General features: G+C 41.5%; 26 protein-coding genes and 5 pseudogenes. 11 read left to right on the top strand and 20 right to left on the bottom strand.

Annotated features, from left to right (window positions below; all coding sequences use genetic code 11):
* Positions 1–210: 210 nt before the first annotated feature.
* From IG80_RS15095 to IG80_RS14025, 5 genes are all read right to left on the bottom strand, one after another.
* Positions 211–417 carry a hypothetical protein gene (locus IG80_RS15095; protein WP_156962121.1) on the bottom strand — a complete coding sequence of 69 codons (207 nt, stop codon included), beginning with the start codon at positions 415–417 and terminating at the stop codon, positions 211–213.
* A gap of 68 nt (positions 418–485) precedes the next feature.
* Positions 486–899 (bottom strand): hypothetical protein, encoded by a 414-nt coding sequence (locus tag IG80_RS0107790; RefSeq protein ID WP_032113524.1) that lies wholly within the window; start codon positions 897–899, stop codon positions 486–488.
* On the bottom strand, positions 896–7,783 hold the full coding sequence (locus tag IG80_RS0107785; RefSeq protein ID WP_032113523.1) for a DUF637 domain-containing protein: 6,888 nt from the start codon (positions 7,781–7,783) through the stop codon (positions 896–898). The genes IG80_RS0107790 and IG80_RS0107785 overlap by 4 nt, the downstream gene beginning before the upstream one ends.
* An 895-nt stretch (positions 7,784–8,678) precedes the next feature.
* Positions 8,679–10,919 (bottom strand): tetratricopeptide repeat protein, encoded by a 2,241-nt coding sequence (locus tag IG80_RS13325; protein ID WP_052046252.1) that lies wholly within the window; start codon positions 10,917–10,919, stop codon positions 8,679–8,681.
* A gap of 352 nt (positions 10,920–11,271) precedes the next feature.
* Positions 11,272–11,949, bottom strand: a complete 678-nt coding sequence (locus IG80_RS14025) for an IS6 family transposase (protein WP_075553205.1) — start codon at positions 11,947–11,949, stop codon at positions 11,272–11,274.
* A 47-nt stretch (positions 11,950–11,996) separates the two neighbouring features.
* On the opposite strand from IG80_RS14025, the gene IG80_RS0107770 reads away from it, so the two are divergent.
* The 3 genes and pseudogenes from IG80_RS0107770 to IG80_RS12530 all read left to right on the top strand — a co-directional run bounded on the left by IG80_RS0107770 (position 11,997) and on the right by IG80_RS12530 (position 21,152).
* On the top strand, positions 11,997–12,965 hold the full coding sequence (locus IG80_RS0107770; protein ID WP_052045949.1) for an IS5 family transposase: 969 nt from the start codon (positions 11,997–11,999) through the stop codon (positions 12,963–12,965).
* 253 nt (positions 12,966–13,218) lie between these two features.
* Positions 13,219–20,004, top strand: coding sequence for an autotransporter-associated beta strand repeat-containing protein (locus IG80_RS0107765; RefSeq protein WP_032113522.1), 6,786 nt, complete (start codon positions 13,219–13,221; stop codon positions 20,002–20,004).
* A 243-nt stretch (positions 20,005–20,247) separates the two neighbouring features.
* A pseudogene (locus IG80_RS12530) lies at positions 20,248–21,152 on the top strand (IS481 family transposase).
* 240 nt (positions 21,153–21,392) lie between these two features.
* On the opposite strand, the gene IG80_RS0107755 reads toward IG80_RS12530, so the two are convergent.
* Positions 21,393–22,490, bottom strand: coding sequence for a tetratricopeptide repeat protein (locus IG80_RS0107755; RefSeq protein ID WP_032113521.1), 1,098 nt, complete (start codon positions 22,488–22,490; stop codon positions 21,393–21,395).
* A 254-nt stretch (positions 22,491–22,744) separates the two neighbouring features.
* Here IG80_RS0107755 and IG80_RS0107750 point away from each other — a divergent pair, with 254 nt between their 5' ends.
* The 3 genes from IG80_RS0107750 (at position 22,745) to istB (ending at position 25,035) form a co-directional block, all read left to right on the top strand.
* On the top strand, positions 22,745–23,041 hold the full coding sequence (locus IG80_RS0107750) for a helix-turn-helix domain-containing protein (protein ID WP_156962120.1): 297 nt from the start codon (positions 22,745–22,747) through the stop codon (positions 23,039–23,041).
* 71 nt (positions 23,042–23,112) lie between these two features.
* Positions 23,113–23,997 (top strand): IS21 family transposase, encoded by an 885-nt coding sequence (istA, locus tag IG80_RS0107745; RefSeq protein WP_156962119.1) that lies wholly within the window; start codon positions 23,113–23,115, stop codon positions 23,995–23,997.
* Positions 23,998–24,288: 291 nt separating this feature from the next.
* Positions 24,289–25,035, top strand: coding sequence for an IS21-like element helper ATPase IstB (gene istB / locus IG80_RS0107740; protein ID WP_032113519.1), 747 nt, complete (start codon positions 24,289–24,291; stop codon positions 25,033–25,035).
* Positions 25,036–25,072: 37 nt separating this feature from the next.
* Here istB and IG80_RS16565 read toward each other — a convergent pair whose 3' ends face one another.
* From IG80_RS16565 to IG80_RS16825, 7 genes and pseudogenes are all read right to left on the bottom strand, one after another.
* On the bottom strand, positions 25,073–25,207 hold the full coding sequence (locus IG80_RS16565; protein WP_269517181.1) for a hypothetical protein: 135 nt from the start codon (positions 25,205–25,207) through the stop codon (positions 25,073–25,075).
* Positions 25,208–25,422: 215 nt separating this feature from the next.
* Positions 25,423–26,073, bottom strand: a complete 651-nt coding sequence (locus IG80_RS0107735; protein WP_032113518.1) for a hypothetical protein — start codon at positions 26,071–26,073, stop codon at positions 25,423–25,425.
* Between the two features lie 251 nt (positions 26,074–26,324).
* Positions 26,325–26,768, bottom strand: coding sequence for a hypothetical protein (locus tag IG80_RS13315; protein WP_198027305.1), 444 nt, complete (start codon positions 26,766–26,768; stop codon positions 26,325–26,327).
* A 623-nt stretch (positions 26,769–27,391) separates the two neighbouring features.
* The gene (locus IG80_RS0107725; protein ID WP_052046249.1) at positions 27,392–28,018 is read right to left on the bottom strand and encodes an RNA-dependent RNA polymerase family protein; all 627 of its coding nucleotides are present in this window, start codon (positions 28,016–28,018) and stop codon (positions 27,392–27,394) included.
* Complete coding sequence (ltrA, locus tag IG80_RS0107720; RefSeq protein WP_032113180.1) at positions 27,999–29,246, bottom strand: group II intron reverse transcriptase/maturase; 1,248 nt, start codon at positions 29,244–29,246, stop codon at positions 27,999–28,001. The genes IG80_RS0107725 and ltrA overlap by 20 nt, the downstream gene beginning before the upstream one ends.
* Positions 29,247–29,487: 241 nt before the next feature.
* Complete coding sequence (locus IG80_RS0107715; protein WP_032113179.1) at positions 29,488–29,736, bottom strand: hypothetical protein; 249 nt, start codon at positions 29,734–29,736, stop codon at positions 29,488–29,490.
* Between the two features lie 67 nt (positions 29,737–29,803).
* Positions 29,804–30,486 (bottom strand): annotated as a pseudogene (locus IG80_RS16825) (reverse transcriptase domain-containing protein); the annotation flags it as partial.
* A gap of 607 nt (positions 30,487–31,093) precedes the next feature.
* Here IG80_RS16825 and IG80_RS12520 point away from each other — a divergent pair.
* Positions 31,094–31,639: pseudogene (locus IG80_RS12520) on the top strand (site-specific integrase); the annotation flags it as partial.
* Here the strand turns inward: IG80_RS12520 and IG80_RS15730 are convergent.
* The 5 genes from IG80_RS15730 to IG80_RS0107685 form a co-directional block, all read right to left on the bottom strand.
* Entirely contained in the window at positions 31,619–31,819 is a 201-nt protein-coding gene (locus IG80_RS15730; protein WP_232224368.1) for a hypothetical protein, read from the bottom strand. The pseudogene IG80_RS12520 and the gene IG80_RS15730 sit on opposite strands and share 21 nt — an antisense overlap.
* A 27-nt stretch (positions 31,820–31,846) precedes the next feature.
* Complete coding sequence (locus tag IG80_RS0107700; RefSeq protein ID WP_032113517.1) at positions 31,847–32,644, bottom strand: aminoglycoside adenylyltransferase domain-containing protein; 798 nt, start codon at positions 32,642–32,644, stop codon at positions 31,847–31,849.
* A complete protein-coding gene (locus tag IG80_RS0107695; protein WP_052046248.1) occupies positions 32,641–33,600 on the bottom strand; it encodes a bifunctional GrpB family protein/GNAT family N-acetyltransferase in 960 nt (319 codons plus the stop codon). Before IG80_RS0107695 ends, IG80_RS0107700 begins: the two co-directional genes overlap by 4 nt.
* A gap of 135 nt (positions 33,601–33,735) precedes the next feature.
* Positions 33,736–33,882, bottom strand: a complete 147-nt coding sequence (locus IG80_RS15090) for a transposase (protein WP_156962118.1) — start codon at positions 33,880–33,882, stop codon at positions 33,736–33,738.
* Positions 33,883–34,352: 470 nt separating this feature from the next.
* Entirely contained in the window at positions 34,353–35,723 is a 1,371-nt protein-coding gene (locus tag IG80_RS0107685) for an IS110 family RNA-guided transposase (protein WP_032112572.1), read from the bottom strand.
* 550 nt (positions 35,724–36,273) lie between these two features.
* Between IG80_RS0107685 and IG80_RS0107680 the strand changes: the two genes are divergently transcribed.
* On the top strand, positions 36,274–41,247 hold the full coding sequence (locus IG80_RS0107680) for an NB-ARC domain-containing protein (protein WP_032113515.1): 4,974 nt from the start codon (positions 36,274–36,276) through the stop codon (positions 41,245–41,247).
* 66 nt (positions 41,248–41,313) lie between these two features.
* Entirely contained in the window at positions 41,314–41,511 is a 198-nt protein-coding gene (locus IG80_RS0107675) for a transposase (protein ID WP_052046247.1), read from the top strand.
* 573 nt (positions 41,512–42,084) lie between these two features.
* On the opposite strand, the gene IG80_RS0107670 is transcribed toward IG80_RS0107675, so the two are convergent.
* Together IG80_RS0107670 and IG80_RS16225 are read right to left on the bottom strand one after the other, a co-directional pair.
* On the bottom strand, positions 42,085–44,073 hold the full coding sequence (locus IG80_RS0107670; protein ID WP_156962117.1) for an SEL1-like repeat protein: 1,989 nt from the start codon (positions 44,071–44,073) through the stop codon (positions 42,085–42,087).
* Between the two features lie 201 nt (positions 44,074–44,274).
* Positions 44,275–44,427 (bottom strand): annotated as a pseudogene (locus IG80_RS16225) (IS256 family transposase); the annotation flags it as partial.
* 890 nt (positions 44,428–45,317) lie between these two features.
* On the opposite strand from IG80_RS16225, the gene IG80_RS0107665 reads away from it, so the two are divergent.
* Together IG80_RS0107665 and IG80_RS16820 are read left to right on the top strand one after the other, a co-directional pair.
* A complete protein-coding gene (locus tag IG80_RS0107665) occupies positions 45,318–45,842 on the top strand; it encodes a hypothetical protein (protein WP_032113513.1) in 525 nt (174 codons plus the stop codon).
* Positions 45,843–46,297: 455 nt separating this feature from the next.
* Positions 46,298–47,448: pseudogene (locus IG80_RS16820) on the top strand (Fic family protein).
* The last annotated feature ends 192 nt before the right edge of the window (positions 47,449–47,640 follow it).

Here is a 47,640-nt window from a genome sequence, read left to right as displayed (position 1 = left end):
AATAGGGTCAATGTTTCTAGCCGTCAAGGTTGATGCATTAAAGCTGATTACAAAAGCATTGGTTGACCCTGTTAAGTTAATATGACCCGTATTGATGCTCATCGTTTGACCAGCAATGACGCGGGCAGGAACGGTAGGAAACAAGACATCGGGGAAAGCATGTGTTATCCCCATCGTATAACTTCGTATAATGTATGCTATACGAAGTTATTACGCGGTTGAGACAATCTTGTCGACTTCCAGTACTATGGGGATGGCGATCTCTTCACCGCGGTTAATCGTAACTTTTGTGCGGCCAGTCCAGCCACTCGAACTGCCCTGCACCTGTTGGTGCATTTGGGCGATCTTTGACGCCAGCGTCAGACCGTTAGCCGTGTCGTTCACCACCTGTGGGGTGCTGACATCGACTCCTGTCAATGATGCCGAAAAGGCGAACGTCCTAAGCTATTCACAAATTTCAAAGATCACATTGATAGATAAGGGGTTTAAGTTGTCTTAGTTAGCCTTTCTTTTAATCTTCGCTGAGCTGATTCTGCACACACGTCCCATTCATCATGAGTCAGCTTTTCTAGAATATCTAAAGGCGTATTTGGGTTAACAGCGATTCGATGCCGAACACTTTCATCCGGGTCGCTTGCAAATTTTTCAAATAGTTTCCGGGTTAAATTGGTTTTTTGGGCAATACGCCAGCGAATACTTACATCCTCATCTTCTGCTAAATAAGCAATCATCTCAAAAGAAATAGAAGAATTACCAGCGATATACTCTTTCATTTCTAGGTCTTTCTGGATGACTTCATGGCAAACGTCATCCGGAATAAATTCATCATTGGCGCGGTTATATTCTTCAGGCACGCGGCTTTTTCTTAAGCGAATAAATTCGTCTGCACTTTTAATCATTTTCCATTCACTCCATTTAAGTCTTTTTTGGGAATAAACTTCCCAGTGTCCCCTTTATGCTTATCCATTGTTTTTCCGAACTTATCTATATCCTTTTCCCATTCCAGGCCTTTACCAGTTTCACGATAAACTTTCCAGGCCGAGCCGCCATGTCTGGCTTGATCTTTTGTATAATACAATTCATCTTCCTTGTTTTGGTAAAACTTTCCAAAGCAATCGTGTTTATAAACTTTAGCAATATCTTCTTTTGATAAACTGAACTCTTTTTGCTTTTCGCTTGTCAATATCGACGCATCTGGCCCATTATGCACGCCATATGCTTCATCTCTAGTTCTCACATCAGAAGAAGCACCCTCATACCCTCCTAAAGTTGGCATTCTCTCTGGCGTTGGGGTAATGAGTGGCCTTGATCTTGCCTCTTCAGTTGTGACTCCCTCATCAACCCATCTGGCCCCTTCGGGATGGGCATCCATGGCAACGGTCGAAGAGTCATCATTTTCTTTAAGAGAGTTGGCCAACTCATTAAGGCCTAGTGCAGTCAAAACACCGGCACTGGCAGCTAATGTGGCTCCACCTGCACTAGCCAATGCTTCAACTGCTGCTACGCCAACAGCAACCAGCGGAACAAAGTTATTCTCAAGCGCATTCGTTGCAACATCAACCCCCACATCGACATCGTGGCCAGCAAGGGCGACAGCGACGGCGGCGCCGAGTTTGCCCCAGTTCATTGTTGTTTGAACTTCTGCACGGACGAGGTTTTGGTAGTCTTGGCTACCTTTAGAGATTCCTTGTCTGTCTACTTTTTCATCAACTCGAGCGCGGATGTCTTTAGCATCATCTACCGTAAGATCAGCGACAAGCTCAGCCACCATGCCACCAAGCGCGCCGGCGACAGGATCGCCTTGAAGGGCGCCGAGGCCAAGACCAACGATTCCGTGGGCTCCTTTGTGTGTCCAGAAATTCAGTCTACGGCCATTAGGGTCAGGTCTGCCATCAGGGAGGGTGCCGCTATACATCCGACTAATCTGATTTGCCCCAACCCGGCCTGCCACTTCACCGATAAAGTTAATCCCGGCATTGTGGAAGGCTTCGCTAGCCCTTTCCCGGCCCAATGCTACGTTTACACCGCCACCCACCAGGGTACTCATCGCCGCATAGCTCGTAATTTGGCCAAAGGACGCATTTAATCCGGGTGGAGGCGCCCCTATAAGACCTGCCTTGGCAACTTGTGCTGCTAGAGACATGACACTGTTACGCGAAGTCATGTTTTTGAGGGTGGCTTCCAAGTCACCATTATTGGCCACAAAGGTCGTCCCTGCCATGGACGCAAGCCCCGTCACACCGGCAGATACCATGGTTCCCATGGCCGTTCCCAGGCCCAATCCCTTAGCTGCAGAAGCTCCCCAAGGCCCGGCGAAGTATGCCATCCCAATGCCGATAGCTACCATGACAGGTTTGCTCCAGCGGCTGGATTCCACCTTCTCATAGTTCCACTTTTCTAAATGGCGGATCGTCTCCTCATACACACCTTCCACCGTTAAGGGCACAGGCCTTTCAGAATCTGTCACAATCCGCTTCAATGCACTGGCGGTTGAGACGATCTTGTCCACTTCCAGTACTGTGGGGATGGCGATCTCTTCGCCGCGGTCAATCGTAACTTTTGTGCGGCCAGTCCAGCCACTCGAACTGCCCTGCACCTGTTGGCGGTTTGTCGCAATGGCAGAACCTACTGTCAGACCGTTAGCCGTGTCGTTCACAAAAAGCGGGGTAATGGCATCGACTCCTGTCAATGATGCCGAGGGTGTCTTAAAGATAATCTTTTCTCCCGCCTTCAACAGCGCTTTGGTCACTGAAGGCTGGTCAACCTGCTGTCGTTGATGGGAACGAGACATGATCCCACTCTTACTTTCCTCAACTTCCGTCGTATTCGTGGAGATTTTTGCGTTGATATCTGCCGATGCATCCCCCTCGAACACAATCTGCTGCCCGGCGTGAACCTGGGTTCCTATGAGGGAAGTGCCTTGGCCACCAGAGACATCATTAATGACATTCTCAACCGCCCCTGTTGTACTGGGCAGATGGCTATAGGTGGTTGTTGTCGTGGTTTTACTTGAGGAACCAAAGAACCCACGCTTCTTTTCAATTTTAAGTTCAGTGTGCTTTGAGACTAATGGCCGATCTATATGTCCATTGGAAGAGCGGAAGATAACATTCTTTCCGCCGAAGGTGGCAACCCCTGTTGAGTCTAATCCATTAAATCCTTCTATCTCCGCATTATCATTGAGGCTAGCAAACAGCTGTTGGCGTCCGGCAGCTTCTTGAGGAACCATTATACCATGTTGATAAGAAACAAGGGTCTGATTCTCCGTGGCTCTAGTAATTTTGCCGCCAGTCGATTTTACCTTGAGGCGGTTTTTTGCCACCACCTGATTGCCGGTATGCTCCTGGTCACCGCTAGAGATCAAATCAATTGTATCACCCGCCGTAATACTGCCAGAAGAATCGCGATGGGGATTAACGAATTCCCGTGGCATGATCAGCTGCGCAGCTGCTTTAAGTTCATTTTGAATGGAGCGAGCCTGAAAAGTAATCATCGCCTTTTTTATTCTGGCCAGCTCTTTGTGAGAAATGATACCCGATTCATGCTGTTGGCGCATCTGTTCGGCATTATGGAATAAGTCGAGCATCAACGCTTCACCACTGACGCCGTCAATGTTGAGCGTGCCGACATGCTCTGCCATGGCGCGCTGCAAGATAAATTGCAAGGGTAAGGGATCAATCATGAAGCGTAGTAAAGGATCCGTAATGTAAGTTGGGATCGACGTGTGGTTTTGCTGCAGCTGCTCAACGGACGGAATAGTACCATCAAAGAGCTCTGGCTGGTAAAAGAGCATTTGTTGGGCAGTGGGGATAAGGCCCCCTGAAACAGGCACATCCGTTGTAATGCTACCATCCGGCAAGGCTCTGATGAACCCCTGGGGGCCATAGTATTGCCGACCCAATTCGACCAAGTCAAGAATCAGGTGAGTGTCATAGGCAGAGTTTACCCCTTGATGGTTTACTCCTTGGGCAGTTGGCGTAATAGGGTCAATGTTTCTAGCCGTCAAGGTTGATGCATTAAAGCTGATTACAAAAGCATTGGTTGACCCTGTTAAGTTAATATGACCCGTATTGATGCTCATCGTTTGACCAGCAATGACGCGGGCAGGAACGGTAGGAAACAAGACATCGGGGAAAGCATGTGTTATCCCCAAGTATAGATAAACTAAATGGTAGGGTTTTAAGGCTTCATTTTTAAAAATCCCATTAAAGGGTTGGCTCGGGCTAGCAGCAAGCCTACCGTTATGGAAAATGCTGTGGCCTGCATAGATATCGCTTGCAATATTGACGACACTTTGCGTGTTAAAATGAATATTTGCGAGAGATTGAAGAGTGCTGCCCTCTTCATTGACTAAGCTAAACCGATTGTCTGTCTGTCCTACTTTAGGCGAAGAGAATAGGGACCTAGATGGATAATAAAGATAATGCCCTGGGATGGAAAGATCAACCATGGAAGTACGAGCTTGATTATATTCTTTCCCCTGACAATAAATATCCCCTCTGGCACGAATGTTGGCAGTCTTCGCGCTAATGACGCCGTGATCAAGGTTGGCGCCAAGACAAAGATATTCTTGGGCAAAAACTTCCCCTCTTATGGAAAGATTACCCGCATCCGCCTGAAGGATAAGCGGCCCTTGGCTGGCCACATAGGCATTATTCGAGATTGTTTGAGTATAAGGAATGGTGGTAACCGACTGGTGCGCAGGGCTGATACGAGAGCCCGGATGCCCTCTGTTCCAATACTCATTAAGGTAAGCTGTCATATAGGCGCCAGCGTCTGCTGGGATAGCCTTCTCACTGCCTACAAAGATAGATCCTTGAGTGGCGTGGAGGAATGTATTCCCTCCCCCACAAATTTTACTGTACCGAGCATCAATAACGGAAGCCTCAAGAGTTAATAGACCGGTTGTAGTCAGGCGCACCAGAGCGTTATTATGAAGGCCACAACGAAAGTCGCCTTTGGCATACGCTTCCATTTTGTTGGCTGCCAAATCCTGATCTACATGCAGATGGCCAGTTAATTTTAAGACTAAATGGGGCATGGAAAGTTGAGTTGCCTGGGAAACTTCAAAATTGGCCGCCTCCACCTCCAAACGCGGAGCATTCAGATTAACAAGGTTATGAGGTGTCAGGGTTTTCCCAGGTTGTTTGTAGACCAGGGTGTCTGCTTTCCATGTTCCTTGATGCGGCGACGGTAAGTCATAAACTAAGGTGTTTTCGGCAGAGATCTTTGAGGAGCTGCGTATATTTTGAACTGAAACTACTCCTTCGGGTCCTGAGGTGGCTATTCCTGAGGTAGGCGCTTTTGCAATCGTCCACTGCGGGCCATAGAGGTTAATCTGGCATTCATTATGATTTTCCCAGGTGTCAAAGCTGTAGGAGCCACCTTGGTCAAATTCTGTTTTGCCACCAGAATAATTAATTAATGTTCCGTAGGTGCCCCCCTCATGAAGAGCCAGCGTCCCATAATTAATAAGGTTAAGGGGTGTAGCGCTGCGGCCAGCTTTTATCAATAAAATCCCTTGGTTTATTAGATTATGAGTACTAGCGTAGATATCAGCATCAATCAGATCAAGCCGCCCTGTGTTTTCTAGAGCGTGCTGAAGGATCAATTTTTGATACACTTGAGCATAGCCACTATTGATGAACCTATTCAAACTAGCGTTCTGGTAAATACTTAATTGACCCTGGTTATACAGCTCATGAACCTCGGCTAGCACATTAATCCGAAAGGTTCCCGTATTGTGAAACGCCTTCTGGTTCATGTAGGCTGTTTCGATCTCTAAATGACCAGCGTTGGAAAGATTCATATTCTGGCTTGTTTCAATCCACAGAGTTTTTATGTTAACATTACCTGCGCCTAAGGTAAAAATTTGGGTTGTCGCATACAAGTCTAGATACCCTGCGGTGATAGTTGCTTCCCGCCCCAGCGTAGGATTTGTTTGATTGAGGAAATCCGCAACTTCGATCTTTGCAGGGACGTTGTCTGCTGTGCTGCCAATAAAATCTAATTGCCCTTGGTTGTCAAAGGATCCACTTCCCTCGATTGAAGCTATTGTAAGCTTATCCTTATTGACACCTTGCCCTGTAACACTTAGCTGGTTAATCGAGGCTATCCCTTCATTGACAAGGTTAGAAAGTATAGCCTTCTCAGCAACTTTCAACTTTTGATAGTTGTAAAAATCACTGATATTTCCATCCAAAGTGTCTATGATCATCTTGCCTTTATTGGCAAAATGACCTTGGTTCATTGTCAGGTGGGAGACCCTCATTTTTCCTGATTGAGAGTATTGAGCGGTGGTATTTCCGCCTTCAATCATCAAGGTATTAACATTCACATGTCCTTGTCCCAGGATGAGGTTTTCAACGCCTGCACCTATTTTAGCATGCCCACCTTTCACAAGAGCTTTTTTGCCATAGCCGTTTTCATTGACAAACTCATGAATATCAATAATAGCAGGGCCTTGAGTATTCCCCACCAAAACCAAATGGGAGTGGTTATAAAGAGAACCACCCCCTGCCACACTTCGCACGAGCATATCTGCTCTATTTGTGAAGGTCCCACGCTCTTTAACGATCAACTTATCCGTATCAAGAACGCCATAATTCTCGGCATCTTTTACCTCAATACGGTGAGACTTTACGATATTTCCTGTGGGAGCATTAACCAGGTGATCTGCCGTAATAGAGGCCCCTTCAATTGTGCCTTCATTCGCCACCGTGTTGCTTAAGGACTTGATCACACCGCTTTGACCTGTCACCTTCCCTTTGTTAGCAATATTCCCTTGGGCAATGACTTTATAGCTGTTTCCCTTTATTGTCCCTTTGTTCTCAGCTCCCCCTGACAACACTGCTAAGGAGTTTGTGTCTTCTCCATCAATCTTTCCAGTGTTATACAGCCTATTCAGCATCAATAGGTTAATGTCCGCAGCAGTAATGCTCTTGTAATTATTTAATTCGCTTACTTTCCCCGTCAAAGCACTGGCGACAATGCGCTTATGATTATTCAGAATGCCGCTTCCTGTAAAATGAAGATAAGATTCTGTCGCAATAGTTCCTTGGTTATTGATCGTAGTATGCTGTTCTGCGTGCAAGTGCGTGCCGCTTATATTGCGAATTGTCCCTTTATTTTTAAGAGTACCTTGTAAAAGGGAAAGATAGGGAAGGTTGACTGTTGCCCCTTTTCTGACAACGGCCTGGGCTCTAGGGCCATTTAAATAAAGCTTGGCCTCGGTTAAAGCAACATGATTGCCAAACTCAACTTTTGAGGCTTTTAATTGCAGCGAGGCAAGTGTGAGGTTTTGTAAATGAACCTCTGAATGACTTGATATGGTTAAACTGCCTAACTGATTATTTTTTCCTGTTGCCAGCACAGAACCGTCATGAGTAATGAGAAAGTTTAAATTCGGGAGATACTTTGTTTGCCATTGATACCCTATATAGCCAATCTCTGGATCAGTTACTCTCCTTAAATAACTGCTCTTCTGTTCATCTTCCGGCAAAGAGTCCCCATCAGGCAAAAATGAATGGAAAAGAATCTCTTTATCTGAGGTAATATCCTGGGGGAATGATTTACATTTGAGAGTCACTTCAATGCCCGCTTGAAGCACATCTATCTCCTCACTGTAAACAGCTTTGCGTCTAACCTTTAGCTTGAAATCATTTTCCTTCCAATGGTTCCACGTTAAGCTTTCAGCAACTGCAAAACTCGGGACGATGCTTAAATGAAGATAATTGACAAGTAAAAAATAAACAAAAATACGTTTGAGAAGAGTGACAATCATGGGAGTAAAAAACCTAACATTAATTTTTTGTTAAGCAATACTTAGAAACTGTTAAGAAAATTTCAACGAAAAAAACACTCTAAAAGCGATGCTTTTTCCCTTTTTCTCATTTTGTCTTCTGAAAAACGCCCCTTTGAAATTTTTTCACACCAATTTTATGGGTGACTTTATAAAAATTTGAAGAGAATTATGATTTACTTCCTTATTTAACTGAACCATGAAATGGCTCCATTTAAAAAAGATAAAGAACTTATAGTCTCTATGAAAATGGCAATCTGCTCATTATGACTTTAAATATGGCGTTGATTATAAACAGTCGACCTTAAAGAAATTTCTTATTTCTAGAAAAAGGTATCATCAGTCCCCTTTTCTCTCCGCGGATAACGTTACCACTAATCTCATAAAAGGATGATTTGCCTGGGGATGAAAAGAATAATAATGGAACAACGTATTTAATATGAGGATAAGATGCTTATAATTAAGAATATACAATATTCTATATAATAAGCTTCAATCTGCGTATCCCACCAACACTTTTGGGTATCAGGTACCCTTTGTAATGATCTCTCATCGTAAAATCTTCCTTTTCTTATTGGAAGATTTTTACAATCAAATCTTATTCCATTCAACAACTTGACGATGCCTGCGGATTAGCCGCCAAGTAGTTTTTAATGTAGAAACTTCCTCTTCATTATTACTTTTTGTTTGCTTCTCTTCTATAAATCAGCAAGCAGTTGTACCGGAAAGCTAATATATATAATAGTTCATCCATTCCATATTCTTGTAATAAAGAGGTGATTACGATAAGCCTCAGATTCTTTAATTATACCAAGAATCATCGAATTAATTTCTTTGCAAAGCTCCCTGTGATCTTGCAAGGTATTACGGTGCTCCTTTAGTTTTTTATGATTTCTTGTAAAGCGAGTCTTTTTTCTGATTCCTCATTAGCGGCGTAGTATGGCTCTAAAAATGCTTTCAAAAAATTATGTTGGCTTTCTTTTGCATATTTTAGGCCTAACAAAATACCTTTTATTTCTTTAGTAATATTGTCCTGGCCTGGGGCAATGGCCGAAACTTCTTGCAAAATGGTGATTGAACTTTCATAAACTCCGTATAATTCTTCTAATTTCTCATGGAGTTTTGCTGATTTTAGAAGGTCAACCATATCAGGTGAACTTAAGCAAAGATAGGGTGGCAAGTCCTCTCTCAGTTTAAAATATAAGTCAGCGATGCTTTTTTTGTTGGCAACCATTTCCAGGGAAGGAGTTGGTGCCGTAGGATTCATCATAAGGCAGCTAATCAAAAATCCAGGTTCATTAATTTGGGCCACTAACTTTATATAAATATCACTCAGATTGCCAATTTGGTGGCTCAAAGTTCTAAGAGAAGAATTTTCACCAAAACCATGACCAAAACCACCGCCCGCAAAACCTTCTAGAAAGATATGGTGATCCTTTAAGCTTTCTAAGCTTCCTTTTAGATTTTCTATATCTGTCTGTGGTCCTTCTAGTGTTGAGGTGGGGTTGTAGTTGGTTAAGTCACAAGTAAAAAAGGACTGAAGAGTTTGTTTTACTGGTATAGATTTTGGGGCTAGTTTTAGTGCTGAGGTATACATCTTCACGGCTTGTTGATAATTTTGAGTCACTCCTCTTCCGGTCTCATACATTCTCCCAAGGCTAAATTGAGCAGGAGCACTATCTTGCTCAGCAGCCTTCGTGAACCACTTAACAGCGTGCTGATCGGCTTCTGGCCCTTTAGGTATTCCTGCATGGCCTTGCGCATATATTAACCCAAGGCAACATTGAGCAGGAGCATTACCTTGCTCAGCAGCCTTCGTATACCATTTGAAAGCTTGCTGATCGGCTTCTTCTCCTTTAGGTATTCCTGCACGGCCTTGCTCATACATTGCCCCAAGATTTAATTGAGCAGTAGCATTATCTTGCTCAGCGGCCTGAGTGAACCATTTAAAAGCGTGCTGATCGGCTTCTGGCCCTTTAGGTATTCCTGCACGGCCTTGCTCATACATTGCCCCAAGATTTAATTGAGCAGGAGCATTACCTTGCTCAGCAGCCTTCGTGAACCACTTAACAGCGTGATGAGCTGCTTCTTCTCCTTTAGGTATTCCTGCACGGCCGTCTCGATACATTGCCCCAAGATTTAATTGAGCAGGAGCAAGCCCTTGCTCAGCAGCCTGAGTGAACCACTTAACAGCGTGATGATCGGCTGCTGGCCCTTTAGGTATTCCTGCACGGCCGTCTCGATACATTGCCCCAAGGCTACATTGAGCAGCATCATTACCTTTCTCAGCAGCCCGAGTGAACCACTTAACAGCGTGATGATCTGCTTCTGGCCCTTTAGGTATTCCTGCACGGCCTTCTAGATACATTATCCCAAGGCTACATTGAGCAGGAGCATTACCTTGCTCAGCAGCCATAATGTACCATTTGAAAGCTTGCTGATCGGCTTCTGGCCCTTGAGGTATTCCTGCACGGCCTTCTAGATACATTCCCCCAAGGCTACATTGAGCAGGAGCATTACCTTGCTCAGCAGCCTGAGTGAACCATTTGGCAGCGTGATGATCAGCTTCTTCTCCTTTAGGTATTCCTGCACGGCCGTCTAGATACATTCCCCCAAGGCTACATTGAGCATTAGCATGACCTTGCTCAGCAGCCATAGTGTACCATTTGAAAGCTTGCTGATCGGCTTCTTCTCCTTGAGGTATTCCTGCACGGCCTTGCGCATACATAAACCCAAGGTTATTTTGAGCATTAGCATTACCTTGCTCAGCAGCCATAGTGTACCATTTGAAAGCTTGCTGATCGGCTTCTGCCCCTTTAGATATTCCTGCACGGCCTTCTAGATACATTCCCCCAAGGCTACATTGAGCAGGAGCATTACCTTGCTCAGCAGCCTGAGTGTACCATTTCAATCTTTCAAAGTTTTCAATCCCTTTGGGTGGTAACTGTTCAAAAGAAGTCGTCTCACTGTAAACTTTTTCTTTCTCGCTGGTGGGAGTTAATCTCATTTTCTTGTGGGGAGGAGGAAGGTCACCCTGGAGGTCATCCTCTTTTTCCATAGCGTTCAAGTTTAAAATAAGGAGGGAAGAGATTAAAAGAAGACTAGAAAAAGATTTCATTATTATGCTCGCTTAACTTATTATTTTCATTACCCTTGAATAGGGCATGTTTTTCACATAAATAATCTACTTATTACTTTAATGAAAGGATAAAATTCCCCCCTCTTTTTCCATGGGATTAGCTTTAGTGTATCGCCTTCCCGAAGGGGTACCGCCAAGTTAAAGCGCAAACAACATTTTCTTTCCCATTATACTAAAGAAGAAGGAGTGAAGAGATGACTGATTTCAAATGGCGGCACTATCAAGTGCGAGATAATACTTAATTGTGTTAGATGGTATTGTAAATATGGAATCAGTTAGGAAGCGTCAAGTTAACTATCAAAGATGCAAAAGATATTCTCAAGTGGACTCATTAGACGCGAAGGAGGCCTTGAGCCGCCTCAGACCAGATGGTGCAGGCGGCTCTAAAAGCATCTCTTCTTTCAGAAGCTTTTTTCAAATATCGTCCCACCTCAATAGCAAAAAGATTACGAACTTTTCCCATAAGGGCTAATGTTCTTTGTATACCCTGCGGTGATTTAAACTTAATTAGGCATTTCTCTTTGCGACGTGTAGGTTGATGGGCATTTTCAACGCGATTGTTTAACCCCTTATGCGATCGATGTTCAGTGCTCCGGCACATAGCTTGTATTGGTTTTCTGTAACTTTTCAATTTGTCCGTGACAATGACTCTGGGGTTAGGGTAGTTCCCCAACATCCGGCTTAAAAACCTAATTGCCGCTTTCTTATTACGGCGCCTCTGAAGAAAGACATCCAGTTCATATCCATCAGAATCGACTGCACGCCATAAAATAAACATTTCTCCATTGACCTTTACTGTCATTTCATCAATGTGCCACTTATCCGAAGGTTTCCGTTCCCGCTTTTTAATGACGTTTCTGAAATGGCTTGAAAATTTGATGCTCCAAGATCGAATCGTTTCATAAGAGACATGAATCCCTCGATAAGCCATCTGTTCCTCAATATCTCCATAGCTATTATTAAACCGATGATAAATGGATTTTGTTGCGCAAATAGAAAAAGTTGTCATTAAAAGGTAAATGGAAGTATTTTTTTTAAAATAAAAAAGGACGACCTATGCCTTATAAAGAACGTATTAGGCGATCAGGCGCTATTCATAAACGTCAAGAGCACTATCGCCTACAGAATTGGCCAGACTATAATCAAACTTTAATAAACAGAGGAGATCTCACTTTATGGCTTTGTGAGGATCTTCACCATAAGTGGTACGCGCAAAAATCTCCTATTTCTAAAAAAGGGCGGCCTCTTCACTATTCTGATCATGCCATTACACTAATGCTAACATTAAGGCTCATCTTTAAACAAAAACTTAGACAAACTCAAGGATTGGTCAAGTCATTGTTTCATCTCCTTGGCCTTCAATTGGATGTCCCTGATTACACAAGACTATCACGTCGAGGGACTGTCCCTTTAATCACGCGCCAATTAGAAAAAATGGATGAACACGGTCACCTTGTCATTGATAGTACAGGTATTAAAGTATTTGGAGAAAGTGAATGGCTCGAAACAAAATATGGCAAACAGTACAAACGCAAAGTCTGGCGTAAGCTTCACCTTGGCATTAGCAGCAAGGGATTAATTGTTTCTCGGATAATGACTAGTCATTTAACAGATGATCGATCCTGCTTAGACGCTCACCTTAAGCAGGCCGATGCGACAAATATTACGCAACTTATTGCTGATGCGGGCTATGATGGGGAAAGTGTTTATGAAAAACTAGAATTAGACAACATTCAAGCCATTATTCCTCCAGCTCGAGGATCTCCTTCACTGTCAGAAGAGCATTGCTCTGTCAGACAAAAGGGTATTAATTACATTGATAAAAAGGGACTATACGCCTGGCAAACAAAAAATGATTATGGCAGGAGAGCAAAAGTAGAAAATACGATATACCGCTATAAAGAGGTGATCGGTCGTAAGCTTAATGCCAGGTTATGGGATAACCAGGATGCAGAATTGCATCTTGGGTGCTTCATCATGAACACTTTTACTAATCTTGGCATGCCGGAATCAGTTAAAATCTAATAAATACGGGGAAAAGGGGACTTTATTCTTTCGTCCTATTTGCGCAACAATGCCATTAAACATGTTCTTTTTCACAAAAATTGCTAAAGGTGAATAATGAGGACCTTATGCGTAAAATCGTCATCATTGCTAATGCTAAACTTAAATCTCTACAAACATAGTTGATGATGGTGCCATAAAGATGGATTTTAATAATTATTTAATAATTATTTAGTGATAATTTATATATTGATTTTAAGTCTGTAGAAAATCCATGCATCGACACACATCCTTCTCTAAGAGTTTTCCTTCTTCAAGCCTATTAGATTTCTTCGGCCATACAAAGAAGTGCCTCTTCTTAACAATCTTTTCCTATGTTTTAACTTCAGCGCCTTTTGTATCTGCCAATACTTTAAACCCATGGAATGTGCAGTCTACTCTTGGAAGCGGCTTAAATACTCCCAGCGGAGTTGCCGTCGATAGCTCGGGCAATGTCTATATTGCTGATAGCGGCAACAATAGGATCCTGATGGAAACCCTGAGTGGCGGAACTTATACCCAGTCTACTCTTCCAAGCAGCGGCTTAAGCGGTCCCAGTGGAGTTGCCGTCGATAGCTCGGGCAATGTCTATATTGCTGATAGCGGCAACAATAGGATCCTGATGGAAACCCTGAGTGGCGGAACTTATACCCAGTCTACTCTTGTAAGCGGCGTAAGTGTTCCCAACGGAGTTGCCGTCGGTAGCTCAAATAATGTCTATATTGCTGATACCAACCACGCTAAGGTCCTGATAGGAACCGTGAGTGGCGGGACTTATACCCAGTCTAATACGATAACCTCCGGCCTACTAACGGGTCCCTATGGAGTTGCCGCCGATAGCTCAGGCAATGTCTTTATTGCTAATCCCAGCGGCAATAAGGTGTTGGAGGCAACCCTGAGTGGCGGAACTTATACCGTGACTAGTTTTGTAAGCGGCTTAAGTCAGCCCAGTGGAGTTGCCGTCGATAGCTCAGGCAATGTCTATATTGCTAATACCGTCAACAATACGATCTTGATGGAAACCCTGAGTGGCGGAACTTATACCCAGTCTACTCTTGTAAGCAGCGGCTTAAATGGTCCCTTTGGAGTTGCCGTCGATAATAACCCGGGCAATCTTTATATTTCTGATTCCAACAACAATAGGGTGGTGAAGCTGAATATTGAACAGATTAATATTACGGCTAATACGGGGAGCGGCGGAACAGTAACTTTACAAGATAATTCGACCTACACGGTATTAGAAGGGGTAGCCAATAGCGCAATTAATCTATCCACTTACTCATTAACCGCCAACATCAGTAGCGCTTCTACATTTAATGGAAATATTATAGGGGCAGGTTCTCTCACGGTTGGCACGGGCACCTTAGCTCTCACGGGGACAAATACCTATACAGGCGGGGCGACGGTTTTAAAGGGGATCTTACAAGTTAACTCTGACGCAAACCTAGGTGGTATCTATAACGCCATTACAGCGCCGAATGCGACATTAACGTTGGGGGATGGGACAAATAATACCCTTGGGACTTTGCAATTCACGGCAGCTAATCCTACCATCGCGCGTCCTATTGCTGTGGCTGGAACAGCAGGAGGAGCCGTCGATATGAATGGCAACAATGGAACTTTGTCCGGGGTGATCAGTGGCAGCACTCCGTTTTTGGTGACAAACTCTTCTGGGACAGCAGCGACATTGACCCTTACCGGCACCAATACCACTACGGGGGGAATCTCTATTGGCAATAACGCCACCTTAAGCGTGAGCTCAGCTAGCAACCTTGGCAGCACAGTAACGCCTGGAGCAGTCACCTTTAATGGGACAAGCAATCCAACTTTGCAAACCACTGCGGCGATTACATCGACCAATTCAATCACTCTGATGACCAGCGGTACGATCAATACGGGCGCAAATGCTCTCACCGTTTCTGGAGTTGTGAGTGGCGGTAACTCGGCTGTGCTCACTAAAAATGGTTCGGGGATGTTGAGTTTGACTGGCGTGAACACCTATAGCGGTGGGACAGTAGTCAATGCAGGGGGAGTGGCCGTGGGTAACAATAATGCTCTGGGCAGTGGGGGCTTGAGTCTAGGTGCTGGGACAACCTTGCAACTGGCAGCATCTATTCCCGCTACAACTCCCCTTGCCACCGTCATCAACTTAGGTGGGGCCAGCACCATCGATAGCAACGGCAACACTGGGTATTTAACAGGCGGGATCAGTGGGAGCAGCCTGACAGTTGTTTCTTCCGTTGGAAATGGAATGGTGGTTATTGGGGGGGCAAATACGCCATCAGCAACCACGATCAGTTCGGGGACCTTGGCACTGAAAGATGCATCAAGTACTCTTTCTAATACTATTACCATCAGCCCTGGGGCCGCTTATGACGTGAGTAATGGGGCAGCGAATCCGTTATTGGCCAACATCACAGCTGGAGCGGGTAGCAATATCTCGATTGGGAATCAGAATCTCAATCTAACTTCAGGGGCTGTCAGTGGCAATATTCTGGATGGTGGGTTAAGCACATTAACTGGGGGGAAGATTATAAAAACAGGCGCGGGCACCTTAGCTCTTACAGGGACGAATACCTATAGCGGTGGGACGACTGTCAATGATGGTATCTTACAAATTAACTCAGACGCAAACCTAGGTGGTATCTATAACGCCATTACAGCGCCGAATGCGACATTAACGTTGGGGGATGGGACAAATAATACCCTTGGGACTTTGCAATTCGGGGCTGCCAATCCAACTATTGCACGTCCTCTTGCTTTGGCTGGAACAGCAGGGGGAGCCGTTGATGTGAATGGCAATAATGGAACCTTATCCGGGGTTGTTAGTGGTAGTACTCTGTTTTCGGTGACAAACTCTTCTGGCACAGCAGCAAGCCTTACCTTGACAAAGGCAAACACCTTTACTGGTACGACATCGATTGGCAGCAAAGTGACCCTTGCCTTAAGTGGTGTGGGGAATATTGGTAGCTCTGGCTTGGGCTTTGTAGATAATACCTCGATCTTTGATATTAGCGGGACAACCTCAGGGGCTACGGTTGGTGACTTAAATAGTGGCGTGGGCACTGTTTCTTTAGGTGGGAAGACATTAACCTTTGGAACCAATAATACAACAGCACAGACCTATGGTGGTGTGATTCAGGACGCTGGTCTGGGAGGATCAATCCTCAAAGTTGGGACCGGCACAGCCATTTTAAGTGGCACCAACAACACCTACACAGGCGGCACTACTTTCAATAGCGGGATCTTGCAAGTGGGGAATGATGCCAGTCTTGGCAATAGCTCAGGTGCTCTTCACTTTACGGGTGGCACGTTGCAGTGGAATGCTGCTTTCAACCTTGCGAACACACGCGCAATCACTCTTACTACTACAACTGATACCTTGGATACGAATGGCAACGACACAACCATCTCTCAAGCTATTGCTGATGGCGGAACGTCAGGGACTCTTAATAAAGCAGGGTTGGGGACGTTAACACTGACAGGGACCAATACCTATACGGGCGGCACGCACATCAGCGGAGGGACTTTGGCCCTTAGCGGGGCTGGGGCTTCTTTGGATGGAATCAGTACAGTGACGGTTGATGGTGGGGCTACTTTTGATATTAATGCGGGTCCAGCAACAACAACGATTGGCGCTTTGTCTGGAACATCAAACTTAGCATCGGTTAAGTTAGGGGCTAATAACTTAACTTTTGGTGCAACTGATCCGACATCGCAAACATTTTCTGGGGTAATTTCTGGGACAGGATCTATTACCATGCAAGGAAGTGGGATTGTGACCTTGGATGGGATGAATACCTATACAGGAACAACCACAATTAATTCGGGAATCTTAGCATTAGGCGTAAATGGTTCGATTGCAAGTTCGGCTTCTATTAATGTTAAAAATGGTGGGACTTTTGACGTGAGTCAAGTGAGTGGAGTACAGGTGGTTTTAAGCGGTGTAACAACACTTGATTTGGGAAGTGCCCTTAAGATTGGGAGTAAAAATTTCTCTCTTCCGAGCGGTATCTTTAATGGCGCGATTGAAGATGGGGGGATTAGTGGAGAAACTGGGGGATCGCTTACGAAAACGGGTGCGGCTACATTAACCATCAATGGGGTGAATACTTATACTGGATTGACCGACATTCAAGGGGGAACCTTAGCTCTTGGAGGTTCCAGTTCGATTGCAGATTCAGCAAACATTCATATTGCCAATGGTGCCATCCTTGATGTGAGTGCGGTAACCACTCCGTCTCTGGCGAACGTCAATGCGGATCAAGGTAGTAATCTTTTGATTGGGGGACAGTCAGTCACTCTAGGTGGTACTTCTGGTAGTGCAACCTTTGCTGGAAATATTTCGGGATTGGGAGGTTCACTTACTAAGACAGGCGGCAGCAGATTAATCTTAACGGGAACGAATAACTATAATGGCTATACGCAGGTTAATGGGGGGATCTTGCAAGTGGGGGATGCCTCTACCTTGGGTTCTCTTGCTGGCAATGTTATCGTGGTGGCAGGAACACTTGATATTAGTAACGCTAACGTGGATCTTAGTCAGGTTACTAGTGATTCTGGCAGCGCGATACAAGTTGGAAATCGTGCCTTTACCTTAATAGCGCCTCAAACCTTTGATGGAGCGCTTCAAGACGGAGGGGTTACAGGAGCAACAGGTGCTTCACTGACGATGAATGGGGCGAACAATACTGATGTGTTGGCTTTGAATGGGGTAAATACCTACTCCGGAGGAACAACCTTACAACAAGGGATTATCACCATTAACAATAGTCAAGCTCTTGGCACAGGTACCTTTGGCTTTGCTGGAGCTGGGGGGTCAACCCTTCGGTTAGCCCAAGCTTTAACAGGTCCCATAGCCAATGCGATTCAGATGACATCAGCAGGTAATCTTGACACCCAAGGCTTTGATGTGGAGTTATCAGGAACGATTACGGGTAATGCCACCTTGACTAAATTAGGATCAGGTCTGCTTACTCTATCAGGACCTAACTATAATAATGGTGTGATCCATCAAAATGGCACCATTGCCATTGGCAATAATCAGTCTTTAGGGGTTGGTAATTTTACTTTTGATACAGCAGGGGATATTTTACAGATAAGTTCAACTTTAACCAACGTCAGTAACCCTGTGGTTCTCGTTCAGGATGGAACGATTAATACGGCTGGCAACAATGCCAACTTTAGCGGTCAATTCACCGGTACGGGTGGTCTAACAAAGAATGGAAATGGTGTTTTACAGTTAAGCAATGCGGATAATACATATTCCGGGCCAACACTTGTGGATGGGGGAGAGCTCAAGGTCAATGGTTCGATTGCATCTTCTGCTGTCACCGTTAACAATGGGGCGATACTGAGTGGGAATAACACGATTAAAAGTCTAACCAACAGTGGAACTATTACACCTGGAAATTCTATTGGTCAAATCATTGTGGAGACAAACTTTAATAATACAAATGGTGTATACCAATGTGAAATCAACGCCAACGGCCAATCAGATTTAATCCAGGTTCTTGGCACAGCCACCCTTGGCGGCACTGTCAATGTAACGCCGGATGCGGGCAGCTATATAAGTGGCACTACCTATACAATTCTGACGGCCGTCAATCCCATCACGACGCAGTTTGATGCGCTAACGTCGACTTCGGCCTTATTACAATACAAACTTGCCTATACCACCAACAGCGTTTTATTAACGGTAATAAGGCAAGCCTCCATTGGCAGTATTGTCACGAGCGGCAATGCAGGCACCATTGCTGGATATATTGATGGGTTAGGCACACCACCAGCTGGATCAGTCCTTGCCAATCTTGAAGCAGCTCTGTCAAATTTGTCTGGCGATGCGCTTTATAATGCTTTAAATCAGCTTCACCCGGCGCCCAATGTGCTGATTGGCGCAGCAATAGTCGCAACCGAACTTGATCAAGCAGATGGTCTTTTTGAAGCGTCCTTTACTGACCGCCTCATCCGCAAAGTCAAGAAGCGCTTGAACGATAAGGAAGCTCAAGGTCAGACCCTTGGTCTTGCTATTGCTCAAGGCAATATACCACTGGCAATAGGGCTTACTAATGTGCTCAGCAAAATTGCAACCCATTCTGAGACGCATCTCAATCTTGTCCCTAAAACACGTGAAGTGCCACAAAACTTACGCACAACTTTGGGTAAATCGACTTTCTGGGTGCAACAGACTGGGGGTCACTTCAGCCAGGATGCTATTGCTGATGGCAGCCCCACAATCGGTGTTGCCGGGGTGAAAGTCAACACCTATGGTACTGCCGTGGGCACCGATACTTTTATCACCGACGACCTCATCATCGGGACCACCGTTGGTTATGCGAATACCTCTTACAACCTTGACCAGAATTACGGTAATGGGACTATTAACAGCTACCGCACTGGTCTTTATGGGATCTGGGCACCGACAGAAGACTGGTACGTCAATGCCGCTGCGTTCTACGGTCACCACATTTTTAAAGGCAACCGCAATCTCACAATCGCTGGTCATACCGATACCGACAGCCAGCAACACCATGGCAACCACTATAGCGGAAATTTTGAAGTCGGACGCGACTTTATGGTCGGTGAAACGATCACCTTCACTCCTTATGCAGGTTTTGGTGGGCTCTACTTGAACGAAGCAGGTTATACGGAAAGCCAACAAGGGATCAATCCCAATCTGGCCGTCCGAAGTCGCTCAAGTCGCTTTATCCAAGCCAAAGGTGGCGGTCAACTTTCTGGCCTGTTCGATCTGAATGATGTCCAGCTCTACCTCTATGCCAAACTTGGCTATACTTATAAACAAGAGCTAGGTACTCCCCAAAGGGTCACTGCTTCCTTTGCTGGTTATGGCAACAGCTTCACCGTCTTCGTGAACAATAAGCGTCAGAATATGGTGAACCCCGGCCTCGGTATCACTGCTGTTTTCGGGGATAAATTCTCTCTTACCGCGACCTATGATGGCGAAATTAGCCAAACACAAAAATCACATCAAGGGATTATTAGATTTACTTATAAATTTTAAAAGCTAGTCGGATAAGCAGTCAAAGACCGTTGCATAAGGGGGTAAAAAGATATTATACATTTCGGTTCCAAAAGTCACGCTTGTATCTTGGCAATACCTCTTGGAGGCTGATCCCCTACAAGGGTAAGGGAGAAGAACCTATTGATTTAAGTTGCATTCAATTGCCTGAAGGAATTATGTATGAAAATTGGGACTTAGGTTGACAGATTTGGTATAAAAAATTTGTTAACCTAAGGTGTTTTTATGACGAGACAAGAACAACAAGATATTTACCGAAAGCTTAAAGTTTTAAAATATGCCGAAGCAATAACAAATGTATCAAAAGCTTGTCGTTATTTTGGGATTTCGCGAGAAACATTTTACCAATGGAAAAAATCTTATAAACAAAAAGGGGAAGTAGGATTAATTAACAGTAATCCTTGTCCAGCAAATCCAAAGTTAAGAACCCCTGTTTGGATTGAAGAAAAGATTCTTTACTTAAGACAAAACTATCATTTAGGCCAACAGCGAATTGCTTGGTATTTGAAACGCTACCATGAGTTAATATCTCTTCTAGTGGGGGTTATAGCGTTCTTAAGAGAAATGGGCTTAACTGACTTTCTTCCAATCAACAGAAACGTTCTCTTAAATCTTTTAAGCGTTATGAAAATCAGGTACCTGGACATAGAATCCAAGTAGATGTTAACTTCCTCGACTTACAAAATAAGCAAGGGGAGAAAATAAGACGCTACCAATATACAGCTATAGATGATGCCACACGAGCAAGAGCCTTGAAAATCTACGATCGGCATACTCAAAAAAATGCTATTGATTTTATTAACTATATTTTACAATGTTTTCCTTTCCGGATACATACTATCCAAACAGACAGTGGGCATGAATTTCAAGCACAGTTTCATTGGCATTGCGAAAATCTAGGAATTAGGCATGTTTATATCAAACCAAGGTCACCTCATCTTAATGGAAAAGTTGAACGTTCCCATGGGATCGATCAAGTAGAATTTTATCAACTTATTAATTTTACTGATGACATAGACATTCGAAAAAAATTGGCAGAATGGGGAAAATTCTATAATTGTCATAGGCCTCATTCTGCTTTACAGGGAAAAACACCTTTTGAAGTTCTCAAAGGAAAACTTATCTGCTAAGCTAAAAATAACTTGTCAGTCTTAATTGTAACATACGCACTTTTACATTACCTCTCCCGAACAAAGCCCACAAAGAAGGGCCTGAAATTAGGAAAGATTCAAAGGAAGAAGAGCTACTTTCCAAAGATACTGTTCTCCATTTTACATTTGTAGTCATAGATAGTTTCTCTCTCCCTTTTCTTAGGCTTTACACTTAAACTATCCCCCTTCATTTCATACTTTTCTTAAAATTAAATATTTTTATTTTTCGTCCATTTTTGAAGGAGAACTCCATGGAAGCCGCGCACGCATTCCTGGCAAAATCCCTTTCTTCTGGGCTAATTCTATGTTGAATGTCTTTAGATTTTTTTTTGCTTGTTCACTACCTAAGTCAATCGCTTTTTGGTATGCTTTTTTAACATCTCCTATTAAATATTTTCCTTCTTTATACCCATCATGGTAAATGTAAGCTAATTTATGCGCAGCGATGGCCAAGCGCTTTTTACCCAAGACTTGTTCTGCCTTTTCGTTTTCAACAACTTTTTTTAGGTAGGAAACAGCTTCAGGGATATTTTTAATTCCAAAATAAATACTACCTAACTTATATTCAGCATAGGTATCTCCCTGTTTAGCTGCTTTTGTATACCATTTAATTGCTTCCTCTGTGTTGGAAAAAAATTTATTTTGTCCCGACGAGATCCCTTTCAGGAAAATAGTACCCAAAGCAGTTTGAGCAGGTGCGAAACCTTGTCCAGCTGCATGAAGGCACCATTCAAATGCCTGGGTCATCTCTTCTGGCGTCACGTTAATTTTTCCAGATGTATTGTCAATTAAAATAATATTAGCCACACCAATTTGAGCTGCTACATTGCCTTTTATTGCTAGTGGCGCATATAATTTATAAGCCAGATCAATCTCATTTGCGCGTTTATGAATGGCTGCCAGACGCATATTGGCACTTTCTAACCCTAGGCGGCCAGCCTTTGAATAAAGACTTTTTGCTTCGTCTAAATTAACAGCACCTCCCTCTCCCTTCTCCCACATATCTCCAAGTGTTTCAGCAGCCTGGGGTTGGTCTCGTTCTTCAGCTAATTTAAGTATCAGGCGTGCTTTCTTTAAGTCGTTGTCTTTTGTGGGTGAATTATAATATTGTAAGCCCAATCTATATAACTCTTCCTTATCCATATTTTCATAATGCTGGCTTACCTCCAAGTATCCAGGATAAAGGTTATAACCTTCTTCGCCCTTATCTTCTTCGCTAAGGCGATGGTAGGGGTGATTGGGCATTGAAGGACCATCCATTGCCACAACATAGGTACAAAGGGTGCTTAATGCAGCAAGAAGCAAATGCTTAACCATTACATATTCTCCAAATAAAGATTTTTCGAGATTTATTTAAACAGACTAAAGCATAAATTTTGGTTAATTATGGTGTCAACAGCCATGATATTTGACCCCCCCCCTTGGCGCCAAAGTTATTGACCCCTTTTGAAGTGGTTAAATAAGCCAATTCGCCAGCATTATTGACCCCCTTCGTGGGTCAATAAATTGGCAAGGAAACAATAATTTATCTCATATGCTTTTGAAGTGACTAACAAGAAGGCATCGAGAGAATGGCAAGGAGAACAATTCCGATGATTGAAGTTGAAGAAGTTTTATATCGGTGGTTAAAGGGAATGAGTCTTAAGGGGATCAGCAGATCCCTGGGTATATCGCGTAATACAGTCAGGAAACTGATTACCCAGGCGCAGCAAACAGGATTGACTCATCAAAGCAAGGTGGAAGAGATTGATGGTCTGAGAGGTTCATTTATGAATTTACGCCTTAAAGCGTCAGCAGAAAATGCCCCTGCACAGAGTTATTTAGCCAATCAGCATGAACATCTCATTGGCGAGAGAGGCCTTACATGACGATTACACAAATGGTGAGATTGTTTGGCCAGAAAGGTGCCAGGGTGAGTGAGACGAGTTTACGTTGATACATAACCAAGCATTTTCCACAATTACCTAAGTCAACGATTCACCTTGAGACGGTGCCAGGCCGGCAAGCCCAGGTGGATTTTTGTTATGTTGGTATGATGATTGATCCGCTGACGCACAAGCAACGCAAAGCCTATGCTTTTATCATGGTCTTATCCCATAGCCGTTATCGGTTTGTGCGGTTTGTCTTCCGTCAGGATATCGCCAACTGGATTGATTGTCATATTCGGGCATTTCATTTCTTTGGAGGAGTTCCTGAGACAGTGATGCTGGATAATCTAAAAGCAGGCGTCTTGAAAGCTGACATTTATGATCCAGTTTTTAACCGCTCTTATGGTGAACTGGAGCGCCATTATGGATTTGTCTGTGACCCTAACAAAGTGAAGACAGCTCAGCACAAAGGCAAGGTAGAACGCAGTGTTAAACTTGTCCGTCAGCAACTCCTTGCCGGTAGAAGTTTTGAAGATATTGAACAAGTCAATGCTGGCGCTCTCCATTGGTGTCGCCATGAGATTGCCAACCAGGTGACACGGACAACCGGTCGCACACCTTGGGAATTATTCACTGACCAAGAAAAAGCAACCCTTAAACCTTTACCGGCTACAGATTATGAACGTGCCTTGTGGCAAGAAGTGAAAGTCCATCTGGATCAACAGGTGATGCTTGAAGGTTCTTACTATTCTGTCCCAACATCGTATATTGGCCAGGCACTGTGGTTAAGAACCACCCAACGAATGGTGAAAATTTATGAGGACACTCAAAAGATCAAGAGCCATATCCGTGCCACAAACCGTGGTCAGTGGATAACAGATCCACAAGACTATCCTATGCATAAGCAAGATTTCTTAACCAAGGATAAAGATTACTGTGTCCAACAAGCCCAATAAATTGGACCTTTTACTACTCAGCTTCTAGAAAAGGTCTTAAAAGCCCCTACTATGATTGGCCAGAGAAAGGCACAGGCCATTTTAAGATTAGCTCTCAAGTATGGAACAATCGACTAGAGTCTGCCTGCCAACGCTCTCTATCATTTGATAATTATGCCTACCGCAGCTTGAAGAAATCCTGGCCCACAACTATGAGAGACAGGTTGATCAGCTTGCACCGTGTATCCTTGGTCATCAAACAAGCTATATCCGATCGGCCCATGAACTTGTGCCGCTTCAAGGAGGCGTACAATGACAACGTATCCTTTAACCGAATGCCTGAAGCGATTACGCTTATCCGACATCCTGGAGAGCTATGAAGTCCGCTTAAGCCAAGCACGCGAGAATGCCCTGTCCCATACCGAATGGTTAGAATTATTGTTGCAGGATGAGATCCAGCGGCGGGATAATACAGCCTTTGTTGAACGGATTAAGAAAGCCAGGTTTGAGCAGGAGAAAACACTCGAATCTTTTGAGATGGCCAGGTATCCCTTAAAAATCCAACATTTGATCCGTGACCTAGCAGTGGGTCATTATCTGAAGGAAAACAAAGGTCTTTTAATTGTTGGCCCCATCGGCACTGGTAAAAGCCATCTGGCGCAAGCCCTTGGCCACCAAGCCTGCCGTCAAGGCAAACGAGTTAGGTTTATTCGAGCTGCACAGCTGTTTAGAGACATGCATGCTAGCCGTGCTGATCATAGCTGGGAAAGAGCTTTAAAGCGATTCATAACGCCTGATTTATTGATTATTGATGACTTTGGATTAACTGCGTTGACCTTTACCCAGGCAGAAGATTTATACGAAATTATCGCCCAACGCCATCTAAACTCCAGCCTTATATTTACCAATAACCGTAAGATTGAAGCTTGGGTTGATCTGTTCCCTGATGTCGCGATGGGAAATGCTGCCCTTGATCGGCTGATTAGTCAAAGTCATGCCATTGTGTTGGAAGGTGAGTTCTACAGACGGCACTTCTCAGCTAAAATAGCACAACCATAAAAGGAGGAAAATCAGATGGCAACAATCACATAAATTATTACCCAGAGGGGTCAATTAAGTTGGCGCCAAGGGGGGTCAATATCCTTGGTGGTTGACAGTCTGATTCAATAGCTAACTTAACGGCTGATTCTTTGAATTCTGACGGGTAGGTGTTTGGCTTCTTATCGGACATTTTTTTAGGACTTCCTTTCTTGAATTTTATCTCAATCAGCTTGTCCAGTTTACTGTAGCCACATCAATCTTGATAGGATACACTTGATTAAACTTTCAACAGACAAGCATCAGGACCCAAAAACGTCTGCTCTCTCAAAAATCGTGAAAACCCGCTTTAATAAATGAGGGATTTTTTTAATCCCTAATAATTGACTACAGACAGAGGCGGAAAGGTTATTTTATCTCCAGCAGCTTATGTTCCTCTAGATAATTTTTTATAATTTCTTGAGCATCATGGATAGCATCCTTAACTTTGGAATCCGATCTTTTGACCGTCTGTAAGGCTTGTGCAAGCGACTTGAGAGAGGCAAAAGTTGTTACTTGAAAATGACAAGATATTAAATTCTGAAGCGATGAGCCAAATCTTGGATCAGACACAAGGTTTCCACCAAACTTTTCTAATAGATCGCCGATTACTAGAACATGCTCTTTCCAAGTGTCTTTTTCCATCGTCAGACGGTTCAAAAGATCATTGCTGCTTAAATGACGAAAAGAAATTAATGCTGATAAAATAAAGTCATTCTTAGCAAAATAAGCCACAACATCATTCCATGCATTCTGAGGTTCTTTCTTAAGAAGTTCTGTTAAGGCATGAGGACGTTGTTGAAAGAGCTTGTGCACTTCATAATGGTCATTTTTAGGCTCTACAGGAATTTGGCTTTCAATATGATGAAAAAGCTTTGTTAGATTATATTTTTGCTGAGGGGGAAGCTCTGAGGAATTATCATTTTCCACAGCAAGGGTTAAGGTGCTTAATAATCCTAGGGTAAAAATAATGAAAGCTCTCATCATGAAGGCTAGTTTTTCAGAAAGTATTTTGTACATTACTTGCTTCCTTTTATAGATATTGGCTGTTCGGAGCTAAAAAACTCTCCATTGAGAATTTTATTGATAATGAAGCTAGTCCCAAGCTTCGTGTTTTATAGTGCAGTTTTGGGTTAGATTCACTATATGTCTCCATAGCCGATCATATGTTTTCTTTCTTAATTTTTAGTAAAACGTAGGAAATTGATACAAGTCATTTCTAAAAACTAATTAATGGAATAGACCAGCCAGTTACCTGGTCTGACCCCTCGTTAGAACTCACGGCTTTTACATGAAATTTTGCTTTGACTAAAGTTAGGAAATTTCAAACAAGCTGAGGAGGAAAACGGCTTGATAGAATATTTATTTGGCCCGCCTCTTTTAAAACACAGATCTGTAGGTAGCCAAAGCCTTATTTTGGGCATACTCCACGCATCATGATCATTGTGCAACCAGTAGATATGTTTTTGGCCGCTATAACCCAAGCAATCTCCACCTTTTTTAGCCATGGTCGTTGTCCAATCCCCATGAGTGACAGACGTGTCCAAAAGATCTTGGGCATGCAATGTGAAGGCAGAATTTTCAAATATATCTACAAGAGTTCCACATTTCAGCCACTCCTGAAAAATCCGGAAAATCTGACTATAGTGAATTTCTGCTCTACCGGTTTCATCTTTATCAAGGGGAAGCATTTCCCACTGCCAGCCCATATTCAAAAACTTCAAAATGTAGTTGAAAATCTTATATCTAGAGATCTTAAAAGGGCGACCTCGCATTTTAGGAGGAAGATGCTCCAAGATAAATTCATTAAACTCAGAGTGACTCCCTTGAACTGGAATTCTAGGGTTATCCATGGTTTGTGAAGAACTCGGCATGATTCAGGAGGATTTTTTATGGATTTAGTAACTTCTTTTCATACCCACTTTTCCTTAGGATTTCTATAGCTTTTTCTCTCTTCGAATTATGTACATATTATTACTGTTCACGATCCGTAATAATATGCATTATGCAACCAGTTAATAAGCAACAATCAACGTTATGCTATGGATGCTCTTTCAGGGATCACCATCTACAACGACAATTTTGGTATGAAATCTATTATATAAGCGGGGTTAAAGTGTACAGCTGTTGTCTTGACCTTTAAAATGCGTTCCAACGGAAGAACCATCTTTTCTTTCATATCATGGTCCACACAATATATCATTGGCTTCTTTCCATCTGCCATCCTTAAGTGATAGAGTAGACCAGTCAGTTTCCTGAGCTGGCCCCTCGTTAGAACCACATCATGCCCTATTAAGGCAATGGGCTTACGATAACTTCATTCACCTGGGTGAGATGCTTAAACCATACAATGTACAATGTGAACTGATGGAAGTGGAAAACGCTTTATAAACAGTCTAAAGTGTTCCCAGTCAAAGGATCGGCGTTGGTTCCGTCGATTCAGCCACTTAAACATAATTCTCGTGGCTTTATCGATGAATGTCTGTACGCCCCTAAAGTTGAAGCTCACCCCATAGTATTGAATGTGACCTCGTAGTTTTGTACACAATGCTTGCCAAATTACCTTGAGTGGATATTGATTCCGTATTCTCTTCGCCCATTCGTTAACACGCTTAAGCTTTGCACGTAACCGTTTACCACTCGTCCTTATCTTTGGAACAATCGTGCCACGGCGTGATTTCCCTAAGTAAAAGGTAAATCCAAGAAAGTCAAAGACACCTTGCCTGGTACCTTGCTTGCTCTTGCTCTTTGAGAACGAGACAAGTTTTGTCTTTTCCTCATTAAGCTCAAGCTTGAACTTGGCAAGCCGTTTGATCATGACTTCCCTAATCCGCACTGCATCTTTCTCGTAGCGGCAGCAGATCACCAGGTGAGTCAGCATCGGGAACTTCCCCCAATGCTGCTCGCAGAACGGTGCATGAACCTCTCGACTCACACCGCTCCCATTATCTAACCGGTGATCCAAGACCTAATCTCCAGTGAACAAATAATCCAGACTCGCGTTTTCTTACACGACCCAGCCAATTCCTTGCTCTGTGTCTATGCCTTTGGAATCTTTTGTATTTCCTCATAACCCATCGGATCAGATAACGCTCTATGTTACGCAAAAATGGATACATGGCCGATTTGTAGTATCGTCCATAGTAATTTACCCATCCTTGTACATAGGCATTGAACATCCTTGCTAGGTCATCAATGTTCTTGTCACTTCGCAGATGAATCTTCCAACTTCGGATTTCTTTTCTAATCCGATTTGCAGCTTCTTTGCTAATCGCGGGCGTAAAGTTTACAAAGCCCTTCCCCATCTTGTTCTTTGACAGACGAGGACGAAATGTGTACCCAAGAAAATCAAAACTTTCGTGCTCGTAAGAGCCCTTGCGATCCGAATCCTTACAATACACAATCTTTGTCTTCTCTGGATGTAACTCAAGACCACATTCTTTCAATCTGTTCCTGATTCCCTCCAGCACCTTTTCCGCTTGCTTTAGCGAACTACAGTGCGCCAAAATATCATCTGCAAAACGCTCATACTTTACATTAGGAAAGTATCTCCTCATCCACTCATCAAACGCATGATGCATGAATATATTGGCTAGCAAAGGGCTAGCAACTCCCCCTTGGGGAGTGCCTTTCTCCCTTTTGATCAGTTCTCCATCTTCTGTTTGTAAAGGGGCTTTTAGCCATCTCTCAATGTAAAGATGAATCCACTTCTCCTTTGTATGGAATTTTATTGCTTTCATCATCAATGAATGATCTAAGTTATCAAAGAAGCCTTTGATATCCAGATCAATACACCAATCCTGCCGCCAACAACGCTTCCTGGCTACTCCTACCGCATCCAATGCTGATCTCCCAGGACGATATCCATAAGAATCTTCATGGAACTTCGGTTCGACTATATTTTCCAAGTAGCTCTTAACAACTGCTTGTGCAATTCGATCCGAAACGGTCGGAATTCCTAATAAACGCTTACTGCCGTCAGATTTCGGTATTTCCACTGCCCTCACTGGTGGAGGAAAGTAGGTACCCGATGACATTCGATTCCATAACTTATAAAGGTTATCCTTTAAGTTTAATTCGAAATCTTCAATAGATTCTTCATCAACCCCAAAGGCCCCTTTGTTCGCCTTAACTCTTTCCCAAGCGGCCATTACGCTTTGCTTGGAAATACAAAATGGTTTCGTCTTACTCACTTCGTTCCTTCCATCTTCATGGTTGACTCAATAGTAAAACCAGATAACTCGACCCCTTCGCTCCATTAGCTTTCACTAACTTCCTCACTAATACGAGTCAATCCGCCCCTGTGCTCTGCTTTGGTACTCTAATCCTTGTGGGGCTTCCACTTGGATGTCTCCCTTTGCATCAGAGCACAAGTTCCCACGTTCCATATAAGAGCCTGAGTCAAGTTCATGCCACCTCTATGCCGGAGACCACTTAGCCAGTAAACAGGTTTCCGCTAAGCTTATCCCGAGTTAACGACTCCCCCTCGGTTTTGATCTCATCGATACGCTTTCGACACTTCAGCAGTGGTTTAATCGCTTCATCTCCTTGATTCTTACCTGATATCTTGCAAGATACCTTTTCTCTAACGCTCACCACCCTGGCTTTTGACCAGCGCAGCTTAGAGTGGTTTGAAGCCTCTTCCTGCAAAGCGGCTTCGGAGGGCCTACCTCCATCTCTCATACAGTTGCACACAAATTCAAATCATACTTCTGGCTTCATACAATCCTTCTTTGTGCTCGTGGCACACGTCATCGGCATATCGACACCATGGGTTACCAGGGTGATATTTTCCCATCCACACATCGAACACATAATGAAGAAACAGATTACTTAAAACGGGGCTAACTATACCTCCCTGCGGCGTGCCTTTGTTGCGCTCAATGAGCGTTCCGTCAGGCATTTGCATAGGGGCTTTTAGCCAGCGTTCTATGTAAAGAACCACCCATGGGTTGTCAGTGTGTTTCCTAACCGCTTTCATCAGGAAGTCCCAGGATAAGTTATCGAATAAACTACAGATGTCATACTCTACTACCCAGTCATAACGCCAACATCTTTGACGCGTACTCCCACGGCATCAAGAGCCGATTTGTTCAGCCGATAACTATAGGAATCTGGTAAAAAGTAAGGCTCAACCCGTGGTTCAAACGTTAATTTAACTACAGTTTGGGCAATTCTGTCGGATACCGTTGGTACCCCCAAAATTCTCTCTCCTCCTGCCTTTTTCGGTATCGGAACCGCTTTTACGGGCGGCGGAAAGTAGGTTCCAGATGACATCCGATTCCAGATCTTATAAAGATTATCCTTCAAGTTCTGATCAAAATCAGACAGGAATTGCTGATCTACACCAGCAGATCCCGCATTTGCTTTGACCAATTGATAGGCTTCTATCACCAAGTCCTTGGAGATGATATAGGGGTTTGTCTTACTCAAAGTATCCCCCTCTTTCGAGTTGTAAATTGATTCAACAGCCTAACGCAGCTCCTTCGCTCCATGACCATTACAACCACTTCATCACTACTACAAGCTGCTCCGTCCTAGTGCCAAGTATTGGTACTCTCACCCTCGTGGATTTTGCCACTTGGATTTCTTCCTTAACACCATGGCGACTAGTTCCCGCAGTTCCTTACAAAAGCCTCAGTTAACTTCATGCCACCTCTACGCCGGATACCGCTTATCCCGTAATCAGGTTTCTGATAAGCTTGTCCGAAGGTTACTCGATGCCCTTCGTTTTGATATCATTGGACGTAACGACGCATCATCAGTGGTTCATTTTCATTCGTCTCTTTAACTGTTACCTATCGGATCCTTCCGACTTTTCCTCAACGCTCACGACCATTACTCTTAATAATTGCCGCTTGAGGTGGTTTGAAACCTGCTCCTGAAAGCCGATTCCGAAGGGCCTACCTTCATCATTTGTAAAGCTTGTTAGAAATACTAATTCATTTATATTTCCTTCTTATTTCTTTCTGCGGCACACTCAAGTAGACCTCCCAAGATTGGGTGAGTAGGTCATGTCATCGGTAATGCACGCTCTTTGATTATGTCAGCTCTGTACTCTTTGTATCTGCGAATTTCTGAACTCTCTGCAAACAAACAATGGAGCCCAACAATGAACCACTTCTATAGAGATAGTGAGGAAAATTGGTGGTTTACGACTGTTGGCAAGTGTAACAAGCAGAGGCAAATTGCTGTTAGTGACTCCATGTTAGAAGCGTTGAAGAGATGGCGAAAATACTTAGGGTTATCCGCCCTTCCCTCACCTGCTGATCTGCCTCCTATATTGCCAAAAGCAAAAGGGCAAGGAGGTATTGGCTCTACCACTTACATCCGTAAAATAGTTCAGTCATGCTTTGATCGAGCTGTTAATAACCTTAATAAAGATGGGCCTCACAGAAGAAGCAGAATCTTTAACGGAAGCTACAGTTCATTGGCTAAGGCATACCGGCATCTCAGACGATGTAAAACGTAGACCGCGTGAGCACGTCCGGGATGATGCCGGGTACGGGTCAGGAGCCATCACTGATAAATATACATCGATATTGAGCTTAGAGAGCGACATCGATCAGTTAAAAGCAAAATAATCCGGTTCTGTTGGTTTGAGAAGGACGAGTTCTGCAGCAAACGTCGAACTCTTTACCCAAAATGTCAGCAAAATCACAAACGTCAATAAGGTATTTTTCATGAGCGTTAACCTTTCTTCACCATAAGCAAAAGTCTGTTCTGAATTACTTGCCATATTCATCTGCCAGAGTATTGGTAACAAGTTTAACTGACATCAGATTGATATTATTTAAAATTCCTTAAAGAGAGGGACCTTTTTAACCTCTCGCATCACAAATTGAGTAAACTGAATAGCTTCTTTTTTGTAAGGCATCTCTTTACCCAATTGCCATTGCTGAGCACTTTCAATAAGAGGGTTCCAAGGTTCGCCATGGGTGCGTTTGACCCACGCAGCTGATTCATTCTTAGTTCCTATTTTTCCGAAACAAACTGTATACAAAATGTGACAGAGATTTAAAACCAGATAGGCTTGATAATAACTATTATCCAACCAATTTGACTTATTTATTTTTGGGTACCATTCTTGAAGCAAGTCCCTGATACAGGCTTTTTGCACTTCTGCGATAGGAATCGGTGGCATTAAGGTTTTAAAATTAGGGCCTATAAGAGGTATGCTTTTATGTATCAGCAGGTAATTATTAATAATCCATTCATTGCCATAATGGGCTTGTTCATAAAAAATACCTTCATTGACATAAGGACGAGGATCTTTGGATGATAATAATGAGGTAAGCATAATAACGGGAAGATAAGAACACTCCAATCGCTTTCCCCATTTCTGATTTTTACCCTCTATTTTTTGATGACAGTGCTTAAGAGCATCTAATTCGGTTGACTGAAGGAGAGAATGGACAGCAACAAAGAGATCAATGTCGCTGCTTTTTTCGTGAAAACCCCCAGAAACTAACGAACCAAACAAGTATATTCCAACCAGATTATCCCTCAAAAGAGATTGTATCTCCTCACAAAAACTCTCAAGAAAAACATTGATATCAGCACAAGGGGTAAGTGAATGCTTCTCTTTCATAATATTTTTCCCATGGGGATATCTTGGGGGTAACTTGGGTGATTATCTGGATCATCAAAGGACATTTCGCTATAGCTATACTTTTGATAAAATGCATAAGCCGCTGGTGAGGATTCTGCATGAAGTCTTTGATACCCTTGAGCTTTCAACCATTTCTCAATCATCATTAAAAACTGACTACCATATCCTTGATGGCGTTTTTCTTCGTCAATAACGATAATGCGTAGAGCTGATCGTCTTTCAGGCCACAGTTGAAGATGAGCATAACCAATAATCTCGATCCCGTGGTAGAGCACGAAATGAGCATGATCAGGATGATTAAAAGTCCATGTATAAGGATCAGCCACGGGAACTTTATCAAAGAAATAATATTGGCGAAACTGTTTTGCCGCATCCCATTCGGCATAATGCGTACACTTCATAAATCTTAAACGGTTAAACCCTGCCTGATTGAGGGTTTTTCGAATGAATTCATTTTTGCCTAAATTATATCCAGAAAATAAGGAATCTTTCTTTTTGAAAGAGGCCTGATCTTTTAACAGAGTGAACTTGAGCTCTGCATATTCGTCCCGAGCCGATGGATGGGTGCGTAAATAGTCACGAAATAAAAGATTTAATTCGATCTCTGGATGATCTTTTTCGTATACATGCAGATTGATAAAAACTTCGCCCCGCTTGGTAAATCCATATTTAAAAGGAATATTCCATTCGCCTTTATAAGCAAAACCTGCTTGCTCTAAAAATTCTATCGTCTTATCAGGATCCTGAATAATGGCAATAATGTCGATTTTAGGCTTTGCCGCAAGTCCAGGAACAGAAGTAGAGCCGACATGATGAATGGCCAAGCAATTATCTCCCAGTGCCTCTTTAATGAGGCATGCTTCTTCCTCAAACTGCTGTGGCCATTCTGGATTATAAGGCATAACTTTAATATTTTTAATAAGTTTGCTCATCATTTCCTCGCTAAAAACTGGTTAACAGAGATTGTGTGTGTGATCTGTATTAAGGACAAAAAATCCTCATCATGGGAGATAACAATAAAGGAACCTGGATAATTCTGGCTCTTCTGCGTTTCTAGTGAAGATAAAATTTTACGCAAATTTCTTAAACCCCATTAAGTCCAAATGTAGTCGTTGAAAGAGAGAACTTGCTTTGAAGAGTCTATAGCATCTTCTTTTAGCTACTTTGATTTTATTATTGAGTCCTTCAACAAAGCCACTGTTTTTGCGTTCTTTCATAAAATCGATTCTCCAAGTTCTCTCACCATTGAAGACCTGCTCGAAGTGGGATCACTTTCGTGCCGGGTAACGTTTAAACCCGTATCCTCTTCATTACAAAGAAGCTTTTGCTTTCTCGAGCATCATTTACCGGCAGAACCATAGGTCTTTCTTACGATTGACTGTCCCTTTAAGAGGAGTTCTACCGGCTTACCGCGTTCCGCCATAAGAGCACGCTGACTTAGCCGCCTGCTAGCGACCGGGAAACATTGATGGCTGCGAAGAGAGTCACCCCCTCTCACTTACCTGCTTCCATAAGGGGTGTTAGCCGTTACCTCTATCGGCTATTTCGGTCTTTTGACGCAGGTTCAGATGTCTTCGGCATATCAGCTAACTAGCGCTTACCTGATTTCGGCTATCAGGAGGATTCTTGACTCACGCCTCAAATCCCGCACATCGTGCTTCGCTGCGTTGTTCGATCCGCTCTCCTCCTAAGAAACACCTATATTAAATCCTTGTTTTTCTATCTTTTCTATCAAATCATATCCGAGGTGTTTTGCCAGTTTTTCCAATTTCCCCACTAAATTTGCTTTATATTTCTTTTCGTAGCATTCTATACCCTGCTCAACATAATCTTGGCCGTATTTAAGCAATCTATAAAATAAACATGCTATTTTTCTGGCAGTTGCCGTAATTGCCTTCGGTGCTCCTGCTTTGCTTTTTACTCGCCTCATGAATGCCCCAATTGCCGTTTGAGTTTTCCCTGCAGAGCAGGCTGCCAATCTAAATGCCTTAGATGCACTATTTTTTACCTTTCTGGTTTTACTCCCCAATATTTTTGCACCGCTAATTTTATTTGCAGGACTTAAACCCAACCATGACGTGAAATGCTTTTCTGTGGGCCATTTGCTCATGTTTGTGCCAATTTCTGCTGTAATAGCTTGCACTGTAAGCTCGTTCAGACCAGGAATAGCCGTAAAATCTACACCTATAAGCGCATATAAGCTTTCCCTAAGATTAAATTTAGGAATATTTGAAGATGATAACCTACGCTTCTTCTTTTTTAATGGTTCTTTATTTTCTTTTTTGTCAAGTTCCTGATAATAAACCTCAATTACTTTATCAAGGTCTTCTATCTGTTTTTGATAAAAATTGTATGATTCAAACTCTTGCTTCAATACAAAGAGATGCTCTTGCCGATAATCACCATTCAATGATTTGGCAATAACGTCTTCGCTGCTTTTGATCCCATTATTTCGTAATTTGGCTAATTTAATCGGGTCACGTTCACCTGTAAGAATCGCATTAATAATAGCTGTACCAGTAGCGCCAGTAATATTGCTGATTACGTTATGGAGCTGTATGTTCATCTCCGTTAAAGCTTTTTGCATACGCAAAACATGGCTTGACGCGCTTTCAATTAAACGTGCTCGATGACGTATATAGCTACGAAGAACACAAATCTGATCATCAGGCCGAAATGAAGCTCTCAACAATCCATAACTATGTAATTTTTGCAACCAACCACAATCTTCGACATCAGTTTTTTTGCGTCCAGGTGCACCTTTTACATGTTGAGCATTAATAAGATTAACTTCAAATCCTGCGCGTTCAAGTATTTGGTATACTGGAATCCAGTAAACACCTGTAGATTCCATAGCTACAGATTTAATTCCACATTTCTTTAACCATGTTGCCATCATATTTATGTCTTCAGTAAAGCTGCCAAATGATCTTATGCGTACACTATCTCTATCTTCTGGGACGCAAACGTAATGTATTTTTGAGCCAATATCTATACCTGCCGCATCAAGATTAATCATTTCCAACCCTTTTGCACTAGCGCTTTTTTTCTTGCTCATTGTAAAACCTCCGGTTATATGGGGCTTAGGCCATTGCCGGAGCTGCTATAGTTGGGGTGGTTTGAAATGTATAATCTCCTAAACGAGGTATCTTACGATCCATCAATATAAAAACCACAAGCCCCAAGACCAGACTTTATTACGGGTACAAGACGCCATTGAGCGGACGGTCATAACTCTCAAAGTAGCTCCGACATCCACACAATAGCAGGGCTGATTCTGTTTCTTACATATAAAACAAGATCCGCCAGGAGATTGTGTGCGACTTTATTCAGGATCGTAGGTTCATCCAGCAGCATAGATGGTGGTGTTTTCTTATTATTAAGAGCACCACAGCTCTTATTGGCGACTTCGTGTCGCACGGGGTTGCATCAAGATCCACCGATAAGGTGGGATTGGTACCCCCGGTAACATTTTTTTACAGGTCTTTTAAAGTTCCTTCCTCATACAATGAAACCGGGATAATTTCCTCCAAGATTAATAATTGATTGTTTTTAAACAATCAAATTATTTTCTCCTATGCGATAAGGAAAGAAATAGGAGGTGACGCATGTTCTTACATCACCAACTGACTCATATCCTTAATTATATATTATGCCGTATTCTTATTTCTTTTACGGCCTTATGTTGTTGCCCATTTGCTGAGGCCATGGACGAAAGGCATGACCTTCGACAAGGAAAAGGTCCTGAGTATGTTGAGAAACTAGACCCTTTTGTAAAAGGCACCTCAAAACTCAAATATACGTTTTGTTACCAACCCCAACAAGCTTCTTTGCAGAAAGATAATTCTCACCAAGGGGAACTGCCCACTATTCCTTACGTCATTCAAGACGGATTAGTAGCCAAAGTCACAACGGAAGAACCAGAATCAAGAAAACAAAGTGGTTCCTCTTCTTCAGACAATTGGGGTCAAGTCCTATACCCCTCCCAGTGGCCCCACCGTGTTCACGGTCATCTCATGATGCGATTTGAAAAAGAAGAGATAACTGTTGGCTCTGGTATTTTGGTAGGGCCTAACCATGTCTTAACCGCAGGCCATAATCTTTATTATAAAGGGCAATGGGCCAAGGAGATTTGGTTTACCCCAGGTAGAAAAGGAAATTACTTTCCGTTTGGGTATAGCAAAGGATGTATGCTGCTTTGTCATCAACAATGGCTGGACCCTAAGTCACGCAAAAAGGATGATTATGATTTGGGAATGGTTATCCTAGATCGAGCGGTCGGGAATGAAGCCGGGTGGTCAGGATTACTTTACGCGCCCGATACCTACTTTGATCAGTGGGAAATTACTGCAACAGGTTATCCTGGCGAAAAAGGGAGTAAAGATTACTATTCAACCGAAATGTGGGAAGGGAAAGATGAAACTCAAGAGACGGTATTTACTTCTGAAACTATTACCTATAGCATTACGACCTCTTTTGGGCAAAGCGGCGGCGCCATTTGGCGTCAATGGCCCAGTCCAACCAATCCAGACCAAACTAACATTTTTACCATTGGTATTCATACAGAGGGAGGCGCCGGTGGTAAGAATAAGGGGGTTCGCCTTACAAAAGAGAAGTTTGAGGGAATTATCAATTGGATAAAGACTTATCATTTAAGGCAAGCTATTGATTATGGGATACCGCCACCAACATTGCTGCCACTCACTAAGGTGGGGGGAATGGCTACAGCAGATGAGTGGTGGAACCATGGGAACACCTTTTTTCAACAAGACAAATATGAAGCGGCGTTTACCTGCTTTTATAATGCTGTGATCACTGCTAGTGACACAGTACCCGATCATATGTTATTAAGCTTAGCAGATTGCTATAGTCAAGGAAAAGGCACTCCCCAAAATTATCTGGAAGCCTTTAATCTTCATATGCAAACGGAAAATCCCCGTAAATCTCCCAAGTCCTTATTTCTGATAGGAAAATGTTACCTTGATGGATTGGGAGTTCCTAAAAGTATTACTTCTGGATTATACTTTCTCACAAAGGCAGCAAAACAAAAGGATAAAGAGGCGGTTAAGGAGCTTTATCTTTTTTATTCTGACCCGGGTAAAACCCAAGACCTAAAGAAAGCAGAACAGTATCGCAAACAAGCCCAAACTTTGGGTATGCCAATTCCTAATCTTCTACCCCTAGAAAAGCCTAATCCTCGTCCATGGAAACCAGTCATAGAAACCGTTCCTTCAAATAATTTGCCTGATCGTCCTAAGAATTTCCAAGAAAGTTTTCCTGAAGGATCAGAAAAAAGCTATCTAACACTCTTATGGGAGCAGCTCCATGAAGAGTCACAGACAACAATTATTTCTGCTTCTGTCTCCGGAATGGGAGGAGTGGGTAAGACCTATCTGGCTTTAAAATATGCTTATGATGCGCTAGACAATAAAGCCTATAAGTATATTTATTGGATCCTAAGCGAAACTGAGCAGAGCCTGATTAAGGGTTATAAAACTATTTGCGAAGAAGGAGAACTTAAAACTTCCTTCAAAGCAGAGGATTCGGATGATAAGATTATAGGCCATATTAAAAAAAGCTTGGCAAGAGTAGGAGACTATCTGCTTATTTACGACAATGTTCCTAGAATCGATTTTTTAGAGGAGAAAATACCTCAATCCAATGGCCATATTTTAATTACTTCTCGAATTCAGGAAGGATGGGATCACTCTACTCTGCGACTGGATGTGTTCCAACCGCAAGATTCAATTGATTACTTATTTAAAGCTATTAATATGGCAAGCCAAAATAAAATAGAGAGAAACCCAGACAATGAAGAAAAAGCATCACAAGTTGCCACAGAACTTGGTAATTTGCCGCTGGCCCTCTCCCATGCTGCAGCCTACATCATTCGTAAGCGAAGTGGCGAGACACAATACAACTTTAATGATTATTATGATGAATTTAGACAAAAGTTAATAGCTCTCCTGCAACCAAACTTTCGTTATTCTAAGAGTAAAAAGCCAATTAACCATGAGTACCTCATTTTGACAACTCTCAAGATGGCTGAAAATCTAATTAGTGATACTGCAAATCAATTATTAACCTATTTTGCCTATCTTGACCCAGATTCTCTTTTAAAGGCTTCATTTTTATCCTTAGTGACAGATAAAGATGAGTTAGATACTGTTTTTGAAGACCTCACTATTTTTTCTCTTATTAAAAATAATGGGTCCTCTTTTTCTATCCATCGTCTCGTGCAACTGGTCTTAAGAACAGAACAGGAAAAAGAAGAGAATTTAGAGAAACTTGTTAATCTCTTCAGTAGAATGCTATCAAGTTTTTTTGATATGTATAGAATGTCTTTTAATGAAGATAGGATTAAAGAGTTAAAATTTGAAGAATTTGATAAATGGTATAAAGAAGGTTCATCTCTTCATTCCAATTTAGAAATAATTGATACACATATCCAACGCCTTTTTAAAAATGAGAAATTGAATGCAAAACAAAGGCTCAATTTGCGGGTTGGATTATATACTCTTCAAATGCTTTTAAGTGATCCTTTAGGATCCTTAAGAAGCAAGATTCTTGAGAGATTAGCTTGGAAGGAAGCTGACCAGCCGCAAAAAATACTCCGGACAGGAAACATAATTGATGATGAGCTACAATCAAGAGAGATTAACCTTAATCCAAAGCTATGCAAGAAAATAAAAAAAATTATGCCATTCATATTTTCCTTGGATTTACCAAATAAAGAAACTAATAAGATTATTCATCTATGCGCTAAAATTGACTCCTGGAAGGACGTAGAGTTTGTAAATAGCTTTAAAGCTCTGTGGACAGATAAATACCTTTACCGTGATCTTTATTACGAAATCGGGCTGATGGTTGAGGCCCTAGGTAAGCTGGAAGAACCCTCTAAGCTCCCTGAACTTCTAAAAGATATTAACCAGCTCATGCATAAAACGGAAAAAGAAATGAGTGTGCTTGATAAAGCCAAAATCATAAGCGCTTTTTGTAAAATAAACTCTTCCAGATACTCTAGTTTTACAGAAGCAATCATGTTCTTGTACACACACAAGACAGGTGAATATGAATGGGTTGATATCATTGAAGCTTTTTGCGAGGTAAACCCTCCCGAGCCTAAAAGGTTTGCAAACAGTATCCTGCCCTTGTTTACACTTAAGATGGATGGAAGTGAGCTGGGTGATGTTATAAAAGCTTTTTGTAAAGTAGACTCTCTTAAACTCTCTGATTTTGTAGAAACCCTTAGCCCCTTGTTCACACTTGAGAGGAGTGAATATGAATTGAAGAGTCTTATAGAAGGTTTGGGTAAAATAGGTCCTTCTCAACTCTCTGAATTTATAGACGCCATACAATCCTTGCTCAACCAAGTGACGACGGATAAATGTGGAAAAAATCAGCTTATTATTTCTTTTTTTAGGGTAAACCCTTGCGACCCTAAAAAGTTTGTAAATAGCATTTTGCCCTTGTTTACAACTAAGATAGAGGATGATTATGAATGGGGTGAAGTTATAGAAGCTTTAGGTAAAGTGAATCCTTCTCAACTCTATGATTTTGTAGACGCCATTCAATTTTTACTCAAGCAGGGGATAGATAGTAGATATGGAAAGGCCAATTTTATCAAAGCTTTTTGCAGAGTAAATCCTTTCGAACCTCAAAGATTTGCAGACAGCATTCGTTCCTTGATTACCTCTGAGATGAGTGCATATGGATTCGCTAAACTTATAGAAGCTTTTTGTGGAGCAGAACTTTCGCAACTTTCTCAATCTATAAGCTTAATTAAATCTCAATTTACCTCTGAAATGGATGAGATTAAGAAAGCCGAGATTATTAAATCTTTTTTTGTTGTAAAAGAAGCAAAATCTCCTCCAATTTATAGGCTTCAGAAAGATATCGATCCTTTGTCACCACCTGAGAAGAAGAAATATAGCTTGGAGAATCTTATAAATACTAATAGCAAAGTTTTCTTCGGTAAAGAAATAGAGCCTTCCCGACTTCATATGACTATAGAGGACATTTTTCCTTTGCTAGCAGATAAGATAGATATAATCGATATAAGTATGTTTATAAATATTTTTTGTAATTTGGAACCTTCAAAGCCAAAGAAATTAGCAAAGATTATAGTACCTCTGCTCTCATCTTCTATGTTGGACTTTAAGTATAATGCTATAATTGTAAGAGCTTTTTGTAATCTAAATCCTTCTGAGCCAAAGAAATTAGCAGAGGTTATTGCACGCTTGATCTCACCTGAGATGGAACAAAAGTATAAGGCTAGGATTATAGAAGCTTTTGGTAAAGTAAATCCTTCTCAACCTGAAACATTTGCAAGTTATATAGGGTGTTTGCTTGATACAGTTATAAAAGACCGAAGTATCTGGGAGGATCTCCTCGATTGCCTGCTTGTAGTTCCAGTGGAAAAAAGAATGGATGTTTGTGATAAATTTGTTCTTTTCTGGAATTTATATAGAGAAAAGGAAGACGCTATTCTAGACGAAGATAAATGGTTGCACCCTCTAATTAAAATAATTCTAGACAAAAGAAAACCTGATCTTATTAAAATACTGGAAAAGGTTTTATAATTACGTCGGTACCATCACATATAGACGGCACCCTCATATATTTTATTGGATTGGGTGATAGAAACGTTGAAGAGCACCTTAGAAATTATTAAAAGGCCGAGAAAAACCTTTAAAATTGTTCAATGGCGGGGGATTGTTGAAAGAACCTTTGGTTGGTTAAATAAGTATAGAAGGCTCAGCAAAGATTATGAGACTTTGACAACTTCTAGCGAAGCTTGGATAAAATTGGCCATGATCAATATCATGACTCGGCGACTTGCCTAAGAATATTTTTTGGACAGCCTCTTACTTCCATACACCCAAGATTCGATACGTGATATGCTGGGTCGACACTTTCACGGTGGCTCTTGCAGCCACTAGCAAACAACAAGCGCCTCGTGGCACACACTAGCAAGGAGTTGTAAGAAAAGTTACCTTAAACTTGGCGATGCTGCAAAATTGGAGAGAAGATATAAATTACCTTTAGAACTTGCCTGGGAAAAATAAATATAAAAAGTAAAGCCTATTTTTTGCGTAAAAAAGAAGCTATATACCTTATTTTCTAAAAAAATTAGACTCCTAGCCTTTTTTCTTAAGAGGGTAGTCAAATAAACTATCTAAATTTACACAAAAACCGCCTTGACAATATAGAAAATTTTTTACCAGACAATTTCTTAGCAGAACTAATACATTTTCTCAAACAATCAGCAAGTGAGGCCAGAATTTAAAGCTTTACAGGCACCCTTGCTCTTTATAGCAAGGCAAACCTTGCTATAAAGATTAAATAAGGTGACTAAATATTTAAAAACAAAGACATATACAAAAGAAATGCAGATTAAATAAGTGCCATCTTTTTTCTTATTCTCTCCAACCCCCTCTCAGATTTTTTTTCCTGCCTTTATTGTCAGCTTCCTCACAAGCCCTCTTATAGCATTTCTCTGCCTTATGTAAGTTCTTTTGCGTTCCCCATCCATACTCATAGCTGTTCCCTAAACGTAATTCCAAATAATCAATAACTATATTTCTGTATTCTTTCTGTTCTTTTTTATTATCAACAAAACTTAAAGATAACCAATATTTACCCGCATGGTATTCATACCACTCTAAGCTCCATTTTATTATATTCTCATGCTTAGAAACGATATTCCTTTCCATTACATCTTCATTACGTCGGTCCCAATCATGGAGGCGATAAATTGAGCGAAATTTTTCTTTTGCTTCTGAAAGAGAACCGCTAGCAAAATAGCCTTTTGCAGCCAAATATTGAGCATGAATGTTTCCTTGATTCCCTAAGCTGGAGAGATAAGATAGAAAAGAAGAGTTTTTATGGTATTTTAAAAAGTCATCTAAATAACTATCCTTTGAATACATTTTAAAATCATCTTTTATAATCCTCAATTCTTCTAAGGAAAGACAAGGATAGGAAAATTCTTCCACTCCTTTCTTTAATTTTATTAGTAACTGATATCTTTTAAAAGATGTGTTATCTCCTTCTTGCGGGGGAAGAATGGTAACGTCTTTACGTAGACGAGATACCCCCCATTTAGCATGACGGCAAACAATAGGCCTTGATTTCTCTAAATTGGTGATCGAATGTAAATAATAGTTTCTTTTTGTTGAGCTTGATATTATAGATTTATCTCCAAGAGAATTATTATAAGAAAAACAAAGAATAACGTTAGGAATATATTTAGCAAGATAAGGGCTTAGTCTCTCAATAAGATCATAATAACAACTATGAAAATATGTAGGTTCCAATTCCTTTTTTTGGTTAGAGCAAATTTCACGCCCTGATACTAGATAGAGAATTAATGCTTCTTCTGATGTAGGCTCTTTTAGTTTTTTCGAGGGGAAACAGCTTTCTCCTGAAGAGATATCTTCAAGGTTGGCGTAATTCTCAATAGCCTTGTTAAGCTTTTCTTGTATAACATCTCTTTTTTCCTTTAGACCCATTAGTCTTTTAATCAGACCTTGTTCTGTATGGTCACCTGCGGCATCTAATCTAATAGTTGGCAATTCGTTACGAGAGTAGTGATCCTTATATCGATGATAATATCCTTCAAGGCCTTCTAAAGTAAGGAAAGGATAAACTCTCTGCCTTGATCCAGAGGTTAGAACTGTAACAGAATTACCAGGCTCAGGCTCATCTTCATCGCTAAGCCATAAATATCCTGCAGGAATATAACGTGCTTGCCCTCGCCCTCTTTTCAAAATAAAACTAATGCGGGCAGCAAGGATATTAGGAATATTACCAAACAGAACTTCAGATTCTTCTTTCTCAAGCGGTATTCCAAGCGATAATATTTCACCAGCAAGGGTATGGAGGGTACCTAGTACATCAGAGAGAATAATATCTTCATTTTCTAAAGGTATATTTCTTTCCTGGGTAGCATCCCTATAAAGAATCTGGCTAAAATTATGTACCATAAGGCCTACTGGAGTTTCCTTATCTTTTATCGACTTATCCTCTTCCCATATTTCTCTTTTTCTGCCAATATGGCCGCCTAGCCTAATTATCTTCTGTCCTATTAATTCATCTTTTTCTTCACTTACTTTTCTCTCATATTCTGAGTAAGCCTCAAAAGGGGGTACACAACTGATTGTAGATATACTGCTAACCTCTTCTGATATTTCTTCTCCTTCAGTGTTTATGACGCTAGTATCCTGTGGGTTATTTAAATGCTCCACATGCCCCTCTTCTCCTGAAGTTGAAAAGGCGTGTTGATGAGCGCGCTTTCGAGATCCCTTAAGGTCTTCTAATTTCTTGAGAAAGCCATTTTCATTGCTTCTTTGGGATAAAGCTTGCGAATGGTCGATATGTATTTGAGGGCTATCATCCTTTTCCATGGCTAAAGCTAAGGAAATGTTATGTATGATAAGAGCTGAGAACAGAGAAAATTTAGCACTAAATTTTAGTCTTGTATTTTTGCTCACTTTAGCATTCTCCTTTTTTATAATTTTTTCTTTTAAGGAAGCTATCTATGTAGAATATTCGTGTTCGGTATAATATATGCTCAAGATATTCACAAAAGTTGGTGACGAGAGTATTTAAGCAGCATGTCTAGTATCATTAGGGATGACTTCACAACCGTTATTAAACTTGACACCAGAGATGACATTTGGCAACTGGTTTTTGCCATCCAGCCGCCGCCATCTTTTTTCAGTTTCTTTGTTAAGCTTAAACACCATCAGCAAAGAGCTGATCAAGAAAAGGTCTAACATTTTGTGGCATAAAATCGTTCATCATCTTAACATCTGCTACGTTTTCCTCGGTGACTTCTACCGCATCAGCATTAAAGTCAGGGCCATAAGTGTAGCTTACGCACTGGTCTTTTACTCAATCTTTCTTTAAAATTTGGTCAGTCAAAATTAGTAAGTTGGTTAAATTATAGAGTGTGAACTACCCTTCTGAAACCTGTGAATTCTTCCTCTGAATTTGACAAATTCTCTATTAATAAATTAGGGACATTCATTCTCAAAACTCATAGAAAACTAATAAAATGAGAAAAATATTCCAAGAAAGGTTTTTGAGACCCCAGATACTTGGATTTTCTGCCATCATGGATGGAAACAGACTCCCTTATTGAAAAAGATCGTTTCTGAGAATAATCTCATAATGAACTGAAATAATAAAAAAAGTTACTTATTTAAAGTCTCTTATAACAAACATTCCTAATTGAAATATTTATGAAATTTTATCCACTTAATTTTTTTGTGGTGGGGTAAATTAAATAACGTATCCATTAAGGTACAATGTGAGATATGGCATTAACCAAAATAGATTTTTCCCATAAGGGCCATATAAGCAAAGTCTCAGCATAACTACTAAAATTCAATCTTAAATATAAAGATTAGATAAATGCTTGTTTCTTGCCCTTACGATTTTAAATGTAAGTTCTAAGAGCGAAGTTTTCACCTTTATCTTTTAAGGATTAAATGAGTTTAATTTTATAAATACTATTTACTGAATACACAGGAGGCGAAAATGGCTTGCAAATTTTTTTGTGTATTATTTTCATTAATTCTTGGGACAAACTTGGCAGTTTCCTCAGATTATATGCATGACAGAACATTAGAAGAGATGGTCGCACGTGCATCTCAGAGTGCGGGTCTATCTTGAAAACCCAACCCTCTATCCTCTTCATCGAACTGACTATGCTCTTGAAGCTGGGCGTTGGAGTAAGTTACCTCCCGAGGATATTCCTGCACAAAGCTGGGTAGTTTGGGCGAGTGAATCACATGGTGTGTTGGGTGATGCGACAGGATGGGTGAGATATCGTTGCTATGGGACAACCTCTGATTTCTATTTTGAATGGAATAGTCCACATGGCAGTCCTGTGATGGATGGAAGAAATGCGTTTAGACGGGAAATAACTGATTATAACTTAGAAGAACCAAGGACAAACTCAAGGTATGCAATAAAACTTTATCGCGATGGGAGTGGTTCTTACCCTAATGAAGATAACGCTATTGTTAAATATAGTATTTCTTCTTCGTTTTTGCCCTCAATATTTGGTGATAGAGATAGAGACTTAGAAAGGCGTGTGGCACGTGCAGATAAAAGTGTAGTTTTGTTTATCTTAGAAATGAAAGCCCATTTCCTGGCTGATATTTAGGAGCCCTGTGACATGGCTTTTAGGTTAATCAATAGCGCCCCTATTTGATTATGCATTCCAAGAGTAAACATTTACCTTCGCTTTGCTGGGTCTTGTCTCACATGAAGGTTTTTATAAATATCTTAAAAAACATCTAACAATTCTCTTTAGAGTACAACTTTGTTAATTACTAATCGCCAATTTAAACTCTTAGACTTTGAGTTACAGATGTAGACAATAAGCCAAAATTTGCACTATTCTGACACTTTTTGGAGGTTATATAGATGAATATTTAGAGTATACTTTATATAGTGAGCATATAGTTTTGAGAGATTTTTACAGGAGCTCTTATAAATATAAAGCAGGCGGATTAAATAACGAAATTATACCTTTATGTTACTTATTTTCTTGTATGTTTCATGAATGCTAGTTATTTTATGTTAAGTAACGTAAACCTTATTGGATAAAAAAATCGTATTGGCCGACTTATTAAATGCTCTGCTGGAGGAGAGAGTTATAATGCTTATGTACCTCAAAGACTTCCTCCCAAACCAGATTTAGAAATGAGTGACCTTTATCCTTTGCTCGATCAAGCAAATATAGCTCTTGGACGTTTAGATGGTATGAGTATGGTTTTGCCAGATACATCTCTTTTTTTATATATGTATATTCGCAAAGAAGCCGTTTTATCATCTCAAATCGAGGGCACTCAATCATCATTATCAGATTTACTTTTATTTGAATCTCAAGAATCTCCGGGTGTACCACTTGATGACGTTACAGAAGTATCATGTTACGTTGCTGCCATGAATTATGGTTTGGTGCGTTTAAAAGAACTTCCTCTTTCTTTAAGATTATTACGTGAGATCCATGAAAAGTTAATGGCAAATGGTCGAGGAAGTCTTAAGCTTCCTGGAGAGTTTAGATCCTCACAAAACTGGATTGGGGGGTCTCGTCCTGGCAATGCACAATTAGTGCCAACGCCCCCAGAATATTTAATAGAGACATTAGGGGCGTTTGAAAAATTTCTTCATGATGAAAATGTTAAATTACCTATTCTTATTAAGGCAGCGTTAGCTCATGTCCAATTTGAAACCATCCATCCTTTTTTGGATGGAAATGGACGGCTAGGACGTTTGTTAATTACTTTTATCCTGTGTAATGAGGGCATACTTAAACAACCCCTCCTCTATTTAAGCTTATATTTTAAATCTAACAGGCAAGCCTATTATGATCATCTTCAATCTGTACGAGAAACAGGTGATTGGGAAGCCTGGATTAAATTTTTTTAATAGGAGTTATAGATACAGCAAGCCAGGCAACTAAAACAGCTCGAGAAATTATAAAGCTCTTTGATAAGGATATGTGTATTATCCAAAATTCGGATAAATCAACCGCAGCAATATTGAATATATATAATTATTTACAGCATCATCCTATTGCTACCACCACCAAAATCAAGCAGGCATGTAGCCTATCTTTACCAACTATTATGCGTTCATTAACTTCTTTAGAGAAAATGGGAATTATAAAAGAAATTACTGGAAAAGAGCGTCATAAGATTTTTGTCTATAAAGAATATCTAGATATTCTAAACCAGGGAACCTCATTTCCTCATTCAAACTAAATGGTAAATAAAGCCTAATTATTTTAGTAAATGTTAACGTTGAATTGTTAACTGAGTTCTTTAACAACATAAACGAGTAAAAATCTTCCTCTTCCCCTCCTATAGTTTAGGTAATGTCGCCAAGTTGTTTGGAGGGAAAAAATAGGGATCCCTTCTCCTCTCTTATTTGGCATAATGATGGTGTGAGGCCAC

The organism is Candidatus Paracaedibacter symbiosus (assembly GCF_000757605.1).
GTDB classification, from domain to species: domain Bacteria; phylum Pseudomonadota; class Alphaproteobacteria; order Paracaedibacterales; family Paracaedibacteraceae; genus Paracaedibacter_A; species Paracaedibacter_A symbiosus.
Note: the sequence above shows the minus strand (reverse complement) of the source record. Positions and strands in the feature narration are given on the sequence as shown.

Bases quoted from the DNA above. Each gene is read 5' to 3' on its own strand.
- IG80_RS0107790 (WP_032113524.1), bottom strand. From the start codon at position 899: ATGATTAAAAGTGCAGACGAATTTATTCGCTTAAGAAAAAGCCGCGTG.
- IG80_RS0107785 (WP_032113523.1), bottom strand. From the start codon at position 7,783: ATGATTGTCACTCTTCTCAAACGTATTTTTGTTTATTTTTTACTTGTC.
- IG80_RS13325 (WP_052046252.1), bottom strand. From the start codon at position 10,919: ATGAAATCTTTTTCTAGTCTTCTTTTAATCTCTTCCCTCCTTATTTTA.
- IG80_RS14025 (WP_075553205.1), bottom strand. From the start codon at position 11,949: ATGACAACTTTTTCTATTTGCGCAACAAAATCCATTTATCATCGGTTT.
- IG80_RS0107770 (WP_052045949.1), top strand. From the start codon at position 11,997: ATGCCTTATAAAGAACGTATTAGGCGATCAGGCGCTATTCATAAACGT.
- IG80_RS0107765 (WP_032113522.1), top strand. From the start codon at position 13,219: ATGCATCGACACACATCCTTCTCTAAGAGTTTTCCTTCTTCAAGCCTA.
- IG80_RS0107755 (WP_032113521.1), bottom strand. From the start codon at position 22,490: ATGGTTAAGCATTTGCTTCTTGCTGCATTAAGCACCCTTTGTACCTAT.
- IG80_RS0107750 (WP_156962120.1), top strand. From the start codon at position 22,745: ATGGCAAGGAGAACAATTCCGATGATTGAAGTTGAAGAAGTTTTATAT.
- istB (WP_032113519.1), top strand. From the start codon at position 24,289: ATGACAACGTATCCTTTAACCGAATGCCTGAAGCGATTACGCTTATCC.
- IG80_RS16565 (WP_269517181.1), bottom strand. From the start codon at position 25,207: ATGTCCGATAAGAAGCCAAACACCTACCCGTCAGAATTCAAAGAATCA.
- IG80_RS0107735 (WP_032113518.1), bottom strand. From the start codon at position 26,073: ATGTACAAAATACTTTCTGAAAAACTAGCCTTCATGATGAGAGCTTTC.
- IG80_RS0107715 (WP_032113179.1), bottom strand. From the start codon at position 29,736: ATGAGAGATGGAGGTAGGCCCTCCGAAGCCGCTTTGCAGGAAGAGGCT.
- IG80_RS0107700 (WP_032113517.1), bottom strand. From the start codon at position 32,644: ATGAAAGAGAAGCATTCACTTACCCCTTGTGCTGATATCAATGTTTTT.
- IG80_RS0107695 (WP_052046248.1), bottom strand. From the start codon at position 33,600: ATGATGAGCAAACTTATTAAAAATATTAAAGTTATGCCTTATAATCCA.
- IG80_RS15090 (WP_156962118.1), bottom strand. From the start codon at position 33,882: ATGAAAGAACGCAAAAACAGTGGCTTTGTTGAAGGACTCAATAATAAA.
- IG80_RS0107685 (WP_032112572.1), bottom strand. From the start codon at position 35,723: ATGAGCAAGAAAAAAAGCGCTAGTGCAAAAGGGTTGGAAATGATTAAT.
- IG80_RS0107680 (WP_032113515.1), top strand. From the start codon at position 36,274: ATGTTCTTACATCACCAACTGACTCATATCCTTAATTATATATTATGC.
- IG80_RS0107670 (WP_156962117.1), bottom strand. From the start codon at position 44,073: ATGGAAAAGGATGATAGCCCTCAAATACATATCGACCATTCGCAAGCT.